The sequence below is a fragment of the Vibrio sp. Of7-15 genome, from assembly GCF_022347565.1.
In the GTDB taxonomy this organism is placed as follows: Bacteria; Pseudomonadota; Gammaproteobacteria; order Enterobacterales; family Vibrionaceae; genus NORP241.
On the sequence record NZ_JAKRGH010000034.1, the window covers coordinates 1 to 47,034 of the forward strand.

Consider the following 47,034-nt stretch of genomic DNA (forward strand, 5'->3'; position numbering starts at 1 on the left):
TGCTGAGTCATGGTCTTCACCTTTCGCATTAGGGCCTTAACATTCCAAGCATGGCTCATGGCCATGTGAAGTGGTAGGGGGAGACCATCTCATCACCTTCATAGGGCGTTATGGCCTATGGGATTAGAATTATGGAATCTATCGAAGACTTAAAGAAATCATTAGGTTGTGTAAAGGAGTTAGCAAAGCTTGTTAACTTCCAGGACGATATTCTAACAAACGATGATTTTGAGATGTGCATAAATGCCTTTGAGGAAGTTTTTGACACGTTACAAGGGAATAATATGTTTTCTCCTGAAGCCGTTGGAGACATGTTTGTAGATTTACGGAATATAGCAGGTCCTGAGAGCGATTCAGCTAAATCTGCAAATGCTTTAGCTGGTTATTTCTATTCATTCGGGCAAGTGAATGATGATTTGAACGGTTATAGGAAATTGAACAATAACTCATTTTCAATAAATATGGGGCGGTTCATAAATTCAGCATTATCAATCGAGTCAATAAATATTAAATTTGGTAAGGACCTTGTGAATTTTAGCAAGCAGTTGCCATAACAAGCGCCTGCCATCTGACCGCCGGCCACTGTCACCTTTTGTGCAAAACCCCGCACAAAATGCGCCAGCAGCCTCCGGCAGTTGAGGCAGAGCTTATTGAAGATTTTGAGTAATCAGGAAGTTGTTGAGTTGTTTGTCGCCTTAGGTCTGTTTTCTAAGTGCAGACCTTCTTCCCTCATGCATTCAAAGCCATCTCTCATAATTTGTGAGCTAGTATCGAGGTAATTATTAAAGGTCTCTTCGTCAATATTCTTTTTACTTTTCATTTCGTTGGATAACTGTTGTAAAGTAAGTTCACGTTCGCGATATTGACAATTAACCATAGCAATTTCGACTTCTTGGCTAGAGGCTTGTTCACCTGATGTGTTAATCCACACACTTTCTTTTTCTATAAAAAGGCCACAACCAGTTATTGCTGTAGATAACAGAGTAACACCAAGTGAATGTAACTTTTTCATTCTGAACATTGTCCTTAACAAAGCGATTAAAGCTTTAATTATTTAATTAGTAAGAGTTTTTTGTTGCACATAGTAGCTAAATCTTTTATTAAATCAACAGGATATTATCGTGCTGATTTTCTGTCCGGATTTTAGTGCGTGGATAAATTGTTTCGCGTTCGAGAAGACTAACTCATTAGTGCTAGCATGCGTGGTAACTGCATAAATTACCATGAATTTGCTATAACAAACTTTTAAGGCAATATTTCCAACGATTGGGTATCCTGAATCGAAGTTGAGTTTTGTGTATACGGTGCAATTGTTTTAAGGAAGAAATGTGTTAATTCAATCCAACGATCAATTAATTGAATTTATTTCAAATGGTGGTGACCCAAAATATGTTTATTTCTGGGGGCACCAAAAATCAAAGTCGGGCGTTACAAAATCATGCTTTAGTCAATGGTACCAAGCTGAGTTTGAAGAAACCGGTGTTACGTTTAAAACTGCTGAACATTACATGATGTATCATAAAGCTAAGCTATTTGGTAACGATGAAATAGCGAGCAAAATAATAGAGTGTAGTCACCCAGGTGAAGCTAAACAGCTAGGGCGCGAAGTCACAGGTTTTGATGATGGTGTATGGAATAATAACCGATTTGAAATCGTAACCAATGCTAGCAAATTAAAGTTTAGTCAAAACCCTGAATTGCTTACTTTTTTAAAAAATACAGGCTCACGTATTCTTGTAGAGGCTAGCCCTGTTGATTTTATTTGGGGTATAGGTTTAGCTGCCGATAATACACTAGCTGAAGATCCAAGTAAATGGGCTGGCTTAAATTTATTAGGTTATGCGCTGATGTCAGCTAGAGAACAGCTGACATAAACTCATACAAAGCTTAGTTCGTATCTCACAAATTTTAGCCGTTTATTTGAGGCGTTATAGATCCGAGTACCCCACGTTTAGTAGACACTTTACTAAGTTAGATCAAGGGTCTAATTGAGAGGTGATTTATGGCTAAACATCGTAATCCAGCGTACACCGAAGAGTTCCGAAAAGAAGCATCAATAAGGCTTTATACTGGAATTACGAATGTTGCTTCTTCGGTTTTCCTGCCGCCAGTAATCGTTCACATGTTGTCTTAAAACAGGGCTGCATTGGATGGCGACATCATTGCCACACACATAAAGGTTCTAATTTGAAAGCCATTATGGGGGATTTAACTTGATGAGTCATCTTGCCCAGTACTGTGGCACAGAATAAACTTTCATTCCATAGGGCAAGGGCGTAGATTGATGAGTGCGTCTAAGAGTTCGTTTCTTTTAATGGCTTTTCATAGTACGCACTTGCCATGCATACCGATACTGTGAATACTCAACACATTTTTGGCAAGGTCTACGCCAATAGTTTGTACGATGGGCGTGGTAACCTCCAGTTTTTAGCGTATATAAATTTACTATAGAGCGCTTGGGCTAGGGGGAGAGTCCATATAATTCGTGAGCACTCATAATCATATAATAAGGAGATTGTATGTTCCCATTAGAGGTATTTGTTACTTATACGCTGGCTTGTTTGTTGCTGGTTATCTCGCCAGGGCCGGATAATTTACTCGCTATCGGTCGAGGTTTAAGCCAAGGTCGACTGGCCGCTGTAATGTCAGGCATGTCTTCAGGAGCTGGCATCTTATTCCATGTTGTCGCAGCGACCTTTGGATTGACCCTTCTAATTCAAACTTCGGAAGTAACATTTTATATTGTAAAATTGGCTGGTGCTGCTTACTTAATTTGGTTGGGTTTGAAAGTGCTTCGTTCGAGAAATCTGTTTTCATTAGAACCTGCGAAAAAACAGTCTTTGAAAGTTATTTTTTCTACTGGTTTTCTATCCGCCGCGCTTAACCCTAAGCCTGGTATGTTTGTTCTGGCTTTTGTACCTCAATTTGTAAACCCAAACTTAGGATCAGTGACAGTTCAAATGATCGGTTATGGAGTTTGGTTTGCGGTATTAACAGCAGTCGGCTTTAGTTTAATGGGTGTTTTCTCATCACAATTGTCTCAGTGGTTTAGAAACAAACCAAGGTTAGTGTCAGGGTTAAATATTGGAGCAGGTATCACATTCGTTTCTTCTGGATTAGCAGTAGCATTTATGAAGCAGCGATAATCTAAGTGCTCACAATCAATTGAAGTAGGTTCGTAATAATCGGCATTTTGGGTTTTAATTCGTCACTGGGTTTACAGCGTGATAGTGAAGGTTTAGCTGTGGTGTTGATAGCTACTTAATAGAGCGTTATATATAAAAGAAGGTATAGAATTGAACAAGTTTCCTAAATTACAACAACCAGAAGGCAGTATCTTATGTGGGGCTTATTGTGTTGTAGCAAGCCTGTCGGCGCTCGGTATTATTCCTTTTAGTGAGACAAAAAGGCTAAAAAAGTTTGATATAGCAAGCATGAGCTTTTGTGGAGAAACAGTGCAATTTAATCCACATGACTCCCTATATGATTTAGTCAATAAAGTCTATCAAGTGACAGGAATTATCAATGAGGATAACCCTAGCCAATTTATCAGCGAGTCAGGCTTAAATTCTGTGGTGGCAATGGCTTATGTTTTAGAGGAGTTTGGTTTAAAAACTGACTTGATAGTTCGTGATGAGTGGACTTATGGTTCTTTATCGCACCAAAACTCGCATGAGTTAGCGCTGTTAGAGTCATTAAGTATCCCTGTTGTTATTTCGGATGAGCCTTCGTTGGTTGAAAGCAACCATGTTTTAATCGTTTCGGTCGTAGCTGACTTTGGCTCACACTATGTTGCTACTAGTAGTAACAAGGTTTGGTTTGATTCCGCTAAAGGTGTAAATACTGCATTTTGGGGCTGTATAACGGAGTGGACTGCTACACAGAAGTCAAGGGTTGGGTATGACTGGTTTGGTGTTGCTTTGAGAGTTTGGGATAAACAAGATACATAACAATGTAATACATTATCCTGGGCGGTTTTGGCACGAAAACTTTCACTGTTTGTACAGCTTTGGTTGTAACTATTGCTATGGTTGTACTAATAAGTTCATAGGCTGAAATTGGAGAAAACAGTGGAAATTAATGAAGATAAAGTCGATGAGGCGGCATTGGCCCTGATGTATTTAACTTTGCATGACCATTGCCGAGCATGGAAACAAATTGACTGGGATATTACGAACCGCCTTCATGAGAAAGGTTTAATGTGTGATCCTGTGGGTAAAGCTAAATCAGTCGTATTAACTGAAGAGGGTTTAAAAAAATCGGAAGAGTTGTTTATTAAACTTTTTACAAAATAAATTCAATTAAGTGGCTTATAACAAAGCTAAGGTTCGGATAATCTTTCGTTAGTTTGTTCCGAGCCACCTCACATTATAACCAACAAAAATTAGCCTTACAGCCCTCTTGCAAAATACTCTGATTAAAGTTTCTTTAGTGTAACAAGATTGTTGTAGGTACTGTTTAGATCTTCAATTTACCCCACCGCAACCAATTCCATGCTTTCTCCATGGTTGAAATCTTTATTGATAATAAATATCATTCTCAAATGAATCGTTCGCAATGAATAACCGAAGAGGGGAATATCATGCAGAACAATCAAGTGACGAGCTTTGATCCGAATGACGAAAGTTGGCAAGGCTTAGAACTGACAGACAAAGCGGCTGCACAGATCAATAAGTTGACAAGTAATGATCTCAGCTTGCTTGGCGTGCGTTTAGCTGTAAAGCCGTCGGGGTGTGCAGGTTTTGCTTATGTATTGTCAATGGCCAAAGAGACGTCGGATGATGAACTTATTTTTAAACACCTTGGCGCATGCCTTTTTGTGCCTGTGGAAGCCATGCCATACGTCGATGGCACTGTGGTTGATTTTGTTTCTCAAGGGTTAAATCAGATGTTTCAGTATAACAACCCTAAAGTGCAAAATGCGTGTGGCTGTGGGGAAAGTTTTAATGTGTAAATGCTCATCACACTTAGCATCAGCAGCTCTAAACGGTAAAAAACAATGACACAAAGCGGAATAGAGATTCAGGAAGACGTACAAGCGTGGGTAGATGATAACAGTTATAAGCAAGGTTTTTACAGCCAGGTAGCGGCAGACCAATTAGCGAAAGGCATTAATGAAGAAGTTGTTAGAGCTATTTCTGCTAAACGAAATGAGCCCAAATGGATGTTGGATTTCCGGTTGGATGCCTTTCGAATTTGGCAAAAAATGAAAGAGCCCCATTGGTTAAAAGCTGAGTATCAGCCACTGAATTACCAAGATTACAGTTACTACTCTGCACCAAGTTGTAATGCTTGTGAAATCGATGGTGCTCAAGAAGGAGTGGATGATCGACATACTGCCATCGCTAAAGAAGGAACTACAGAGCCAGAATTTCTTACGGAAGAGGTGGAAAAAGCCTTTAAGCAGTTAGGGGTTCCAGTCCAAGAAGGGAGCAATGTGGCTGTCGATGCTATTTTCGACTCGGTGTCGGTTAAAACGACTTACAGTGAAAAATTAGCCAAAGAAGGCATTATTTTTTGTTCATTTAGTGAGGCGATTCATCAGTATCCTGAACTGGTGAAAAAATACCTAGGTAGCGTGGTACCCCCAGAAGATAATTTTTTTGCAGCATTGAATGCAGCAGTCGCATCGGATGGTACGTTTGTATATATCCCAAAAGGAGTTCGCTGCCCGATGGAGCTGTCGACTTATTTTCGTATTAACTCTTCTAAAACTGGTCAGTTTGAGCGAACCATTTTAATTGCCGATGAAGACAGCTACGTCAGTTATATTGAAGGGTGTTCTGCGCCTTCGCATGACAGCTATCAACTGCATGCGGCTGTGGTAGAGGTCATTATTTTAAAAAATGCACAAGTGAAATACTCCACAGTGCAAAATTGGTTTTCTGGCAAAGATAGCCAAGGTGGGATCTTAAACTTTGTTACCAAACGGGCGTTATGTGAAGGCGAAGGTTCAAAAATGTCGTGGACCCAATCAGAAACGGGGTCAGCGATCACGTGGAAATACCCTAGTGTGATTTTAATGGGGGAGAATTCGGTCGGGGAATTCTATTCCATCGCATTAACGGCTGGGAAGCAGCTGGCCGATACGGGCACCAAGATGATCCATATTGGTAAAAATACGAAATCCACCATCATTGCGAAAGGCATATCTGCAGGTAACAGCGAGAACAGTTACCGAGGTCTTGTTAAAGTGCTTCCTTCCGCGACCAATGCTCGCAATTTCACGCAATGTGATTCCATGCTCATCGGGCCGAATTGTGGTGCGCACACATTCCCTTATGTGGAAGTCAAAAATAACTCAGCCCATATTGAACATGAAGCCACGACCACAAAAATTGGTGAAGATCAGCTCTTTTATTGTGCTCAGCGAGGCATTTCCGAAGAAGATGCGATTTCAATGATTGTTAACGGCTTTTGTAAAGATGTGTTTTCTGAATTGCCGTTAGAGTTTGCCGTTGAAGCCCAAAAATTATTGTCGATTAGCTTAGAGCACAGTGTGGGATAACAGAGAAATAACATGCTTACTATTACAAATTTAAACGCGAAAATTGAAGATAAACCAATCCTTAATGGCATTAACCTTCACATTAATCCGGGGGAAATTCACGCCATTATGGGGCCAAACGGATCTGGCAAAAGTACGCTTGCCAGCACGCTTGCTGGTCGTGATGACTATGACGTGACTTCTGGCAGTGCACTGTTTAAAGGAAAAGATCTTTTGTCGTTAGAGCCTGACGAGCGAGCAGGGGAAGGGGTGTTTCTTGCTTTTCAATATCCCGTAGAGATCCCCGGCGTTAGCAATCACGTATTTTTAAAAGCGGCGGTGAATGCGGTCAGAAAATATCGGGATCAACCTGAACTGGAAAGGTTTGAATTGGCAGACTTGATCGATGAAAAAATTGAGTTGTTAAATATGCCGAAAGACTTGCTGTCTCGCTCTGTGAATGTGGGGTTCTCAGGTGGAGAAAAGAAGCGTAACGACATTTTACAAATGGCGGTACTTGATCCTGAATTATGCATTTTAGATGAAACGGATTCGGGGTTAGACATTGATGCCTTAAAAGAAGTGGCCAATGGGGTGAATAGCTTAAAAGATGGCAAACGCTCTTTTATGATAGTGACTCATTACCAGCGTATTCTGGACTATATCCAGCCTGATTTTGTTCATGTTCTCTATCAAGGTGAGATCATTAAGTCTGGCGATTTCACTTTGGTAGCGGAATTAGAGGAGAAAGGCTATGGCTGGCTTACTGGAGAAGAGTGATACGCAATGGTCACTATTCGATCGTAACGCTCCTCTGGATGGCTATGGTAAACAACATTGGCAGAGTGCGCTTGAACTAGGGTTACCGACTTCTTGTGATGAAGATTGGAAATACACCGATCTGAGTGAGTTCCAGCAATTGGACTTTTTCGAAAAGAAAGAGGAGGCATTAACAACCCAGCAAGTAGAACAATGTCGAATGGATTGTGATGCGTACATACTGGTTTTTGTCAATGGTGTCTATCAGCCAGCACTGAGTGATTCTGATATAGGCATGTTTAGGCTTTCGTCGTTAGAGAGTAAAGCCAAAGAAAAATTACCTCACGCTATTCGTCCTGAAATCTTTTTACATCTCACCGAAGCAATGAGCCATTCAGGTTTATGCATTTCTCTTGGGGAAAGCTGTCAGGCGGAGAAGCCACTTTATCTTCTGCATATAGAAACACCAGCTTCTGGTGCCATAATTCAGGCTCGTAATCATATTGTGCTTGGGCAGCACAGCCAAGCGTGCGTTATTGAACATTTTGTTTCTTTAGCGGACCGGAGTACTGATGAAAATGCATCGAACTTGTCTTCGGATCACGTAGGGAATTATGTGGGCGCTAGATTGACGATGCAAGTGGAGAGCAACAGTCAGCTTGAGCATTATCACCTCTGCCAAGGGGCTTCACGAAGTTTTTACTTTAGTCATAACGACCTTCATATAGGGCGGGATGCGAAAGTGTCGAGCCAAAGTTTTTTATTATCAGGTCAACTTATCCGTCATCATTCGAGCAGCGTACTCAATGGAGAAAACAGTGAGCTTATGCTGAACAGTTTGTGTCTTCCTGATTCAAATTGCACTTATGATTCGCGAACTTATCTTGAGCACAATAAAGGTCATTGCACGAGTGAGCAGTTACATAAAATGATTGTTCAAGATCAAGCAACGGCTGTATTTGATGGCATGATCAAAGTAGCTCCTCATGCACTTAAAACGAATGGGCAAATGGATAATCATAATTTGCTTTTAAGTGATGAGTGCGCAGTCAACACCAAGCCTCAACTCGAAATTTATGCTGATGATGTCAAATGCAGCCATGGCACAACCACTGGTGCGATCAGCGAAGAACACGTTTTTTATCTTCAAGCCCGTGGGATCCCTCAATGCCAAGCAGAACAAATGATCACGTTCGCCTTTGCTGCTGAACTTACCGAGGCCATTACCATTCCTGCAATTGCTGAGCTGGTATGCAATTGCATCACTAAAAAATTATCGGAGAATGGCAATGAAGGATGATATGGAGCAGGTACGGTGCCAGTTTCCGGCTCTTCACCAAGCTGTTCATAGTAAACCTTTGGTGTATCTGGACAGTGCTGCCAGTGCGCAAAAGCCGGAGTGTGTGATTGGTCGAGTGCAGCATTTTTATAATCAAGAGAATGCGGCGGTACATCGAGGGGTTCATCATTTAAGTTCGCAAGCGACCGATTTGATGGAGCAGACCCGCGATAAAGTTCAGCGCTTTTTGAACGCCAAGCAGCGTGAAGAGATCGTCTTTGTTCGTGGGGCCACTCACGCAATTAACTTGATTGCAAACTCTTACGGGCGCAGTCAGTTTCAAGCCGGCGATGAGGTGATCATTACGGAAATGGAGCATCACGCCAATATTGTACCATGGCAGATGTTAGCTAAGGAGCTGAATATTACGTTAGTTATTTGGCCGATTGAAGCGGACGGTACATTAGATTTAGATCATTTGGCTCGGCTATTGAACGAGAAAACTTCTTTGCTTGCGATCACACAGGTTTCTAATGTGTTGGGTACTGTTAACCCAATTGAAGAGATTGTTCAGTCAGCCAAAAAATACGATGCAAAAGTGCTGGTGGATGGCGCTCAGGCTGTGATGCACCAAGCGATAGATGTACAAAAGCTAGATTGTGACTTTTACCTCTTCTCTGGCCATAAGCTTTACGCACCAACTGGGGTAGGCGTGCTGTTCACGAAGTTGGAATTGCTCGAAAGTATGCCTCCTTGGGAAGGAGGTGGCGCCATGATAGAAATAGTGGACTTAATGAAAGGAACGACTTTTCACGCAGCGCCTTGGCGTTTTGAAGCCGGTACTCCCAATGTCGCAGGTATTATTGGTTTGGGTGCTGCCATCGATTTTATTGAAAGCGTTGGTTTTCAATCTATTAAGCAGCATGAAGAACAGCTCATGCACTATGCATTAGAGCAATTATCTGGTGTCCCTGACATTACTATTTATGGACCTAAGCAAAGAGCAGGGGTGATTTCATTTACTATGGGATCGTTACATGCTTTTGATGTTGGTAGTTTTTTGGATAAATATGGTGTGGCGATACGAACAGGGCATCACTGCGCAATGCCTTTGATGAAGCATTATAACGTTCCTGCTATGTGTCGAGCTTCCATTGCTTTATATAACAATAAAGAGGATATTGATGCGCTGGTCGCTGGCCTGCATCGTATTCATACGTTATTGGTTGCTTGAGTTTTTGAAATGAATATAGAGGATGAAGAGTGAACCGAGAGCAATTAATAAAAAACTTTGATCGGTGCGTTGATTGGGAAGATAAATATCTTTATATCATATCGTTAGGTGAGAAATACGCTCAATTACCAACGGAACAGAAAACGGAGGCTAACGCCATTTATGGCTGTCAGAGCCAAGTGTGGATTCATGTTCATATTGTGGATGGGAAAGTGCACTTATCTGGGAGCAGTGATGCAGCCATTGTGAAAGGGTTGGTGGCTTTGGTGATTATTATTTTAAAGGGCTTAACACCCGACACATTATTAGAAACGGACATTAAATCTATTTTTACACGTTTAGGGCTTCAACAGCAGCTGACACCAACACGAAATCAGGGTTTGGAGTCTATGGTTAAGCGTGTTTATCAGAAGGTAGAGCAAAGTTTACCAGTCATGAAGGGCCATTAACCTTCTGATGGAGCGAATACGGAATGATGAATATGACGAGCGATCCATTGTGGTTGCTTCGTCAGTTTGGTGAATATGCTCCTTAATAGAGAGATGAGCGTCTTACAAAATCTGTCCTCAGCTTTTTGGCTTTATCAGTAATATCATAGCCGGAGTAAAGCTGGCAGGTCAGCGTTAAACTTTTTCTGGCGTATTGGTGGCTTAGCTGTCTACATGTCACGTTATTTTTCTTGTCATTAAACTCTGCCATCATGCGAGTGTAAATTTTTTTCAACCCTTGCAAATAGCTGTCGTCATCGCCGTTATGTTTAGCGAGCTTTGCCAGTTGCATGCAGCTATCGTAATAACCTTGTAACGATTCAGGTTGTGCTCCTAGTCGATTTAACCGAGTTTCGGCAATAAAAAATTCAACGGTTGCGTCTTGCATTTTGTCTTTGTATTCATCTATTTCATGGCTTAACCAAGCATTAATACTAAAAGGCATATTTCCTCCTGATAATTAATGAAAATGATAATCATTATTATTTAAGGTGTAAATGCTGGCTTGAAGTATTAGTGATCTGTGTCATAGCTTGGTGTAAGCATGAAAGATAGGTAATACAGTGGGTTATCTTGAATGTTGCCTAAATGAATAGGGTGGAAGTATGGTTTGTAGTGGTCGATAATAGCCGTACTTCCTTGTTGGCTTTAAGAAAGAGGTATGTACCAAATACGATTACAGCGTATATTGATAAAAGAGAGTGGATGAGTCGTGGCTTTCCATTTCAATAAATCCGATGGTTTTTAACAGTGTTGCCGATGCGAGGTTTGATTTTTCCACGCCGCCAATCAAGGTTGATATTGAATCTGAACTAGCACACCAATCAATAAGTCCAATCAAGCATTCTTTAGCGTACCCTTTTCGCCATTCATCTTCACTGAGTAAATAGCCAATGTGGATAGCGTTAGCTTCGTCTTCGTGTAGAAAAATAAAACCAATGGGGTTTTGGTTCTCAGCTGATTTTATTACTAACAGGCGACTTTCATTGGTCATTTTATTAAACCAAGTTCGAGCATCTTCCAGAGAAGAAATACCATGAAAAGCTGGCGGAAGAGCTTGCACTACATTAGGGGAGAGGATGTCAATCGCCCGTAGGAGCAGCTTCGATTGTTGATCTGAGCGTAAATTATGGTTCACTTCCTCAATAACCAGTCGTGAAGTTTGAAATAGGCGCTGATATTCGTTTGAGTTCTTTTTCATTAGTCTAGCCTTAAAGGAGTGTTTATCTACAGTGTACTACCACGGCGTTTATTGTGCTGATGAGCTATTGAACGTTGGCGGAAATAAATAAGATGTTCAGAACGCACAGGGCCAAATTGGCAAGCCAAATCATCACTGTAAACACTGTAGATGACCAAAAAGCGAAGGTAGACAGATTTGCTTTTTGTAAGCGGCAAGAGTGCATGATGTTGATGGCTAATAAGGTTGAGGCAATCAAACTCACGATAATAATGACGATGAGTGTATTGACGAATTGATCTTCTGAATGGGAATAATAACCAGCGTTAAAAAGCCAGATGACACCCATGAGGGTTGTGATGGGGACACTGAATAAAAAACAACACTTGGGCAGTATTTTCATGTTTTCTCTTGTTTGTAATGCTGTTAATTAAAATGGGGCTATTTATTTTACAGTCAGTTTTCATTGTAATGAAATAATGTTTCAAAAAGTTAATTCAATATGATTTTGGTCACAAAATGGATGGTATATGTTTCAAGATAATAATGCCATTAATGTAAAGTAACAGTAAATTAATAATGCGTTAAATTTAATTGTCGTTTTATGGGCATTTAACGTGAGCTTGTAAACAAAGCATCATTACCCATTTCTTATTTGGCTCAATCAAAAGGACTTACGAAGAATGCTTGATACTGTAGTGAAAACCTCTTCCTTTTCTTCTATTTTACAGAACAATAAAGAAGAATTGGCAAAGATAGAATCTTATAAAAATACCCCCATTTCTGTTACGCCCCGTAATATACTTTTTGTAGTTTTGGTCTTTTTCTGTTTAGTGACACTCTCTGTTTTTGCGATGAGCATCATCACTGGCACATTGGCTTTAGTTGTTCTCGTAATTACGGCCTTGGTTCTTTACTGGGGGTTTCGTTTTTTCAGAGCGTTAGATCCACTCGTGAAACAAAAAACCAAAAATATGCAGCTTAATATGATGGTGAAAGAGGCCAGAAAAAATGCGGTTGCACAGTTAAATAATCAAGTCATCAATAACCAAGAACGCTTAGAAGCGGCTCGTCAGGCTCGCAATAGTATGGGGGCAACGGTTGAAAAATTAAAAAATCAAATAAACCCTGAAAATAAAGGGAAACCGATTTATGAAAAGAAAGTGGAGTTATACAACCGAGTTAATTCTGCTTATCAACAAGTTATCGTTAAAGTCGATAATGCAGCAAAAGCCAATAAAGCGTTCGAAGAGAAAGTTAAGGAGTATAAAGACATGGAAGAATTTGCTTCTACTGCCAGTGCGGCAATGTCTTTATTTGCTCAGTCTGGGGACTTAAAGCTGGATGAAACCTTATCGTTAGAAGCGTTTTCTCAGATAGAAACAGATTTTAATGAATCATTAATCTCAGTCGAAAACAGTGCGCGAGATATGCTCACTGACGATAACTTTTAATTAGGAGCCATTACGCATGGAACAAGTAACAAAATCAACGAAAGTAATGAGCTATATTTTGGCTGCGTTATTTACTTTGGTCATTATTGTTGGTGGCCTTTCATTTTTTACTGGCCAAAGTGACTCTTCAGAGACTTATGAGCAAACGGAGTCGAATCCGTTTGGTTAACCAAAAAGCCTGATAGATCTAGATTGGAAATTTAAATATAAAAGGATTTAGATGAAAAATAAAAATCTAATACTGCTCATGTTATCTGCCTGTTTTGTACTGCCAGCTCACGCTTCCAAAATTAAAGTGGGAACGGGGGGAGAGTCTGGCAACTATTTCTCAATGATGAACGACATTAAATCATATTGTGAAGAGACGCTGGTGGATGGAAAATCGTTTGATGTTATTCCATCTGGTGGTTCAGTGGACAATTTGATTGGCATGGGCAATAAGTCTTATTCGGTGGGGATCGTACAAGAAGACGTGCTTCAGTATTATTACAAGCAGGATCCAAAGCGCGTAAACCCTAATCGTTTAAAAATAGTGACGGGTTTACATACCGAAACGTTTCATTTGCTGATCCCTAAAAATTTCAAGCCAAAAGGGAATGATTCACTGGCGGCTAAGTTTTCAAGTTGGCTAAGCGATGAAAAGCCGGCAAAAATATCGATTGAATCGTTAAAAGGCCAGTCCATTGGTGCTGTAGGAGGCGCTGCAATCAGTGCAAAAGCGCTCAGTTATTTCCTGAACCTGAATATGAACGTGCATTCAATAGAGCGTTCTGATACTAAAAAAGCGGTCGCACCAATCTTAATTGTTGGTGGACAACCAGATAATTTGGTTACTGAGTTATTGAATACGAATAAGTATCTACTTGTTGGTATTGAAAGTTCGGCTTTGCAAGCCACACCGTTTTACATTAGATCCAGTGCTAACTATCAAATCAATGGCCGTCTTACAACGGTGGACACGATTGGCGTTCGCGCATTTTTAATGGGTAAGTCTTTCCGTAAAGACTCAAGAAACGCCAATATGATCCAGCTGTCTAAATGTATTGATGATAGTCTAGAAGATTTGGCTGATGACTCAGATACAAACCCTAATTGGGCATCGGTGATTGAGCTGGAAGATGAAGGTGAACTCACCAACTGGACCTACTTCCCTCTAAACTAACCTGTTGGAAATATAGGCTGGTGGTGTCTTCACCAGCCTTTCTTCTTTCGTCGATTCATCTCTTTTCTCTTCCCTCGCTTTCTTCCAATCTCTTCTGTTAGCGCCAATTGGCTCCCTCACGCGGATTGATGATGAACATTTGTTTAATGACATCTTTGACGCGAATTTAGTATACTGTTTAAATATACATGTTTTTACTCTGTTAGAGCGAGTGAGCTTCAGTGGTAAAACTCCAATTTTATATACTTACTGAAAGTAACTAGAGAAAAGTTAAGGCGTAACACAATGGCAAAAGCCCCAAAAAAAGCGTATGTGTGTAATGACTGTGGCGCGGACTTCCCCCGTTGGCAGGGGCAATGTAATATGTGCCATGCTTGGAATACCATCAGTGAAGTGAATCTTGCTCGAACGCCAGCAGCAAGTGCGCGTACTTCTACTGCTAATTCGCGTGGTGGTTACGCAGGTATTTCTGGGGGCGGCGCAAAAAAGATCGAAGATGTGGAATCACATGAAGCGCGTAAAATGCTTACAAAAATTGGTGAGCTTGATCGTGTGCTTGATGACGGGGTGACCCTTGGATCTGTCGTGATTATTTCCGGCGACCCGGGAGCGGGTAAAACAACACTTCTTTCTCAATTGAGCTGTAACATGTCGTATGTTATGCCAACGATGTATGTGTCTGCTGAGGAATCACTATCTCAGTTTAAAAATAGGGCGACAGGTCGACTACGACTGAAATTTAATTCAGATAATTTTCGTTTGCTCAGTGAAAGCTCAGTAGAAGCGATCATCGAAGAAGCGGACAGAAATAAAATCAAGTTTATGGTGATTGACTCCATCCAAACGATGGTAATGGATGGGATCACGGGTCAGCCTGGCTCAATTAGCCAAGTGAAAGCCTGTGCAGGTGAGTTAAACCGCTATTGTAAGCAAAATGGGGTAACGCTCTTTTTAGTGTGTCATGTCAATAAAAATAAAGACGCCGCAGGCCCTAAAACCTTAGAGCACATTGGGGATGCCACTCTTCATATTGATACCAATGAAGGTTTGATTCGAACACTGCGTGCCAAAAAGAACCGTTTTGGTGATGTTGATAATGTTGGCTTATTCCAAATGAATGAAACGGGTATGATCAGTGTTGATAATCCATCAAAGCTGTTTTTATCCGGCTCTAGCCGTGACTCTTCTGGTTCTGTGATCACGTGTATTCGAGATGGTAATCGTAACCTTTTATTGGAACTACAGTGCCTAGCTACTGATACCGAGGCTGAGTATCCTCAGAGAGTGTGTATTGGGGTGAACATGAACCGATTAAAGATGTTGTCTGCTGTTCTAAAAAAACATGGCGGCATTAAGATTTGGCATGATGTGTATTTTAATTTGGTGGGGGGATTAAAAGTAGGGGAGTCAGAAACCAGTACGGATTTGGCCATGATCGCAGCACTGTTAAGCTCATTAAATGATCACATTATTCCTCGTTCATGGGTATTTATGGGGGAGGTTTCCCTAAATGGTGATATCAGGCCGATCAACAGTGGTGTACCTCGAGTCAAAGAGGCTGCCAAACATGGTTTCGAAAAAATCTTTATTCCAGATGCGAACTACCATAAGTCGATGGAAGAAACTGGTGCTTCTATCATTCGGTTAAAATCCGTAGGCGATTTACTGCAGCACATTTCGTAATTACATAGCTAATAATTAGTTCTTTGAATATGAAAGTAGATGACTTTATTTAGTCATCTACTTTACATTTATAGAGCCTTGGAAAGTCTAAGTCGCTTTCTGATAATACGGGATCGTTTATGTATTACGAAATTTGGGGTGCTTTAGAGCTAGTATGATCATTAAACAAAGTAGACTGAAAAGCCCAATAGAGCCACCCGAAGTGCTATTTTGCTTTGCTGTCTGATTACTTGTACCGGGATTTATTGTATTGTTATTATCGCTACAGTCATTTTCACAAGCGATTGGCTCTATCTCGTAAGTTGTAATGACATCACAATAGCTGCCATCTTCTAGAGTGCAAGCTTTGTCATCGGGTTTTACACAGTCAGCCCAGGTTTCATGATTAGCACACAGATTCCCCATTATTTGGTATTTTTGCTCTGTTAAATCACATAACATATTTTTGTCGTTATTATTTACACTTAAGCAACGTGTAGAGTGATAAGATTGTATTAGTGAATCCCAAGATTCAATTTTATTGAGGTGTGGGCGGTAATCGTTAAAGAGTTCCCAGTGTGATTTGTCTGAGAGTGTTGTAGGGAATATATAGTGGTTTGTATTGTATGATAGAACCGAATTATGAGTAAAATCTGAGGTTTCAAATTCAACTAAACGAGTAACTAGGTTATCAAGTGTCCAATCAGACGTTATAAGGTTATCAATTTGGGTATTAACATCAATAATAAAGTCATACTCAGGGTGATTGTCGATGTAGTTTTGAAGAATATCGCCTCCTGATGATATTGCTCCAGTTAGGTACTTAGCAACGTGATGACGTTCTTCCCATGTCTTACTTTGCGACATTACATATACAAGAACAGAGATGCTGTTGCCAGTAACCACGGAATCAATAACACCATCACCACAGTATTTCCTAAATGTATCTTTATCTCCAGTTTCCAGCCAGTGCATTGCTTGGGTGTTTAGCTTGGGAAAAGCGTTTTTCGCAATTATTTCATCTTTTTCTATAGACAATTGGTACATCACCGCTGGTGGGTTACCCATTTTTTTGTAGTTATTGAATACACTTTTTTCATATGTACTAAAGGTTTCATTAAACGGTTTTGTTACGGCAGTGTTGAATACTGATTTTATCTCATCAGTATTTGATATTTTTCGTGTGTAGTAACTTTTTTTGTTTTTATGCAGAGTAGCTGAACCTAAGTTACTCTCATTTAAGCAATGACTTAATGTTGGTTCTTTAGATATGTAGTTAAACCCTTTACCTATATGATCTGAGTTACGAGTAGTATCGGCTGATACGGGTAGTGATATAAAACTTAATAAAAATAATGCTGACGTATTTTTAATAATATTTTTCAAATCTATTTTCCTTAACTTCTTTGGAGTATATAAAATAATAATGATTATCTCGGTATATATAAACTATCATTAATAAAACGGTGTATATAATATTAAAGGCTTATATTAGACTCACTTCAAAATCCTACTGTTATGATAATATTGAAGATTTCATAGTTATTGATGAGAAAAGAAAAGGTTAACTTTATTTATAGATTTAAAATTAAAATGATGAGTATTCTTTGACGTGATTTTTTAATGAACTCAGTAAAAAGTCCCACACTTGCTTGTCCATTAACTCGTAAAGCTCTTTTGATCTGATATTACTTTGTATAACACTGAGTAAAGTACCTGTTGCCGTTTGTTCTAATTGGTATGTAATGGTGAGGTGGTTTTTTTAGGTGTGTTCTGTGCCATAGTTGTCACTCCAGTAGCGATAGCTGTAGGTTTTCGGGAAAGCAAGAGCTTCAATTACACCAAAGTCAGTAAAGGGAATGTATTGACTTCGCCTTTATACAAAACTTCTTTTCCTACCTTCCATTCACTTTCAACGGACTGCAACGGGAAGTGTTGGGGTATTTCTTCATTTTGTTGTTAGGGCAAGGAATATGCGTTCAGCAGGAGCGGTTATTTCGATTTCTTTTTGAATAGTAAAGGGTTGTATTTTTCATCCTAATTTTATGTAAATACTTGCTAGGCTCGCTAGGAATATAGTGATAGAGGCATATGTAATCAATAGTGATTTATTCTAGGTGGCAGAGTGTCATTAACTGGTAACGACACTCTTGTTGTGAGAATTGGCAGACGTTATATGATGAGATTAAGTAAAATCATACTGCCTATGGTGGCGAAAAGTACACCGCAAATACCGTCGATAAACGGTGTCCATTGTAGCAGTTTGGCTTGTAGTTTTTTACCCGTAAGTAGCCAAGCTAGAATAGCAAACCATAAAAATGACGAGATCCACAGCATCACAATAGCGGTGACTTTTCCTGTAATGGACATGTCAACGGGCACAAGAGTTGACAGCAAACTCAAGAAAAATACCAAGGCTTTTGGGTTTAAAATGCTGGTGGTAAAGCCTTTAGCCAATGCTTGCTTACGATTTGCTATTACCCTCTGAGACGTTTTTTGTGTACTTTCCGCTGTGCTAGACAACGCCGTTTGGAAGACACTTTTTACTGCATTAATACCTAGCCATAGTAAGTAACCGCCACCAGCACCTTGAAAAATGGCAAATAGAGTAGGCTGTTGTTGAATGATCAAGCTTGCTCCGGTGAGGCTTAAAATAGAGTGTAATAGGATCCCAAGTGACAGGCCTAGAGCAATTAAGATACCTGTTTGTCGGCCGTAACGTCCTGCATTTTGTACGACAAGCGCAAAATCCGGCCCAGGGCTCATCAAAGCAATAACGTGTACGGTGATCAGGGTCAGCAAAGTGGTGACTTCGTTCATTATGATTCGCTTTTTATACTAAGAAAACTGATGCTGCCATTATGTAGTTTTGGCAAGTGATGAGCTTGTAAAATATTGACAACAAGTGAAGGCTTTTACTGCTTCGATTCTCTTGGTGTGTTTGAATAAACGTGGTTGATCATTTTATGTGTGACGGCGCAACGCCGAAGGTTTGTTTAAAGGCGTTTGCAAAATGAGCTTGATCATAAAAACCAACAAGGTAGGCCACCTCCGTACTACTGCACCCTGATTTTAACAATGCCATGGCGTGCTCTAATCGTAGCCGAGCTAACCATGCGTATGGCGTCATGGCGGTGTGTTTTTTAAATTGTCGTAGCAGTTGAGAAGGACTGAGATCGCACAATATGGCCAAATTTTCTAAGCTGATTTTTTGATCTAGATGCTCCATGCAATAGTCGCGTAGTTCACGAAGGTTCTTATTTCCTAATTTAGACACTGGCAATGGTTTTATTTTGCCATAGTGAGTTAATAGGTCGGAAAAATACTCAAGGGGTAAACTGCCTTTGGCCAGTTGTGAGGTATATGGACTGTCCAATTGTTTATGCAGTTGAGCCAATTGAGTAAAAAGGACTGAGTCAGCAATGTTATGTTGTGGGAAACAAAACTGCTCTTTTCCAGATAGAGCTTGGGCTTGCTGAGTTAACCAAATTGGCGTAATACTAAAGACTTTGACCCTATAGCCTGCATTTTCATTTGGTTGGCCGTCGTGGATCTCGTCGGGTGGCATGATCACCATTTGTCCGGCACCAGCGATGTGTTTACAGCCGTTGAAAAAATACTGTTGTTGGCCTTGAGTGATTAATCCTAAGTGATAATCAAGGTGGTAATGGCGTTTGAATGAAAAGCTTTGGTAATGAGCATCAATCAAGTTAATGCTGTTAATGGGGCTTTTTCGGTGAATAACTTCATTCATACTTTACTAAACCAGATTATTGAACAGGCCAATCAATGCACCAGTACATCATAAGCCAACTCAACAGTGCTTGTAAAAAAATGACAGTGTGAAATAAAGTTGAATGAGAAAAGCGGCACAGTGTTGATACTGTGCGCACTTTTGTAAGGAGAGGTTAGTTAATGCTTAATTGCCTTCACGATAACGCATTTCTACGTCATCTTGCGCTTCAAACTCGTCAAACTCAATCGGAATGATCTCATCAGTACTGTAAAGTAACGAAGTGGGTGATGAATAATTAGGCACGTCATCGTAACTAAACACCGAGTAGTATTTAGGCACGTTGGCATTACCAAATCGGTCGTAGGTGTATTCGTCTTTTCCTGCGTACAGTTTTACCCCATCTTGCGGTGATCTCGGTGGGTGGAATGAATTTCGAACCACGTAGGAGCCAACAAAATCAGGGTGTTCTGGGTTACTCCATTCCAGTTTTACACAGCCATTTTCGATATGAGCTGTTAGCCTTTCCGGTGCATCGAGCGGTTGTTTACGGCGCTCAATATAGTCAATAACAAGGTGTGGCTGTCTGTCGTGGTGCAGGGTATGCCAGTCCACGAACGCGTTTTCTTGGCGAGAAGCAGATGTAGCACGAATAATACAGTACACAGGGTTGCCCGTTTGGTATGAGTTTTCCAAATGTTGCTTAGCCGTTGTGTCAAACATGAATGTCTGTTTGGGGTTATTCTTTAATACATCACTACTGACTTCATAACCCAAGTACTCAATTTTATTACGCTCTTTAACGCTATGGTAATCGAGATTTTTGCTATCGAGTTCGGCCAATTCTACGGTAAATCTCATGGGTTGCACTGAGTTTGGAACGGATTGGCTGTTCACCACAAAGTGAGCTTGGGTGATCACGATGTCGTTGTCGGCTTCTATGTCGGCCAGTGAAAAAGCCAGCTGACCAAACACCACGTTACCATTAGCATCAAAACCACTTTGTAGCTGACCCGGCTCTAAGTGATCTTTACTTATGGTGTGCATATCAATGGCGGGTAAGATAAGCTGTTTAGGTTTTTTGGTGTAGATGATCTCGATAGAAGGGCGATAGTGAATATCGCCGCCAAAACGGCCGTAGCCAATATCAAATTGCATCATCTGTGAGTCATTTCCCATGGGAAGGGTAGTTGGCCCTTGGATCCGAAGCAATAAGCGTCCTTGGGTGAGCTGTTTTTGCAGCAACTCCTTTTCTACTGCGCTAAAAGCCCAGTCATGCCAGATCCCTTGCGCCAGCTGATCAGAGCCAATGGCGTCCCCCAAGGTTTGAATTGGAGAAGCACTGCTGATTTGTGCGTAGCTGGTGATATCGGTGATCTCATTCGGATCTAAAATCGACACAGACCATTCACCGAAGTTTTCTATTTTTGCCCCAACTCGGTTCATGGGGTAAAGAGAAAACGTTGCGTGTTTTACAACGGCGTCTTCCGGCAAGTTAAAGAGATCAAAATCAATCACCCCGTAACAGATCCCTTTGGTTTTATTAACGCCAATGAATAAGGAGTTATAGCCAAAATGATCGGCGTTTTTTTCACGCGTCAGCTCGCCTACGTAACCCACCATGCTTTTTTGTGGAAATAAGGTGTAAGAAAGCTCGTCACTGTCTAATAAGGTTTTTAGTTTAAGTTCTGGCGCAAAAGGGGACTTAATGTTGTTCAATCGATCCACTTTACGTAAATTGTAATAATAACGTTGACCTGACTTGAGCTGTTTGTCGGTATAACGTGTATCTGCCGTGACGGCGATGCGGTTGTGCTCTGTACAGTGGAACTTTGGCACTTCACTGCGATAGATTTCGTAATAATACGACATTGGGATTGGGGGATCGGCCCATGTTAAGGTTACCTGATTGGCACCAAGCTCTTCTATGGTGAAGGACTCTGGTCGTTTGGGCGCTAAATGTGAATAATTGATGGCATTGTTCAGGGCGTACAGTACCGCTGGAATATTTTCATCCACACTTTGTGACATGTTGATCAAATAATCCGGGATATTGCGAGTGCCCACTTCCACTACAGTCGCTAAAATACCGCGATCATAATAGTACTCTCGGCCACTACCGTGGATCAGGTTCGCGGGTGGTTTACCTCGGTGAATACCATATTTGCGGCCTGTCACTTTGTATATTTCATTGGCCATATTAGCACATAAAATATTCAGATCCGTGCCTTCAATTTCAGCTTCATGATTGAATTTGTGGGCAGGAAAAAACACGTTACCTTGTGAATGGTAATCTAAGGCCGTCGTAATATTTGGGTGATCTTCCACAAATTGTTTAATAGCTTGAGTTTCAGGCTCAGAAAACGCACTGGGGCCACCATACACATTAGAACGAGTATCGGTGCTTTTTTTGAAGTGAATGCCGAAATTACGATTAAGATCGACTCCAAACGTCCCATCGCCATTATCGCGACGGTTTTTGCGCCAAAATGAGAAGTGTTTACGAGAATATTCAAAACCATCGGGATTTAAACAAGGCACCATGTACAAGGTATTGCGGGTTAACGCTTTAATAACCGTTGGGTTGGAAGTGTAATTATCAAGGATGTATTTGATAAAGTTGACCGCCAGCTCCATGCCGATCCACTCACGAGCGTGAATAGTGCCTGTATAGAGCAGTGCGGGTTTTAGCTCTGCATATGATACATCTTGTGACAGTGTCACTAAGGAGATGGGGCGCTTTTCATGGGTATAACCGATGGTTTGCAGACGGATCAAATTAGGATGATCCGCCATGGCTTGCATCAGGAAATTATTCAGCTCGTCATAAGAAATATATTGTCTTTTCACGTACTTTCTCGCTTAAGTCGTTAGTTCGGATTCAGACCACTTGTCGACAATCCTTGTCAGCTTTTTCTGTTTTAGATTGCGAATGTTTGTTAATTGGCTTGGATCGTGATTAAGAGCATGTACAGTCGCTTCCACCCCTAAACTTGAAATGATGTCGTTTGCTAGATTACGCCCAACCCCTTTGATACTTACTAAGAAGTTAAATAACTCATCATGGGTGATGCTGAATTTAGTGTGTTGTGCTGTGGGCTCTAGGGATTCCAGAGGCAATACTTCATTGTCTTCAATACCCGTATCGAGGTGTTCCATTTCGGGCTCAATCATATCTAATACAGTGACGCTTTTGCCGTAGTTATCTTGAAAGTTCCATAGCTCACTGGGCCATTCTTCACCCCGAACTTCTGGGGAATGTAGTAGCGGATAAGTGCTATCATAAGGGGAAAGTTCACCCGTATCGGTGGAGTAGCACGGACGTCCAAAGGTAATGTGGCGCATAACTCGTAAAATAGACGAGTCCATCTTGCCAAGCTCTTCCCAGTTACGATGAAGAAAATGCGGCTTTTTGAACAGTTGCGGAGCAAGTTGCCACATTAAGTACTGACCAATCCAGTCTCGGATGTATGGGAAGGCGGCAAAAGCCGTAGCGCATTCTAAAATACTGTATTGATCATCTTGGCTAACGGCAATGTCGCAGGCCCAATATTCCGCTTTTGCTGCTTTGGATGTTGCAACCGCCAATTGTAATGCTTCGTCAGGGACATCCTGATAATCCATACTGCCACCCTGACTGGTGTTAGTTAACCATTCTCCTTCAGGTGGTCTGCGCCAGAATGCACAGACGGGCTGGTGGCCAATCACCATTACCCGAATGTCTGCTTTCATGGGAACAAAATCTTGAACGTAGGTCGGGTAGTATTTTCTCTTATTGTGTAATGCGAGGGCTTCTTCAAAACTATCCACTTTATGAACAAAATAACCGCCATAGTTTGAGGGGCCATAAGAGCGTTTAATGATTTTCGGGAAGGTCGCTGTCTTGAAATATTCAATGGCTTGTTTTGGCTCGTAGAAGATGTGCGTGTTGGGTGCTGATAAATCGTATTTTCGGCAGAAATGAGTCACATTTTCCTTCGATTTATTACAAAATTGCGTGTCCATCGAAGGAATAAAACGCACCTCTGGAAGGGCTCGAGCAATTTCACGAAATGTTTCGTATGCCGTCGCCGGAATGTTACCGATCAACACATCTATCTTCTTTCTTTTTACTTCATTAATAAAGCGTTGCTTATCGTTGCCCCAATGGTAAGTGACCTTTTCAATTTTATTTGGCCAACCTTTAAAGTTAGACACATCAAAAAAGCGCAGTACATGATCGAGGTACAGAAGTCCAAGTGTCGGCAGTGATTTATTAGGCGATGGCATAGTTTGCTTCCTTAACAGCTTGAGAAGTAGTGGTCGGTTGTTTTTTAGTAACAGTGCGATCAATAAGATCAACGAGGGTCAGGATTTTTTCGTTGTTAAAGTTAAGTCCTGCTTTTTCTTGATCTGGCGTGGCAAAAGCGGGGATGCCGTTGACTTCTAATACCACGTATTTTTCGTGTTCCACGTCATAAATTATGTCAACGCCAGCAATTTCTAATCCTGTCGCTTTTGCAGCATCTAAAGCCAGTTTTACCACCGCGTCATTGGCTTCACGGGTGATCACACTGCCACCACTTGTGATATTGGTTTTCCATTGTCCTTTAGCCGCTTTTCGGCCATAACAGGCAATATACTTGCCATCAACAATATCAATTCGGTAATCGGAAAAATCATTTTCAATTACGCGCTCTAAGTAAAACTGAGGGGCATTTTGTTGGCTGATGTAGGGCATCAGTAGGTCGATATCGCGTTCACTTTCCAGTTTCACGATCCCGCGTCCGCCCCAGCCATCGACGGGTTTACAAATGGCTTTTCCGCCCCAAAAAGCTAAGTGCTCTTTTAAGTCTTGAATGTTGTTTTTGTTGCACACAATGTGATCGGTTGTCGCGATCCCATGTTGTTTCAGAATGTGAGTGGTTCTGAATTTATCTTCCGTTAAAGCAAACGATGCGTAGTTGTTAATGGTTGGTACTGTTTCGCTCAATGCCTGGTATAAATAAACCTGGTATTGAGATTGTTGCCCCGCGTTATAGGAAAAGAATAGGTCAAGCTCATTCATCATAATCCCGTTACAGAATATATGACCATTAGAAGCGTACCCATTAGCTAAATCGAGTTCGGTAATTGCTTGAATTTCTCTTTCTTTAAGTTGAGAGACGATTTTTTTTTCAATTTCTGTACCACCACAATTTTTGTACATCCATATACCGACACGATTTTCAGACATGACTTAGCCCTCTTTTTTGATTGATGAGTATGAAATTGGGATCAAAGTTAAGACGATCACAATAATCCAATTGTCCCACTAAAAGGATAGAACATTTGTGAATGCTGTTGCATATTTATAATGACGCAACAACATTTCTTTGTTGGTTGCTCAGCCAGATTATTGAGAAGGCAGCTAATAAATACTCACAGAGGCGCAAAGTAGTCGATGAACATTGATTTTTCGGATTTAAAACAGTTGGTTGAAATAAATTCCTGGACGAGAAATAAAGCTGGCGTTGATCGTAATGGCCAGTTGATGAAAGCTTGGTATCAGGCCATGGATTTTAAAGTGACAACATTTCAGCGAGATGACGTCGGTGATCATTTGTTGTTTGAAAGTAAGCGAGTCGAGGGTGAGCCGCGTCTTTTATTACTCGGTCATTTAGACACGGTGTTTCCACCAAAGTCATTTGAAACGTTTACTGAAGATCAAGAGTGGATTTATGGTCCAGGCGTATGTGACATGAAAGGAGGTAATTTTGTTGCTTTAAAAGCACTGCAACAGGTGTATCGCGCTCATGGCAATATTCGAAATGTCGATGTGTTATTAGTGAGTGATGAAGAAACGGGCAGTGACGACAGTAAATTTGTCACGATGGAGCTAGCCCCACGCTACAGTGCGTGCTTGGATTTTGAAGCGGCGGGGAAGGATCACGAAGTGGTGATTGCTCGTAAAGGGGTGGCGACATTAACCATAAAGTTAACGGGTCTTGCAGCTCATGCAGGTAATCATTATTGCGATGGTAAAAACGCCAATGTGGCAGCGGCTAAATTATTGTTGGCGTTAACCGAGTTAACCAATTTGGATTTAGGCACGACAGTTAATGTTGGCAAGCTAGAAGGAGGGATAGGTGCCAATACCATTTCACCTCATGCGACATTACAAGTGGAAGCGCGTTTTACCCAACCAGAAGAGCGCGATCGTGTGCTTGAGCAAATACATTATCTAGCTCATGAACAATGGGTCGAAGGAGTAAAGGCTGAAGTGAGTGGTGGGTTACAACGTGACGTTATGGCACCTAATGACGCGCAGTTGCAGCTCGTTAATGATATTAGTCAGTTATTGGGTTACCCACTTAAAACGGAACATCGTGGTGGCGTGAGCGATGCTAATGTCATGGCGGCGGCGGGTGTCCCCACTTTGGATGGTTTTGGTCCTTTTGGGGATGGTGATCATACTGTGAATGAGCGAGCCAGAAAATCGAGTTTTGTTCGGCGAATTGAAGAAGTTCAGTTAATACTTAAATCTTATCAGCCCGAATAGAGGCAGTTTATTCCCTTTCGAATTTTTATTCCTCTTAAAGCAGGGCTTTTTCTTGCAGTCCTGCTTAGGCCATGGCCCACAATTACTTCCTACCATTGCAGACATCATTTGTAATCATAGCGATTAAACATCCTGACGTTTAATTAGGTGAATAAAGGAGCTGAGATCTAGCTAACTTTGCTGTGCCTTTTTAGTATTTTCCTGAAGCTCATTTTTTGGTACGCCTTTATTTCAATACATTCTATTGAAGTAAAGATCTGGCTGCTTTCTACTTTGATTTCTTCAATAGCTCTTTTTCTTAGTCTTTGGTTCTGTAATAAGAGCTAGAGGGGGAAAGATAAAAGGAAAATTTTAAGCACAGATAAATTGCAATGTGTTTTATTGAGTGTTTTCACGCATTGTTCTTATAAAAATAGTGGTAAAATTGTTAATAAAAGGGAGGTGGTAAGATGATTTTTTGAACAATTATGAATCAGTCTTATGTTCGGTTAACAATATTTCAGTGATGCTTGTCAAATAAAATGGGATAAAAACTTACTTATCAAAATTCGTTTTTTAAGGTTATTTTTATCTTTGTTAATAGTGTGGCTCGTAAAATTATCTTCTATCTATATAAGAAGTAATATCTGGAAATATAAACAGGATTAATAAATTACCCCTGGTTTTTATTTGGTTGTTTATTCAAGTTTTTGACTTTTAATTTCTTCATTGTTTTTATAGATTGTTGTTTTATTTAGTTTTAGTTGCTGTGTGTTTTTGGTTTTATTTTTATTTATTCATTTTGCTTAAAATTAAAACAAATGTATTAAACAGATGTTGATTTTTATCATGTTTGATATTTTCAACAGTTAAGTATTTACCTGTTCATTTGTTGTTCAGTTTTTTGTTTTTGTCATTGTTATATTGATATCTTTGTGTATTTATTTATTTACACATTTTATAAAATTAATAGATTTGTTTTTTTGCGTCTTTTATTTTTCAGGTCTAACTTTTTTCTTGCGTATGGTCGCTATCTGATTTTTTATGCGTTAAATACATTGAAAATTTCAAAAGTTAAACGGTATGGAAGTCAGATAAATTATCTTAAATAAATCTCTAGGAATGAGTAATGAAAATAAAACAACGTCAGGCTATGACTTCAATTATTGCACTTAGTGCTATTTTCACTTTACCTGTAGCGAAAGCGGCAAACATGGTGACAATAACGGATCCTGCAATTTTAGATCAGGGGATAAGTACATTTAATAGCGGAGTGTTATCAAATGAATTAGGGTTTAAGCCAGTAAAAACGATTAAGCTGCCTAACGGAAAAACAAAAGTTCGTTATCAGCAGTATTATCGCGGTATTCCTGTATTCAATACATCTTTGGTTGCGACATCAACCACAGAAGGCGTGTCTGATGTGTATGGACAAATGGCTCAAAACTTAACGGAGGATTTAACAACGTTATCTCCTTCAATTGAGTCAAAACAAGCCATAGCTTTAGCTAAGAAAGACTACACTTCGAAGCATGGGGTTGCTGCGATCAACCCAGAAAATGAAAAAGCGGTCTTGATGGTAGAGCTGGATGCTAATGACAAAGCAAGACTTGTTTATATGGTGGATTTTTTTGATGCATCAGAATCACCAGCGCGACCATACTTTATGATTGATGCAGTGACAGGTGAAGTGCTCAAACATTGGGATGGGCTTGCTCACGCGGAAGAAAAAGGGACAGGACCAGGCGGTAACAGCAAAACAAGCCGTTATGAATACGGTCAAGATTATCCTGGTTTTATTATTTCAAAAACGGGTAACACCTGTACCATGAGTAATGCCGCTGTGAGAACTGTGAATTTAAATGGCGCGACATCAGGTAATACCACTTATGATTATTACTGTCCGGATGCGACCAATTATAATGATCACAAAGCAGTTAATGGGGCTTACTCTCCACTTAATGATGCTCATTACTTTGGTAAAGTTGTTTTTGACATGTATCAAGAGTGGATGAATACCAGCCCGCTTACTTTCCAATTAACGATGCGTGTTCATTATGGCAGTAGTTATGAAAATGCGTTTTGGAATGGCTCTTCAATGACATTTGGTGATGGTAAAAACACTTTCTATCCACTAGTTGACATTAATGTGAGCGCCCATGAAGTTAGCCACGGTTTTACTGAGCAAAATTCAGGTCTGGTTTACAAGAATATGTCGGGTGGTATGAATGAAGCTTATTCCGATATAGCGGGTGAAGCAGCTGAATATTATATGAAAGGCAGTGTTGATTGGGTCGTAGGGAGCGATATCTTTAAAGGTTCGGGTGGTCTACGTTATTTTGATCAACCATCTCGTGACGGTCGTTCTATTGATCATGCAGATAGTTATTATAATGGTTTAGATGTTCACTACTCAAGTGGTGTATTTAATCGAGCGTATTACTTGCTTGCTAATAAAGCGAACTGGAACGTACGTAAAGGTTTTGAAGTCTTTACATTAGCTAATCAGCTGTATTGGACTGCTAACTCAACCTTTGATCAAGGTGGTTGTGGGGTAGTTAAAGCGGCGGCGGATATGGGTTATAACACTGCCGATGTTGAAAATGCATTTTCTCAAGTGGGTGTGAACGCGAGTTGTACCGTGACGCCGCCTACGGGTAATGTGCTTGAAATTGGTAAACCAGTGACAGGGCTGAGTGGTAATGCTCAATCTGAAGTTTTTTATACATTTAGTGTACCAACCACGACGAATGTGACCGTTGCCATTCAAGGTGGTAGTGGTGATGCGGATCTATACTTAAAAGCGAACAGCAAACCAACTACTTCAAGCTGGGATTGCCGTCCGTACCGTTATGGTAATAGCGAGTCTTGTCAAGTTACCGCACAAGCAGGTACTACCTATCATGTTATGCTAAAAGGTTACAGCCAATACTCTGGTGTTCAACTAAGCCTTAAGTAATCTATTGTTTATAGAAAGGGCGTATCTGTTTCTTTCTTAATAAATAGCCAGTATAAGCCAGCGGTGATTCATTCATTGCTGGCTTTTTTATGCCGCATACTGTCACAATCCTTACTTTTAGTTCACTAAATAACCGTTCTTAATTTAAAGAATGTAATATCTTTGTTATTGAATAAGAGAGCTAAATTTATCAGTGGTCTTACCATTACCTCAGTTTATGACTTGTTAATCCTTATTATTCAGTCGTATTTGTAAGTGAGTATTTATTATTTATTTTTATTTATTGGTTGGTATAAAAATCTAAGTTTATTTTTAATTTATATATCAAGATCTATATTTTAAATTATCAATAATTTAATTGACTATTGTTTTAATTTTTATGCTCTTTATTTTATATGAATAATGTGATCTTCTGCCATTAATAATTAATACGGTGATGAGTTTTAAATATTTTAGACTTAGTATTTTTTCGACGTTAAAAAACTTTACAAACGGATTTTTTATTTTTTCGTCATATTCATAGATAAAATAAACGGATGGTTTTTATTATTTAGTTAATTATTCTTTGGCTAAGTATTTATGAAATTATTATGTAATGGTTTATTTTCCAAACCTTCTCAATCTGACTCACACCCATTTTTTGGGCTGTGTTAATAATAAATTATTCATCGGAGTTAATTGTCAGTATGAAAGCTAGAAATTTAAATAAAGTACTTGCTGGGTTAATATTTGCTGGTTTTGCAGCATCATCAACGGTTTCTACTCTTGCTTACGCATCTGGGAATCCATGGGAAACGGGTACTGGTTTGACACAGCAGAAAATAGACTCGGGGAAAAACACATTTAATAGCTATGAGAAAAATGAGCAGCTACCAAAGGTCTCAGCCTATTTATCTAATTGGACACATTGGGAGCAAGGCTACGTTCCGTCTATCGATGCACTGTCAAAATACGATACAGTCATTTTATCTTTCTTTGGTCTTTGCGGAACAGAGGTAGGTGATCCGACAATCGTAGGGGCTGTGAATGCACTTAAGCAGTATTGCGCAGATCTGGGAGCACAAAAATTTGAGATCATGACTACTGACATTGGTGCTGATTTACAAAAAGGTTTTGAAGGTGTGGCACCGAATTGGGAAGCAAAATGGCTTGGAAGTAATTACGCTGGTTTGATGGGCGTTATGAAGAACTTGGTTGATCAAACTGATACTAAGGTGGCCGTGTCTATCTTTGGTTGGTCTCTATCTAATATCGCTTCTGATGCGGTTAAGGAAGAAAACCGTCCAGTACTCATCAATAGCTTAATTGAATTCATTACTGCTTATCCGTTTATTACTCAATTGGATATTGACTGGGAATACCCAGGTATTAAAGGGGCTGATCTTAATGAGTTCGATCCTATAAATGATGCGCCTAACTACGCTGCTTTTATTGCTGAACTTCGTACTGCTCTGAATGCAAATGGCCGTAGCGATGTTAAGATCGGAATTGCATCTGGTGCACCAAAAGATAAGATTGATGCCGCAGAGCTGCAAAACCTTATTACGGCAGGTGTTGATACCATTCACTTGATGACCTACGACTTCTTTGGTGAAACTTGGGCTGAAGGTTTAGCGCATCATACTAATTTAATGGCAAATGAAAACAGTGAGTGGTCTTCTGATACGTCCATTCGTTATATGATTGAGGAGCTAGGCATTAATCCTCAAAACATTCAAATCGGTTACGCGAACTACAGCCGAAATGCGATTAATGCCAATGTAGAGACCTTAAGCCCGTTAAAAGGAACCTTTACTAAAGGCAGCAACGTAATGGGCTCTTTTGAATCTGCGGTTACTGGTATTAACGATACTTTTACTAACTATGTAGAGGCAAGTGCAGCCAACGGTCTTACTCCAAAGAATGGTTACCACCTGTACACCGATGAGCAAGCGAATGCCGACTTCTTATACCACCCAGAAAGCGGTATTTTCATGAGCTTAGATACGCCGCGAACGGTATATGCTAAAGGGCAATACGCACTTAAGCATAACCTCGGTGGTATCTTTACTTGGATGGCGGATCAAGACGAAGGCTTAATGGTGAATGCGGCCCGTGAAGGTCTTGGTTACGAGCGAAGTGGTGGCACTATTGATATGGATAAAATTGTTAATACGTGTGGTGAAAACGTGACTTCTGCCGAGCGTTGTGAAGAGCTGACAAACTTAAATGATAGCGGTAATGAAGTCACGGTAAATGCTGGTGCGGATGTTGAAACTGAATTTACGCTAGGCACTTCATACGCTTTATCAGGTTCGGTGACCAATGAGGATGAGATCAAAAAAACTGTCTGGGTGGTGAAAAAGGCGAACGGCATTGATAAAAGTGACGTTCTGATCGCGAAGAAGAAGAAACTGGATACAACTTTCACTGTAGACGTAGCCGATGCACCGCAGCAAGACGTAACGGTTGAGTTTCAGTTAAAAGCGACATTGAATGATGATTCGGTGATCAAAGATAAAGTGGTTTACACACTGAAAAAGCAGCAACCTAATATTGTTCCTGAAATCCATGGCATTACTTACCCAACAACGTATGAAATGGCATCTGGAGAAGCATTGACTTTCACAGCAGATGCATCAGATTCAGAGCAAAATGCATTGACTTATGCGTGGATGGTATCTGATTCGAGTTACGAAATCGAATTCGACGATGCGACCAATAACCCAGCAGCGATTGATCTGACGACTTTACCTAATAAACCAGAATACGCTTTTGACGTAAACCTAACGGTGAAAAACCTGTACGACAGAACGGATTCTGAGACAGTGCGAGTGACGGTGAAGGGGGATGAGAACGCAAATGAAGCGCCTGTTGCCTCATTTAATGTACTGACCAACGAGCCAGCAGTGAACGAAGCTGTTCTAATGGAGTCAACTTCAACGGATGAATTACCTGCTGAACTAACATTATCGTGGAACGTGACTCACAACGGCAGTTCAGTTGAAGTACGTAATGAAGGCAGTGTAAACAGCTTTGTACCAACGGCTGCGGGTGAGTATGTGATTCAGTTAGTCGCGACGGATGTGTTTGGCGTTACAGATTCAGAGCAGAAAACAGTAACGGTTGCTGAATCTTCTATCGATGTCGATTATGTCTACCCTGACGGGGTGGGCAGCTACGTGGACGGTACGATTGTGGAATTTGAAGGTGAGGGCATTTACCAGTGCTTTGGACCTTGGGCCGTGAACTGTAACGATGCAACTTACAACCCAGGAGGCTCAAACCAAGACTGGATTGAGCTACAGTGGAAAAAGTTAGATTAATAAAAAGGAAAATAATGACTAGTGTTGCTTGTATTTTAACTTGCAGTAAAAAACATTAGGCGTTTACTCTTTTTGCTAAATAAAATCCGGAACCAAACCGCTTGGCTCCGGATTTTTTATATAGAGTTCTAGCTAATGCTATCTATAACTCTGGCTGAGGTTGCTTTCGCTGTGGCTTGAGCTTCATGACCAGGTTTTTAAGGGCAACAAAAACCCCGCCAATATCTTGTAGGATCAAGTACAAACATGGCACCAAAACCAACGTGAGCAGTGTGGCAAACAAGACGGCAAATCCTAACGCCACCGCCATTGGGATCACAAACTTAGCTTGTAAGCTGGTCTCAAACATGATTGGTAATACGCCAACAAAAGTCGTGATCGAGGTTAATGTAATCGCACGAAAACGTGCACATCCTGCCTCTATTACCGCTTCTTTCATGGCCACACCACGCGCTCTGGCCTGATTGATGTAGTCAGTCATTACCAAAGAGTCATTAATTACTACACCAGCGGCAGCAATTAAACCGAAGGTAGACATCATACTAATATCTAGTCCAAACCAATAATGGCCCCAAATTGCCCCAGTTAAGCTAAATGGAATGATGGACATAATAATGAGCGGCTGAGCATAACTTTTTAAAGGCACCGCCAGTAAAATATACACCACGATCATGCCTGCAATGAAGAAGATCATCTGCTCATTTTGCTGCGCTTGTTGCTCTTCGATAGAGCCGCCCAGCTCAGTCTTCACACTTGGGTACGCCGATTTCAGCTCAGGCAGAAACTTCTCTTCAATCTGAGCAATCACTTCATTAGGGGCAATCGCTTCTTCATCGATGGAGCCATAGATATAGACGGTACGGTAGCCGTCTTCACGACGAATGGTGCTGATCCCCGGTTTTTGCTTGATTTGAACGACGTCACCTAACATGACGTTTTGCCCTGATGGGGTTGTAATTACCGCATAACGCAGAGAAGAAAACGCTTCTCGTGTCAATTTCGGGTAACGCACCATGACTTTGACTTCTTCGCCATCACGAAGGACTCGCTGTGCTTCACCACCATAGAAACTACCGCCAACCTGTTCTGCGATGACAGACAGATCCAGACCGAGATCATAAGCTACAGGTGTGAGTGACAACAATATTTCTTTACTGCCTGTATCGATAGATGAAGAGATATCATACAACCCGGTTTGTTGCTGTAATTGGGTAATTAAATGACGGCCAGCGACATTTAAGGTTTCAATATCTGGCCCGTAGAGTAGATAGCCAAACTCATCGCCTTCTTCACCGCTGTTTACATCATCAAAAATAGTGAATGATTTCATACCTGGAATGACAGGGATCACATCACGCCAACGACGAGAAAGCTCAAATGTATTATAAGGGCGAAGTTCTTCATCCACTAGTGGCACCAGAATCCGGCCATTGGTGCGGTCTTCATTCATGGACAGCAGATCTTTCACCATTCCTTGGCCTGTTTCGGTAATGGTTTGCTGCTCTACTTGCCAAACGGCATCTTCAATCAACTTTAACGCTTTGATGGTTTGCTCATCAGACACATTGTCGTTCATTGTAATTTTTATGCTGGGAAAATCATGCGGCACTTTTGGGGTGGGAACCATACGGACGTAGTTTGTTGCCACTAAGGCCGCGCTGATCACCAATAAGCCAATGAAAAAAGCCAATACCGACCAACGCCAGTGTGTGCATCGCACTAAGAAGCGTTTATATGGGCCATACACTAAGCCAAAAAAGCGTTTGTTGAATCGATCACGCCAGCTGTTCTCTTTGATGGGGGAGAAATGCGTGTGAGCAAGGTGAGCAGGCAAAATAAGTTTGGACTCAATCAAACTAAAAATGAGGCATAAAATGACGACAGATGAAATACCATAGAAAAAAGCACGTTCTGGCCCTGTCGACATAATGAAGGGGGCAAACACCGCAATGGTCGTTAATACGCCGAATGTTGCAGGGGTCGCGACTTTTTTAACGCCTCGTACCACGTTATCGACACCGCCGCCGGTTTTTTCAATCTCCGTATAGGCGCTTTCCCCCATGACTATGGCGTCATCAACCACGATCCCTAGTACCATGATGAAGGCAAATAACGAAACAATGTTAATGCTGACGCCCAAAACAGGCATCATCATGACGGCACCAAGAAAACACACGGGCAGCCCCACCATCACCCACATGGCGAGCTTAACACGTAAAAACAGGCTGAGCATAAGAGCAACTAACAGGGCTCCTTGCAGCAAGTTTTTTAGCATCATGTCGAGACGTGCATTTAGGTAATACGTCATATCGACAAGGGTTTTTAGCTCAAGCCCTTGGGCCAATGTGTGGTTTTTCTGTTCAATGTAGGCTTTCACCGTTTCAGCCACTGGCACCATGTTTTGATCTTTGGTGGCTTTCACGGCAAGGTAAATGGCATTGCTACCCGAATATTTGAAATGTCGTTCGCCTTCGGTAAAGCCATCTTTAATGGTGGCAATGTCTTGTAATAACACTTTGGCACCATTGTCCCCGATTTTCACCGGAATATGGCGGAACTCTTCACCACTGTAGTACTGATTTTCAATACGTACTGAAATCATCCCTGTGTTAGTGCGCACTTCGCCTGCGGAATAGTTCGCTGAGAAGCGTCGAATCGCATTGCTGACATCCGTTAAAGTCAGGTTATATTTACGTAATGTATCAGGGTGTACCTCAATAGCAATTTCATCCACTGGCGCACTTAATGTGACCAGGTTTACGTTGCTAAGTTGCAGTAGCTCATCTTCAATTTGCTTGGCTATGGGTTTCAGTTCTTGTAAAGAGCGATCACCGACTAAGGCCAATTCAATCACTTCTTGTTTGAACTCGACCTGATAAACATTCAGTGGTTCCATAGCCGCTGGTAGGTTAGACAGGGTATCGACCTTTTGCTTTACCTTATCCAGCACTTCATTAAGATCGCGATTAACGTCGATTTCTAATGAGAGGTGGCCATTGCCTCGTGAAGCCGTTGAGGTGGCTTTTTTAATTCCGGTGACATCTTTAAGGGATTCTTCCACTTTAATTAAGATGTTTTCTTCGATTTCTTGTGGAGAAGCCCCCGGATATTCCGCGTTTATGTTGATGTAGTTAACTTCGATATTCGGAAACATTTGCCGTTGAATGAACAAATAGCTCACGGCCCCCATGATGACAATAAACAGCATCAGTAAGTTGGCGGCGACGGAGTTATTGGCAAAGTAGGCAATCAGTCCCTTCTCTTTTGTTTGTTCCATTGTATTAACTCTACTTTACGGTTAAAGATGGATCGGCTTCGGTGTGAGCAATTTTTACCGTCATGCCTTTTTGTGGGTATTCTGGTACGGTTAAAACCACTTGATCTTGTTTGTTTAACCCACCGCCAATTAAGAAAAATTCGCCTTCTTCACGAAGAACGTTCACGGTTTTAGGCTCAAGTTGATTGTGTTGATTCACAACCCAAACCGTGCGGTTATTTACTAATTCTTGCGGTAAACGGTAAATGTGCTTCAGCGCTTTACCTGCAAACTGAACTTGTACATAAGAGCCAAATTTTAGCGAAGGTAAATCGCTGTCTACACTGTAGGGGTCATTAATACGCACCACGAGATTAACCATACGGGTTTTGCTGTCTACAATACCTAAGTCGCGGGCAATGTGGCCTTGGCGAGTGACATTAGTGATGCCGCTTTGAATAATAGAGGCATCGATACCCGCTAGTTGCTCTGGTAAAAAAGCGCTATCAAACCCGGCAATAGGAATGCGAATTTCCGCGGCTTCGATGTTATTTAATATCGCCACTTGTGCACCCGCAGACACAAATTGGCCGACACCAATATCACGAGACACAACCAACGCATCGTAAGGGGCAATCACCTGGCAGTTTTCCAGATCGCGGCGGGCGCGTTTGAGTGCGGCTTGAGCCGATTTTACACTCGCTTTGGCACTCAACACTTGTGGTTTTCGTAAATACAGGTCGGTGACTTGCTTATCACTTAATTTTTTGGCTTGTCGTTCGGCGACTTTGGCTTTAGCTTGCTCTTCAATCAGTGTTGCTTGGGCGCTGGCTAAGTTGGCTTCGGCTTGTAAGACTTCCGCTTCGTAGTTGTCTTTTTCAAGGCTAAAAAGCACTTCACCACGCTTAACGACACCGCCCGGAACAAAATTTGGGTGCCAGTTTGTGACTTCTCCCGACACCTGCGCAGACAGTTGTGTTTGTTCTAACGGGGTGAGTTCACCGTAACTGGTGATCATCACCTGATGATTGGTCGGAAAAATATTTTCGACTTCAACAGTGGGCTCAGTTTGGATGGATGGCTTCTCTTCAGGTTGAGGTGCATTGGCGGCAATGGCGCTATAGCCACCGTAAGAGGCACCGATAATGGCCATTGGGACTAACCAACGTAATGATTTCACGAGCATTCTTATTCCTTATAATTTTTATGTTATAGCTTTATTTTGTACGGTTGATGTGTTCATCAGCACTTGTTAGCTTAAGCGGTAATACTCAGACCTCCGCTTTTGTATAACTATCCATTTTGTGAATGTTTTTATAAAAATACATTGTCGATTTTACTCTAAGCAACGACAATGCCAACATAAAAAACTAATAATTAACAGTAATTTATCATTAATGAGTTTATATTTTAGAGGGCAGCGTGGTTTAAATAACCAATAAGTGGCTAATTAAACCATTTCATATGTAGGCAGGGAGTTTATTTCGAGGTATGGATAAAGGTATCCGTGTAGCGGACAAAGCTAAAACGGCTTGCTTTGTGAATGGATGAAGTATGCTTAAGAAGCTGCGCGGTAGAGCCCGGCCTTAGCGTGTGAGTGGTAGAAACGGGGGCTCGAGCTATGCTGTTGTCCGTTAGCTTTACCACCACCATACGCTGTAAACCATTGTGATCGTAGATATCAGAAAATTTAATGACAGTACCAAATACAGGCATGCCAGCCCCCTTACAAGTCATGTCTTGGATCACCAAAATCAGACTCACGATAAAAATTGCCAGAACAGAGATATAACGTAGGTAACCTCTGGTTTGTCGCACGCCTTTTATCACACTCAAGGGTGAACTCCTTATAAACACGCTTTGACTACTACTTTAGTCTATAGGCGTTGTTATGCATAATTATCCATTCTTTTATGTCGGTGTTTTTTATTTTTTGTTCTTAAAACGCGCACATAAGCGCCAAATTCGTGCTACTTGCTTAATTACTGCCATACTCAGTGTTGAGTCTTACTATAAGTTGAAGGTAGATAATGAAGAATATGTCACTCAAAATGAAGCTGATCTCGTTGATTTTAGTTGCACTTGTTCTTATTTCTGCGGTGCTAACAAAAGTAGCAGAAAGCCAAATGAGAGAACAAAACAGTATTGCTATTCAATCAAGGCTTGATGGGGTTGCTGATGCGTCAATCCAAGGTATTGAACGCTGGTTAAACCTACAACGCAGTATTGTCAGTACAGTGACGGAATATTCAAGCCCGGAAGACAGATCCAAGGCACTCAAGCAAGCAGAATTAAGCGGCAAATTTGATTTGGTGTATATCGGTACACCTAGTGGTGAGATGATCCGTTCAACACCGAGGCCGCGTAAGGGGTATGACCCACGGGTCAGGCCTTGGTATAAGGCGGCCGTGGCTGCGTCAGACATAGTATTATCACCCGCTTATGTCGATGCAGTAACCAACGAGCTTGTGATCACTTTGGCAAAAGCGTTTCAAAAAGCCGGGAGCTTAGCGGGAGTGGTAGGAGGAGACGTTTCTATTGCTCAGCTGATTGAAGACATAAATACCTTAGAAGTGGGTGAAAAAGGCCAAGCGATTTTATTGGAGTCTGATGGTCGTATCATTGCTTACCCTAACCAGAATTTGTTGCTGAAAAGTGCCACGGACATTTCTCCGGCATTAACGTTATCGAGAATCGAGCATTTAATGCAAACTGGGGACTACGAACCCATCGAGATCCAAGGCACAGAGAAATACATTTATTTTGAACCTGTCAACAGCGCTAATTGGATACTGGGTATCATCTTAGATAAAGAAACGGAAACGGAAGCAAATGATCTTCTGCTGACGAGTTTTTTATTAACTTCGGTTGGATTAACCATCGTGGTGGTGTTAATCGCGGCTTACTTAGTGGCCTTTTTAATGCGAGATTTACTGCGAGTGTCTAGTGCTCTAGAAGAAATTGCCAGTGGGGGCGGGGATCTGACACGGCGTATTACACCGAATGCCAATGATGAAGTAGGCATGTTAGCGACAAACTTTAATCTGTTCGTGGAAAGCTTACATGGTATTTTGGTTAAATTGAGTGACATTTCTCAGCAGCTGATGGCGCAATCTAATAAGGCGGCACAAGCGGCACGGGACAATAGTCAATCGGTGACTCGGCAATTAGATGAAATTAACATGGTTGCCACTGCGGTAACAGAAATGTCTTCGGCGACACGAGAAATTGCCGATAATGCCGATCATACGGCAAAAAACTCGGAAGACACCTTATCGCTAAGTCAAAATGGTTCTAAACAGGTTGCGCAAAGCCAAGATTCCATCAATTCACTGGCCACAGAAGTCAATTCAGCCAAACAAGTGATCGAAGAGTTAAACACCCATGCACAAAGTATTAACTCGATCATTTCTGCCATTCAAGGTATTGCCGAGCAAACGAACTTACTGGCATTGAATGCGGCCATTGAGGCTGCGCGGGCAGGAGAAACTGGGCGGGGGTTTGCGGTTGTGGCGGATGAGGTTCGAGTTCTGTCTCAACGTACCCACGATTCTACCCAAGAGATCCAAAGTACCATTGAAACCTTGCAAGCAACCACTCAACGTGCCGTAAACATTATGCTAGAAAGCGGCAAAATGACGGAAACCAGTGTGAACGATGCGGAGTCGGCCAGCGTTAGCTTAGATCAAATCAACACTTCTGTGCGTCAGATCAGTGATATGGCCGTTCAAATTGCCTCGGCAGCGGAAGAGCAGACGTCAGTGACTTCGGAGATCAGCCGCAACACAGAAGAAATACGAGAAGTAGCTAATACTTTGGTGAGTGAGTCGGAACTGGCAGCAGATGCGGCCAGTGACTTAAACACCTTAGCTCAAGAGCTTGAAACAGAAGTGAAACGGTTTATTTTATAGGCGGTGTTTTGTGTTTGTATAAGTAAAGAAGCCTGCGGTGTCGGTAGATATTATCCGACACCGCCTCGCGTTACGCCATGCTTCTGAATACCATAATTCCTGGTGTTGATTTTACGTATTCTAAGAAAGGCGAGTCTGTGACTTTCATGTCGGCTTTTTTAGAAGAAGCGTGGCGTAGCACTGGCCCTTCAGAGGTATTTAGGAAAATGCCAGTATGGGTTACATCTAGCCCGTCAATATTGGTATAAATACCTATGTAATCTCCAGTTTTTAAGTTGCTTAACATGGTTTCATCAATTCGATCGGATGGAATGTAATTAATTTTCCGTTTAGATACGGGCACTGATTGAATAAATTTTCCGCCACTTTTGCTGCGATTGATCTGTTTGACAGTACTTTGGGCATCATCGCTGATCGTTTGGGTAATGTCTTCTACGGTATCGTCTGTGGTATGAACCCAGTCACTAAAGAAATGTCGGCGCTTAGAATAATCAATTTGGCCATCGATATACCTCACATCAATCAGCTTTTCGGTAAAAGCCATCATGGAATCTGATTGGCTTAGAGCTTCTACATAGTCTAAATAGGTAAAGCAATCAAGCGCGGTAAAATCGATCACCAACTCTTCAGGGTCGTGCTCAGAGCCAATTAACCGATTAGCCACATAGGGAGTGTCTAAAAATAATTGGGAAATATTTTTTATTCGGTCCCCTGTTTTTAGTGAAGAATCAGACTTTATTATATCAATTAATTTATTTTCATTAATATTTCCTGTGGTTAAATTTGTTTTCGCAAATGCCATAGGCACAACGAATAATAGCAAGCAAGTTAATTTATATTTCATGATGTTATTCTTAGTTTTATTTTTGAGTTGAACTATAATATTTTAAAAATTAAATGCAATATGATTTATATTATGCTTTTTTGCTCATAATATTTATTGTAAATGGCTATTTAAACTCAATTAAAATAAAGAATGTGTTTATTTTATTGAGGTTTTATATTTAATTAGTGTTATTTATAGATTATAAATCATTCTTTATGGTTGAATTTATTAATTAATAATATAACTGGTTTTTTAATAAACGAGGGATACATTAGACTTTACTAATGATGTGGTTTGAATGAAGGGTATAGGTTGAATGAAGCGTATAGTTTGAGTGGTTGGCGTGTTTTAGATAAAAACATAGATAAAACATGAACATAAAAAGCGCCACAAAGAATGCGGCGCTGGATAGGTATTGATTAAGAGAATGAGTGTTAATTATAAATCAACAATCATAGTTCGGGTAACCACAGCTCCTTTGTTGTCAATGACCTTCAATTTCACTTCATGTTTGCCATAGCTTGGGAAAATAGAAGTAAATGTACGGCCACGGCGAACTTTGCCATTCGGTAATGTCCACTCTGTGTCTACAATACGGCCATCTTCATCAGAGCTGGTGGACCACATTGTCACCCAGCGACCAAGGTGAATGTATTTGGCATCTGCGGTTGGTAATACATTTGGCTCTTTGACTACAACAACTTGAGATTGTGAAGCCGTGCCACCTTTGTTGTCTGTGACAGTCAAGCCAACTTTGTAGCTGCCCGCTTTATCATAAGACCACGTTGGAGAAGCCTCGGTACTGGTAGCGCCGTTGCCAAAGTTCCAGTGGTAGCTCACAATGCTGCCGTCGGGATCGACACTGGAGTTAGCAGCGGTGGCAGTTAGCCCATCGACACTGATCGTGAAGTCAACATTAGGCAATAGGTTTTGCTCAGCGATTTTACTTAAGCGGATCACCCCATATTCATTGTCTGCACTTTGGTCGATAATATCGATGGCTAAGCCAAACTCTTCTAAGATGCGGCCAGAATCCGGCGCTTGTGGAGACGTGTAGTCTTCAGCATCAGAGAAGTGTGCGTTGGCGATCAGGCTAACATCTTCCAATACATCGCCATCACGGTTTACTAAACGCATTGGTGCTTGGTCGGCTAAAGAGAACGCCGCATCACGGATTTGGTAACGAGTTTGAGCCGCCTCGCCACTGTTTTGCCAAATCATGGCATTTTGATCCGCATCCACAACGCCTAACCAACCTTTACCAGGGTGTTTACCAACCCAGTTATCTGTTAAAGACTCATCCACGTACCAAACAATTAGCCCTGGCTCAAAGGTCATCATTTGTCCCATGCGTTTGATGTTGGCAAGGCCCTCATCCACGTTATCATGACTACGCCATTGTAATAGGTAGTAATGTTCTGCTTCATGGAAACCATCGCTGCGTGTATAGCCATTCATAACAAAGCTATTGTTGGCTTCGGCATCGTCCAGTAAGGTGTTGTTTCCATCAGCGTTAATCATCAGATTATCGGCGTAGAAGCCTTCCATCGCTAGGCCGCCATCCGTGACATAATCAAAAGACAGCTCGATTTCTTGGCCTGCCCACTGAGACAGATCAAACTCGGCGTCTACCCAGCCTTTTGAGTCGCCTGCAATGGCTGGAACGAGCCCAGTATTGTTTGGATCGCTCATGGTTGTGATGTTGCCCGGGATTTGCTGGCCGTTAACCAACACACGAGCATAATCGTAATCCACTTCGATTTGATACCACGCCTTAAAGGTTAATGTGATCTTATCTCCAGCAGGAAGTGTCACCTTCTTCGTCATGCTGTTTTTCAGATCATCGCCTTTGTCGGAATAGAAAGAGTAGCTGCCTTCATACGGTTTTAGCCCTTCAATTTTCTTCAATGGTAAATCGACTTTTACCATGTTCGGGCGTGTATTGTCGGTGGTTTGGAATAAAGTGAACACGCGTGGGTTGTCTTCAAGATCATCAACGGACAATTGATCGTCGTTGATCCAGCGACCGCCAATGGATTTTTGAAGGTAGCTTTTCGCCCATGAACTAAACGCAGTAGGCTGTGTACCGCCAATGCGACCAGCCCAGCTCCCAGACGACATAATAGACCAGTAAGAAACGGCTTCGCCTTTACCTGTGTATTGTGTGTCGTATTCATCTGGTAGGCCTAAATCGTGACCATATTCATGCGCACAAACCCCAGCTGCCGCATCGATAGGCTGAATGGTGTAATCAAACGCCGCATATTGACCATTAAATCGACCCGGAACCGTGCTGCTAGTACCAGACAGTACGTGGTATTTGCCTAAGTTATAGCGGTGAGACCAAATGGCATCGGCACCTAACACACCACCGCCCGCTTCTTCACCAACCGAAGCGTGGAATACCATAAGGTGATCGATCACGCCATCAGGTTCACGGAAATTGCCATCACCATCGTAATCGTATCGATCTTCAATATCGTAATCACTTAAATTGATATTCGGATCATTAGCCAATTGATTTAACGCTTCACGAACCAGCTCTTGCGCGTTCATGTCGTTGTCGGTGCTCGGGGAGTTACCACCATAGAATGACGCGTTCTTTGAGGCGCGATACCAGCCCGCAGCTTGGCCTGCGACACTGTAACTTTCACCAGACTCATTTTCATAATACTGACGCATGGAGATCAGGTTTTCACCATTAGGGCCAGTGTAGCCAGAGTCGGAGAACAATAAGTCTTGATAATGCTCAGGTGAATAGTTGTCGTAGAGCATTTCGGTGTGCTCAGCAGTTAGCTTGTTGTTGTCCCAAGTTAAATCTGGGAAATCAACCAGCAGGGCAAGCACCTTGTCGGTTCTTTTTTGACCAATATCCAGCGCAAATACGCTGGCTTTATGCATGCCTTTTTCATGTTGGATCGCTTTAAGAATTTTAGCGCGATGTTCTAAGGCCTTTTTGCCAAATTGAGCGTCGCCTTTAAAGCCTGAGCGGATCTTCTTGTCTAAATAGGTTTTAACCGCTAGGCGTTTTTGCTCGGCTGATGCTGAATCATCTAACTGCCCATTTCTGATCAACATTTCTGCAAGCTTATCTTCATTCACAACGCCTAGGTCAATGGGAGTTTGTGCATGTACTCCACTACTTAATAAGGCAAATATGGTTGAAGCAAGCAACGACTTCCTCATGGTTTTCATTATTATTCCTTTATATTTCTGTCTTCAAGGTGCCAACAATAACCGTCGAACGTATCTTCAACGGGGTGTAAAAAGTTATTTAGGCGAAATGCACGTTTCTATTTCTTTATTCGTCGTGGTGTGTTTCGTATTGCCTAGTTTTTTATTTGTTTCCGGTTTTACTTTCTTTTGCAGATATATTTTCAGAGCTTGTTGTTGCTCCTCATAATTTAATCCAGAGCAAATCACACCGCGTTCAATCAACGACTTTAGCAATTGCTCATCGTTCACATTTTGTTGCGATGCAAACACTGGCGTGGTTATCACTAGTGCGAAAAGTAATGTTCTTAGTATCAAAATAAGACATCTCTCGTAACCTTTGTGTAACACAATGTATTTATAAATCTTGGTTTATGCAATAGGTTTAATTCTATAAAAAATAATCATTTACTGAGATTTGGCCGTGGTTTTTTGAAGGTGTGTGGGCGTGTTTAATCTTTCTGTGTGATTTTTTATTCTTTTTTTTAGCATTAATTTTCACTGTGTTACTTGCTTAATTGTGAGATGGAGTTTTGAAATGTTTTGTTACATCCATTGGTTTTAAAGAGGGGATAGAGTGAGGGATAGGTTTGGTGAATGATGATTGTAGCTTATATTGTTATAACATAAGTTGAATATTGATAAATAAAACATTTAACTCAAAAATTGGTATTGAAGATTTCATAGAGAAGTTAAATAAATTAATGAAAATTGAACAAGCGTCAAAATAATTAAAAATAAAAAGAAGAAAAACGATATTATTAACTTGAATGTTAATTCTTAAATAGTAGTTTAATAAAAAACCGGTATTAAAAAGTGAGACTGCAAAGGGTTACTTTTTCGATTTCGGTATGCGCCGTTCAGCGATGCTGAGTGTAAGGAGTACGCTATGAGTAGGGACTAGGCTTCTCTGAAGCGTTTCGATATTATTTTAGCCACGATTGATAAACAGGATCGCTGTCTTTCATTTCTAGGTACAACCAAACCATTCGATCGACAAACCACGCTTTTGTAACCATTAGCCACGCAACACTAAAGACCAGCGGCCAGATGTGCAAGCTGTATAAACCATAAAGCCAAATTGGTAGCCCGAGAACTTGCAATACAAGTAATACTTGGCAGGCGTTTGTATGATGGCTCGGCAGGCGTACCTTTTTTCGGTTGAGATAAATCCGCTCACCAAACGTACCCATGGAGGCCCAGTTATAGGTTGAAGCCGGGGCATTGAACAGCCGAGGATTGAGCCAAACCCAAATAACCGACAGGAGGATTGGAATAAGCGCATACGTGCCAAGAAACTCTCTTGAGTAGAACGCTAAAGAGATGAATGGTAAAGCGGTAAATCGGGAGTAAACACTCCAAGGGCTTGAATGGCGCTGCCACGTGGCATCATCCATCGACATGAGCCTTTCTGAAAATTTGAGTAAGTCCATATCGTCTCTTAGGGCTTTAATGATGGGGGCTGGCTTATTTCTTTGTTCTTTATTTCTTGCTTTTAAAGTGAAATACGTAAGAGATCTCACCAATATTACTGCTAATAGTAGCCCAAATCACGGAACCTGAATTGCTTTATCATGGTTTATTATTGAGACGATAAGTTTTTTGGAAGCGCATATTTCTCTTTAGGCTGTACGATGCTAAAACATACAGCCTAAATGTTATTTTTTATAAAATTTTTAAGCTTTCACTAAAGAACTTGCATCGGAAACGGCTTCTAGCTCTAAATCAACACTTTCTTTATAGTATGTACGCTTTAATATTTGTCTCGCGGCATAAATAACAATGAGAGCGACGGGAGCGAAGGTATAAGAAACAATAAACATGATGCACAGTATGAATGCCAAACTACAGACAATAAACTGTTTGATTCCCCAAAAAACATTTTCTTTTTTTTCTGCTTTTAGCAGTTCAAGTTGCTCTGAATCACTGCGAAGTTGCAGATCTTCGCCACACTGGCAGGTGATCACTTGGTGGTCAACAATGGTTTCAATATCAGATTCCGAAAGTATTTCTAGTTTTTTGCACTTGGGGCAAACGTATTTAAACATGTTCATCAAAAATATCGCTTTTTATTATTAGAAAAGAAATGATTACTTCCTGTCTACCGCCATTATTGTTTGATTCAGAGTATTTTAATCAAACAATAATGGTGGGTGAAGAAGAGATACGGAGTATATTGGTTAGCCACTGTTATTGGAACCCAAATAGCCACAACCACACAAATTAACTAGGGAAATAGTGATATTTATTAGCAAAAAACTCATATTAACAAGATAAGATACGTTGATTATACGCGTTGATTTTTACGAGAGTAGGTGGTCTATTCTTACGGCTAATAATATTTACTTTTTCATTGGTTTTTATTCGTCATCTCTATATCCCCTTAAACAGGGTAAACCTGAACAATGATGCACTTATGACCTAAGCGGTGCGATATGCTCTTGCTCATAAGTCATGGCCTAAAATTTGCTGGCTTACGAAATAGCGTAAGTTTTTAATCACGAACCCATATCGGAAAGAGCTTCTAGTTCTAAATCAATACTTTCCTCATTGTATGGGCGTTTTAACACTTGCCCAGCAGTATAAGCAACGAGTATAGAGACGAGACCTAGGTTATACACAAAAATAAACATGACGCACAGTAAGAAAGCCAAACTATAGACTACCACTTGCTTGATTTTCCAAAAATCATTTTCTTTATTTTCTTCTCGTATCAAGGTAAGTTGCTCTGACTCACCGCAAAGCTGAAGATCTTCGCCACACTTGCAAGTAATCACTCGGTACTCAGCCATGGTTTTAATCTCTGACTCCGACAGTACTCTTAGCTTATTGCACTTGGGGCAAACGTATTTGAACATATTCATCAAAAATATCGCTTTTTATTATTAGAAAAGAAATGATTACTTCTGGGGTGTATCCTATTTTTTGACTAAAGCAGCTTGAATCAAAATAATAGTGGATCCCAAATCGGAGTATATTGATTAGTGGTTACCATTGAAACCCAAATAGCCACAACCACACAAATCAACTAGGAAAAGAGTGATATTTATTAGCAAAAAACGCATATTAACAAGAGTAGATTCGCTGATTGTACGCGTTGGTTTTTACGAAAGTGGCTGCTCTATTCTAATAATTAATAACATCTATTATTTTGTTGATTTTTATTTACTATCTCCATGTAACCCCAAATAAGGTAAGCTTTAGCGAAATAGTGATAATCACTGGGGGTTAAGTCATTATCACTATGTAATTGGTTGGTTTTTTTATATTCATTTCCGATAAAATATCCCCTCTTAATTTCGTATAACACAGGTAGTATTTGTGGACGATCATAATAATAATGAACAGCCGTTTCGCCCAGCTGGTTTTGTGCCTTTTTCGCTGCGTGGCATGTGTGAAAAAGTTGAGTCAACGCCTGAGCCCGCATCCGATGCCATTGAAGAGCACGTTGAAGAACGCACTCCGTATGAATACTGCATCGAAATTGGCTGTAAGGCAGACGTATGTAAAAAACTCGGAATAGAAAAACTCTTTACTTTAGGGCAAACCGATTCAGAGCAAGCCGTAAAACGGTTTAAGTTGGTTGAACAAGGCGACACCACGTTATTGGTGGCCACCGTGTACAGC

The 47,034-nt window shown here is 41.0% G+C and carries 40 protein-coding genes; 21 read left to right on the plus strand and 19 right to left on the minus strand.

The features are described 5' to 3' along the window. The first annotated feature begins 131 nt into the window (after positions 1–131). A complete protein-coding gene (locus MHO82_RS23085; protein WP_239188412.1) occupies positions 132–554 on the plus strand; it encodes a hypothetical protein in 423 nt (140 codons plus the stop codon). A 113-nt stretch (positions 555–667) separates the two neighbouring features. Here MHO82_RS23085 and MHO82_RS23090 read toward each other — a convergent pair whose 3' ends face one another. Further along, the gene (locus tag MHO82_RS23090) at positions 668–1,012 is read right to left on the minus strand and encodes a hypothetical protein (RefSeq protein ID WP_239188414.1); all 345 of its coding nucleotides are present in this window, start codon (positions 1,010–1,012) and stop codon (positions 668–670) included. Positions 1,013–1,328: 316 nt separating this feature from the next. Between MHO82_RS23090 and MHO82_RS23095 the strand changes: the two genes are divergently transcribed. The 11 genes from MHO82_RS23095 (at position 1,329) to sufE (ending at position 10,208) form a co-directional block, all read left to right on the plus strand. Then, entirely contained in the window at positions 1,329–1,874 is a 546-nt protein-coding gene (locus MHO82_RS23095; RefSeq protein ID WP_239188416.1) for an NADAR family protein, read from the plus strand. A gap of 128 nt (positions 1,875–2,002) precedes the next feature. Beyond that, positions 2,003–2,134: a hypothetical protein gene (locus tag MHO82_RS25825; protein ID WP_275440758.1), complete on the plus strand. Its 132-nt coding sequence runs from the start codon at positions 2,003–2,005 to the stop codon at positions 2,132–2,134. Between the two features lie 385 nt (positions 2,135–2,519). After that, on the plus strand, positions 2,520–3,146 hold the full coding sequence (locus MHO82_RS23100; protein WP_239188418.1) for a LysE family translocator: 627 nt from the start codon (positions 2,520–2,522) through the stop codon (positions 3,144–3,146). Positions 3,147–3,296: 150 nt separating this feature from the next. Beyond that, a complete protein-coding gene (locus MHO82_RS23105) occupies positions 3,297–3,950 on the plus strand; it encodes a hypothetical protein (RefSeq protein ID WP_239188420.1) in 654 nt (217 codons plus the stop codon). Positions 3,951–4,070: 120 nt separating this feature from the next. Beyond that, positions 4,071–4,295 carry a DUF6429 family protein gene (locus MHO82_RS23110; RefSeq protein ID WP_239188422.1) on the plus strand — a complete coding sequence of 75 codons (225 nt, stop codon included), beginning with the start codon at positions 4,071–4,073 and terminating at the stop codon, positions 4,293–4,295. A 287-nt stretch (positions 4,296–4,582) separates the two neighbouring features. Beyond that, complete coding sequence (sufA, locus tag MHO82_RS23115; RefSeq protein ID WP_239188424.1) at positions 4,583–4,954, plus strand: Fe-S cluster assembly scaffold SufA; 372 nt, start codon at positions 4,583–4,585, stop codon at positions 4,952–4,954. A 45-nt stretch (positions 4,955–4,999) separates the two neighbouring features. Then, entirely contained in the window at positions 5,000–6,508 is a 1,509-nt protein-coding gene (gene sufB / locus MHO82_RS23120; protein ID WP_239188426.1) for a Fe-S cluster assembly protein SufB, read from the plus strand. Positions 6,509–6,520: 12 nt separating this feature from the next. After that, positions 6,521–7,267, plus strand: a complete 747-nt coding sequence (gene sufC, locus MHO82_RS23125) for a Fe-S cluster assembly ATPase SufC (protein WP_239188428.1) — start codon at positions 6,521–6,523, stop codon at positions 7,265–7,267. After that, positions 7,242–8,546: a Fe-S cluster assembly protein SufD gene (gene sufD, locus MHO82_RS23130; protein WP_239188430.1), complete on the plus strand. Its 1,305-nt coding sequence runs from the start codon at positions 7,242–7,244 to the stop codon at positions 8,544–8,546. The genes sufC and sufD overlap by 26 nt, the downstream gene beginning before the upstream one ends. After that, on the plus strand, positions 8,536–9,759 hold the full coding sequence (gene sufS, locus MHO82_RS23135) for a cysteine desulfurase SufS (protein ID WP_239188432.1): 1,224 nt from the start codon (positions 8,536–8,538) through the stop codon (positions 9,757–9,759). Before sufD ends, sufS begins: the two co-directional genes overlap by 11 nt. Before the next feature lie 29 nt (positions 9,760–9,788). Then, positions 9,789–10,208 (plus strand): cysteine desulfuration protein SufE, encoded by a 420-nt coding sequence (gene sufE, locus MHO82_RS23140; RefSeq protein ID WP_239188435.1) that lies wholly within the window; start codon positions 9,789–9,791, stop codon positions 10,206–10,208. An 82-nt stretch (positions 10,209–10,290) separates the two neighbouring features. On the opposite strand, the gene MHO82_RS23145 is transcribed toward sufE, so the two are convergent. The 3 genes from MHO82_RS23145 to MHO82_RS23155 all read right to left on the minus strand — a co-directional run bounded on the left by MHO82_RS23145 (position 10,291) and on the right by MHO82_RS23155 (position 11,830). Then, a complete protein-coding gene (locus tag MHO82_RS23145) occupies positions 10,291–10,692 on the minus strand; it encodes a hypothetical protein (protein ID WP_239188438.1) in 402 nt (133 codons plus the stop codon). 231 nt (positions 10,693–10,923) lie between these two features. Next, on the minus strand, positions 10,924–11,448 hold the full coding sequence (locus tag MHO82_RS23150) for a GNAT family N-acetyltransferase (protein ID WP_239188441.1): 525 nt from the start codon (positions 11,446–11,448) through the stop codon (positions 10,924–10,926). A 64-nt stretch (positions 11,449–11,512) separates the two neighbouring features. Continuing rightward, positions 11,513–11,830: a hypothetical protein gene (locus tag MHO82_RS23155; RefSeq protein WP_239188444.1), complete on the minus strand. Its 318-nt coding sequence runs from the start codon at positions 11,828–11,830 to the stop codon at positions 11,513–11,515. 280 nt (positions 11,831–12,110) lie between these two features. On the opposite strand from MHO82_RS23155, the gene MHO82_RS23160 reads away from it, so the two are divergent. The 4 genes from MHO82_RS23160 to radA all read left to right on the plus strand — a co-directional run bounded on the left by MHO82_RS23160 (position 12,111) and on the right by radA (position 15,726). Further along, entirely contained in the window at positions 12,111–12,881 is a 771-nt protein-coding gene (locus MHO82_RS23160; protein WP_239188447.1) for a hypothetical protein, read from the plus strand. A gap of 16 nt (positions 12,882–12,897) precedes the next feature. Continuing rightward, positions 12,898–13,050 (plus strand): hypothetical protein, encoded by a 153-nt coding sequence (locus MHO82_RS23165; protein WP_239188450.1) that lies wholly within the window; start codon positions 12,898–12,900, stop codon positions 13,048–13,050. 51 nt (positions 13,051–13,101) lie between these two features. Further along, positions 13,102–14,043, plus strand: coding sequence for a TAXI family TRAP transporter solute-binding subunit (locus MHO82_RS23170; protein WP_239188453.1), 942 nt, complete (start codon positions 13,102–13,104; stop codon positions 14,041–14,043). A gap of 285 nt (positions 14,044–14,328) precedes the next feature. Further along, complete coding sequence (gene radA / locus MHO82_RS23175; RefSeq protein WP_239188456.1) at positions 14,329–15,726, plus strand: DNA repair protein RadA; 1,398 nt, start codon at positions 14,329–14,331, stop codon at positions 15,724–15,726. 117 nt (positions 15,727–15,843) lie between these two features. Here the strand turns inward: radA and MHO82_RS23180 are convergent, their stop codons facing one another. The 6 genes from MHO82_RS23180 to MHO82_RS23205 form a co-directional block, all read right to left on the minus strand. After that, positions 15,844–17,091 carry a hypothetical protein gene (locus MHO82_RS23180; RefSeq protein WP_239188459.1) on the minus strand — a complete coding sequence of 416 codons (1,248 nt, stop codon included), beginning with the start codon at positions 17,089–17,091 and terminating at the stop codon, positions 15,844–15,846. Between the two features lie 786 nt (positions 17,092–17,877). Then, complete coding sequence (locus MHO82_RS23185; protein ID WP_239188461.1) at positions 17,878–18,525, minus strand: LysE family translocator; 648 nt, start codon at positions 18,523–18,525, stop codon at positions 17,878–17,880. A gap of 139 nt (positions 18,526–18,664) precedes the next feature. Next, complete coding sequence (locus MHO82_RS23190) at positions 18,665–19,459, minus strand: AraC family transcriptional regulator (protein ID WP_239188463.1); 795 nt, start codon at positions 19,457–19,459, stop codon at positions 18,665–18,667. A 165-nt stretch (positions 19,460–19,624) separates the two neighbouring features. Next, positions 19,625–22,288 (minus strand): M14 family metallopeptidase, encoded by a 2,664-nt coding sequence (locus MHO82_RS23195; RefSeq protein WP_239188465.1) that lies wholly within the window; start codon positions 22,286–22,288, stop codon positions 19,625–19,627. Between the two features lie 12 nt (positions 22,289–22,300). Beyond that, complete coding sequence (locus MHO82_RS23200; protein ID WP_239188467.1) at positions 22,301–23,707, minus strand: hypothetical protein; 1,407 nt, start codon at positions 23,705–23,707, stop codon at positions 22,301–22,303. Further along, on the minus strand, positions 23,694–24,653 hold the full coding sequence (locus MHO82_RS23205) for a sugar-transfer associated ATP-grasp domain-containing protein (RefSeq protein ID WP_239188469.1): 960 nt from the start codon (positions 24,651–24,653) through the stop codon (positions 23,694–23,696). The genes MHO82_RS23200 and MHO82_RS23205 overlap by 14 nt, the downstream gene beginning before the upstream one ends. Before the next feature lie 207 nt (positions 24,654–24,860). Between MHO82_RS23205 and MHO82_RS23210 the strand changes: the two genes are divergently transcribed. The 3 genes from MHO82_RS23210 (at position 24,861) to MHO82_RS23220 (ending at position 32,201) form a co-directional block, all read left to right on the plus strand. Beyond that, positions 24,861–25,958, plus strand: a complete 1,098-nt coding sequence (locus MHO82_RS23210) for a M20 family metallopeptidase (RefSeq protein ID WP_239188471.1) — start codon at positions 24,861–24,863, stop codon at positions 25,956–25,958. Between the two features lie 1,132 nt (positions 25,959–27,090). Next, entirely contained in the window at positions 27,091–28,896 is a 1,806-nt protein-coding gene (locus tag MHO82_RS23215) for a M4 family metallopeptidase (RefSeq protein WP_275440762.1), read from the plus strand. A gap of 686 nt (positions 28,897–29,582) precedes the next feature. Continuing rightward, a complete protein-coding gene (locus MHO82_RS23220) occupies positions 29,583–32,201 on the plus strand; it encodes a glycosyl hydrolase family 18 protein (protein WP_239188475.1) in 2,619 nt (872 codons plus the stop codon). 142 nt (positions 32,202–32,343) lie between these two features. On the opposite strand, the gene MHO82_RS23225 is transcribed toward MHO82_RS23220, so the two are convergent. The 3 genes from MHO82_RS23225 to MHO82_RS23235 all read right to left on the minus strand — a co-directional run bounded on the left by MHO82_RS23225 (position 32,344) and on the right by MHO82_RS23235 (position 37,293). Beyond that, complete coding sequence (locus MHO82_RS23225) at positions 32,344–35,478, minus strand: efflux RND transporter permease subunit (RefSeq protein ID WP_239188477.1); 3,135 nt, start codon at positions 35,476–35,478, stop codon at positions 32,344–32,346. A gap of 10 nt (positions 35,479–35,488) precedes the next feature. Next, positions 35,489–36,643 carry an efflux RND transporter periplasmic adaptor subunit gene (locus MHO82_RS23230; RefSeq protein ID WP_239188480.1) on the minus strand — a complete coding sequence of 385 codons (1,155 nt, stop codon included), beginning with the start codon at positions 36,641–36,643 and terminating at the stop codon, positions 35,489–35,491. A gap of 293 nt (positions 36,644–36,936) precedes the next feature. Then, positions 36,937–37,293, minus strand: coding sequence for a hypothetical protein (locus MHO82_RS23235; protein WP_239188483.1), 357 nt, complete (start codon positions 37,291–37,293; stop codon positions 36,937–36,939). A 194-nt stretch (positions 37,294–37,487) separates the two neighbouring features. On the opposite strand from MHO82_RS23235, the gene MHO82_RS23240 reads away from it, so the two are divergent. Beyond that, on the plus strand, positions 37,488–39,368 hold the full coding sequence (locus tag MHO82_RS23240; protein WP_239188486.1) for a methyl-accepting chemotaxis protein: 1,881 nt from the start codon (positions 37,488–37,490) through the stop codon (positions 39,366–39,368). A 70-nt stretch (positions 39,369–39,438) separates the two neighbouring features. On the opposite strand, the gene MHO82_RS23245 is transcribed toward MHO82_RS23240, so the two are convergent. From MHO82_RS23245 to MHO82_RS23270, 6 genes are all read right to left on the minus strand, one after another. Continuing rightward, complete coding sequence (locus tag MHO82_RS23245) at positions 39,439–40,212, minus strand: N-acetylmuramoyl-L-alanine amidase-like domain-containing protein (RefSeq protein ID WP_239188489.1); 774 nt, start codon at positions 40,210–40,212, stop codon at positions 39,439–39,441. A gap of 420 nt (positions 40,213–40,632) precedes the next feature. Further along, positions 40,633–43,389, minus strand: a complete 2,757-nt coding sequence (locus MHO82_RS23250; RefSeq protein WP_239188492.1) for an immune inhibitor A domain-containing protein — start codon at positions 43,387–43,389, stop codon at positions 40,633–40,635. 75 nt (positions 43,390–43,464) lie between these two features. Beyond that, positions 43,465–43,695 (minus strand): hypothetical protein, encoded by a 231-nt coding sequence (locus tag MHO82_RS23255; RefSeq protein ID WP_239188505.1) that lies wholly within the window; start codon positions 43,693–43,695, stop codon positions 43,465–43,467. Positions 43,696–44,333: 638 nt separating this feature from the next. Next, positions 44,334–44,840, minus strand: a complete 507-nt coding sequence (locus MHO82_RS23260; RefSeq protein ID WP_239188495.1) for a DUF6653 family protein — start codon at positions 44,838–44,840, stop codon at positions 44,334–44,336. A gap of 243 nt (positions 44,841–45,083) precedes the next feature. Then, positions 45,084–45,461, minus strand: a complete 378-nt coding sequence (locus tag MHO82_RS23265) for a hypothetical protein (RefSeq protein ID WP_239188497.1) — start codon at positions 45,459–45,461, stop codon at positions 45,084–45,086. A gap of 444 nt (positions 45,462–45,905) precedes the next feature. Next, positions 45,906–46,271, minus strand: coding sequence for a hypothetical protein (locus MHO82_RS23270; RefSeq protein WP_239188500.1), 366 nt, complete (start codon positions 46,269–46,271; stop codon positions 45,906–45,908). Positions 46,272–46,728: 457 nt separating this feature from the next. Between MHO82_RS23270 and MHO82_RS23275 the strand changes: the two genes are divergently transcribed. Next, positions 46,729–47,034: hypothetical protein (locus tag MHO82_RS23275; RefSeq protein ID WP_239188502.1), on the plus strand; the 306-nt coding region annotated here is incomplete at its 3' end.

Coding starts and splice junctions, on each gene's coding strand:
- radA (WP_239188456.1), top strand. CDS start 14,329: ATGGCAAAAGCCCCAAAAAAAGCGTATGTGTGTAATGACTGTGGCGCG.
- MHO82_RS23245 (WP_239188489.1), bottom strand. CDS start 40,212: ATGAAATATAAATTAACTTGCTTGCTATTATTCGTTGTGCCTATGGCA.
- MHO82_RS23085 (WP_239188412.1), top strand. CDS start 132: ATGGAATCTATCGAAGACTTAAAGAAATCATTAGGTTGTGTAAAGGAG.
- MHO82_RS23215 (WP_275440762.1), top strand. CDS start 27,091: ATGACTTCAATTATTGCACTTAGTGCTATTTTCACTTTACCTGTAGCG.
- MHO82_RS23200 (WP_239188467.1), bottom strand. CDS start 23,707: ATGCCATCGCCTAATAAATCACTGCCGACACTTGGACTTCTGTACCTC.
- MHO82_RS23145 (WP_239188438.1), bottom strand. CDS start 10,692: ATGCCTTTTAGTATTAATGCTTGGTTAAGCCATGAAATAGATGAATAC.
- sufC (WP_239188428.1), top strand. CDS start 6,521: ATGCTTACTATTACAAATTTAAACGCGAAAATTGAAGATAAACCAATC.
- MHO82_RS23160 (WP_239188447.1), top strand. CDS start 12,111: ATGCTTGATACTGTAGTGAAAACCTCTTCCTTTTCTTCTATTTTACAG.
- sufA (WP_239188424.1), top strand. CDS start 4,583: ATGCAGAACAATCAAGTGACGAGCTTTGATCCGAATGACGAAAGTTGG.
- MHO82_RS23270 (WP_239188500.1), bottom strand. CDS start 46,271: ATGAATATGTTCAAATACGTTTGCCCCAAGTGCAATAAGCTAAGAGTA.
- MHO82_RS23250 (WP_239188492.1), bottom strand. CDS start 43,389: ATGAAAACCATGAGGAAGTCGTTGCTTGCTTCAACCATATTTGCCTTA.
- sufB (WP_239188426.1), top strand. CDS start 5,000: ATGACACAAAGCGGAATAGAGATTCAGGAAGACGTACAAGCGTGGGTA.
- MHO82_RS23210 (WP_239188471.1), top strand. CDS start 24,861: ATGAACATTGATTTTTCGGATTTAAAACAGTTGGTTGAAATAAATTCC.
- MHO82_RS23190 (WP_239188463.1), bottom strand. CDS start 19,459: ATGAATGAAGTTATTCACCGAAAAAGCCCCATTAACAGCATTAACTTG.
- MHO82_RS23260 (WP_239188495.1), bottom strand. CDS start 44,840: ATGGACTTACTCAAATTTTCAGAAAGGCTCATGTCGATGGATGATGCC.
- MHO82_RS23205 (WP_239188469.1), bottom strand. CDS start 24,653: ATGTCTGAAAATCGTGTCGGTATATGGATGTACAAAAATTGTGGTGGT.
- MHO82_RS23155 (WP_239188444.1), bottom strand. CDS start 11,830: ATGAAAATACTGCCCAAGTGTTGTTTTTTATTCAGTGTCCCCATCACA.
- MHO82_RS23225 (WP_239188477.1), bottom strand. CDS start 35,478: ATGGAACAAACAAAAGAGAAGGGACTGATTGCCTACTTTGCCAATAAC.
- MHO82_RS23185 (WP_239188461.1), bottom strand. CDS start 18,525: ATGAACGAAGTCACCACTTTGCTGACCCTGATCACCGTACACGTTATT.
- MHO82_RS23150 (WP_239188441.1), bottom strand. CDS start 11,448: ATGAAAAAGAACTCAAACGAATATCAGCGCCTATTTCAAACTTCACGA.
- MHO82_RS23240 (WP_239188486.1), top strand. CDS start 37,488: ATGAAGAATATGTCACTCAAAATGAAGCTGATCTCGTTGATTTTAGTT.
- MHO82_RS25825 (WP_275440758.1), top strand. CDS start 2,003: ATGGCTAAACATCGTAATCCAGCGTACACCGAAGAGTTCCGAAAAGAA.
- MHO82_RS23170 (WP_239188453.1), top strand. CDS start 13,102: ATGAAAAATAAAAATCTAATACTGCTCATGTTATCTGCCTGTTTTGTA.
- MHO82_RS23090 (WP_239188414.1), bottom strand. CDS start 1,012: ATGAAAAAGTTACATTCACTTGGTGTTACTCTGTTATCTACAGCAATA.
- sufD (WP_239188430.1), top strand. CDS start 7,242: ATGGCTGGCTTACTGGAGAAGAGTGATACGCAATGGTCACTATTCGAT.
- MHO82_RS23230 (WP_239188480.1), bottom strand. CDS start 36,643: ATGCTCGTGAAATCATTACGTTGGTTAGTCCCAATGGCCATTATCGGT.
- MHO82_RS23265 (WP_239188497.1), bottom strand. CDS start 45,461: ATGAACATGTTTAAATACGTTTGCCCCAAGTGCAAAAAACTAGAAATA.
- MHO82_RS23100 (WP_239188418.1), top strand. CDS start 2,520: ATGTTCCCATTAGAGGTATTTGTTACTTATACGCTGGCTTGTTTGTTG.
- MHO82_RS23220 (WP_239188475.1), top strand. CDS start 29,583: ATGAAAGCTAGAAATTTAAATAAAGTACTTGCTGGGTTAATATTTGCT.
- MHO82_RS23165 (WP_239188450.1), top strand. CDS start 12,898: ATGGAACAAGTAACAAAATCAACGAAAGTAATGAGCTATATTTTGGCT.
- sufS (WP_239188432.1), top strand. CDS start 8,536: ATGAAGGATGATATGGAGCAGGTACGGTGCCAGTTTCCGGCTCTTCAC.